This window comes from Chitinophaga sp. Ak27, from assembly GCF_012726295.1.
In the GTDB taxonomy this organism is placed as follows: domain Bacteria; phylum Bacteroidota; class Bacteroidia; order Chitinophagales; family Chitinophagaceae; genus Chitinophaga.
This window is the reverse complement of the sequence record NZ_JABAOB010000001.1, coordinates 230,686-288,356: the sequence shown is the minus strand read 5'-3', so window position 1 is coordinate 288,356 and position 57,671 is coordinate 230,686. Positions and strand designations below refer to the sequence as shown.

Annotated in this window: 40 protein-coding genes and 1 pseudogene (2 of these 41 only partly in view); 31 read left to right on the top strand and 10 right to left on the bottom strand. The window is 44.1% G+C overall.

Features of this window, described 5'->3' with window-relative positions:
* The 11 genes in view from HGH90_RS01125 to HGH90_RS01075 are tightly spaced (at most 29 nt apart) and all read left to right on the top strand, a layout consistent with a single transcriptional unit that may run on beyond the window.
* Positions 1-1,166 carry the 3' portion of an O-antigen ligase family protein gene (locus HGH90_RS01125; RefSeq protein ID WP_169190176.1) on the top strand. 100 nt of this gene lie to the left of the window's left edge, so only the last 1,166 of its 1,266 coding nucleotides appear in the window; its start codon lies beyond the left edge, outside the window; the stop codon is at positions 1,164-1,166.
* A 12-nt stretch (positions 1,167-1,178) separates the two neighbouring features.
* Positions 1,179-2,324 (top strand): glycosyltransferase, encoded by a 1,146-nt coding sequence (locus tag HGH90_RS01120; protein WP_169190175.1) that lies wholly within the window; start codon positions 1,179-1,181, stop codon positions 2,322-2,324.
* An 11-nt stretch (positions 2,325-2,335) separates the two neighbouring features.
* The gene (locus tag HGH90_RS01115; RefSeq protein ID WP_168765617.1) at positions 2,336-3,262 is read left to right on the top strand and encodes a polysaccharide pyruvyl transferase family protein; all 927 of its coding nucleotides are present in this window, start codon (positions 2,336-2,338) and stop codon (positions 3,260-3,262) included.
* Between the two features lie 2 nt (positions 3,263-3,264).
* Positions 3,265-4,623 carry a hypothetical protein gene (locus tag HGH90_RS01110; protein ID WP_168765616.1) on the top strand — a complete coding sequence of 453 codons (1,359 nt, stop codon included), beginning with the start codon at positions 3,265-3,267 and terminating at the stop codon, positions 4,621-4,623.
* Positions 4,620-5,696 (top strand): glycosyltransferase, encoded by a 1,077-nt coding sequence (locus HGH90_RS01105; protein WP_168765615.1) that lies wholly within the window; start codon positions 4,620-4,622, stop codon positions 5,694-5,696. The genes HGH90_RS01110 and HGH90_RS01105 overlap by 4 nt, the downstream gene beginning before the upstream one ends.
* Positions 5,697-5,707: 11 nt before the next feature.
* Positions 5,708-6,838, top strand: a complete 1,131-nt coding sequence (locus HGH90_RS01100) for an XrtY-associated glycosyltransferase XYAG1 (RefSeq protein WP_168765614.1) — start codon at positions 5,708-5,710, stop codon at positions 6,836-6,838.
* Complete coding sequence (locus HGH90_RS01095; protein ID WP_168765613.1) at positions 6,839-7,744, top strand: glycosyltransferase family 2 protein; 906 nt, start codon at positions 6,839-6,841, stop codon at positions 7,742-7,744. It begins immediately after the preceding gene.
* A gap of 6 nt (positions 7,745-7,750) precedes the next feature.
* Positions 7,751-8,332 carry a WcaF family extracellular polysaccharide biosynthesis acetyltransferase gene (locus tag HGH90_RS01090; protein ID WP_168765612.1) on the top strand — a complete coding sequence of 194 codons (582 nt, stop codon included), beginning with the start codon at positions 7,751-7,753 and terminating at the stop codon, positions 8,330-8,332.
* The gene (locus HGH90_RS01085; protein WP_168765611.1) at positions 8,329-9,762 is read left to right on the top strand and encodes a capsule assembly Wzi family protein; all 1,434 of its coding nucleotides are present in this window, start codon (positions 8,329-8,331) and stop codon (positions 9,760-9,762) included. The genes HGH90_RS01090 and HGH90_RS01085 overlap by 4 nt, the downstream gene beginning before the upstream one ends.
* Positions 9,763-9,781: 19 nt before the next feature.
* Positions 9,782-11,005: a WcaI family glycosyltransferase gene (locus HGH90_RS01080; RefSeq protein ID WP_168765610.1), complete on the top strand. Its 1,224-nt coding sequence runs from the start codon at positions 9,782-9,784 to the stop codon at positions 11,003-11,005.
* A 29-nt stretch (positions 11,006-11,034) separates the two neighbouring features.
* On the top strand, positions 11,035-12,420 hold the full coding sequence (locus HGH90_RS01075; RefSeq protein ID WP_169190174.1) for an undecaprenyl-phosphate glucose phosphotransferase: 1,386 nt from the start codon (positions 11,035-11,037) through the stop codon (positions 12,418-12,420).
* Between the two features lie 90 nt (positions 12,421-12,510).
* Here the strand turns inward: HGH90_RS01075 and HGH90_RS01070 are convergent, their stop codons facing one another.
* From HGH90_RS01070 to HGH90_RS01060, 3 genes are all read right to left on the bottom strand, one after another.
* Positions 12,511-12,984 carry an MEKHLA domain-containing protein gene (locus HGH90_RS01070; protein WP_169190173.1) on the bottom strand — a complete coding sequence of 158 codons (474 nt, stop codon included), beginning with the start codon at positions 12,982-12,984 and terminating at the stop codon, positions 12,511-12,513.
* A 10-nt stretch (positions 12,985-12,994) separates the two neighbouring features.
* On the bottom strand, positions 12,995-14,737 hold the full coding sequence (locus HGH90_RS01065) for a thiamine pyrophosphate-dependent enzyme (RefSeq protein ID WP_169190172.1): 1,743 nt from the start codon (positions 14,735-14,737) through the stop codon (positions 12,995-12,997).
* Between the two features lie 352 nt (positions 14,738-15,089).
* On the bottom strand, positions 15,090-15,905 hold the full coding sequence (locus HGH90_RS01060) for a universal stress protein (RefSeq protein WP_169190171.1): 816 nt from the start codon (positions 15,903-15,905) through the stop codon (positions 15,090-15,092).
* 309 nt (positions 15,906-16,214) lie between these two features.
* Between HGH90_RS01060 and HGH90_RS01055 the strand changes: the two genes are divergently transcribed.
* Positions 16,215-16,613, top strand: coding sequence for a winged helix-turn-helix transcriptional regulator (locus HGH90_RS01055; RefSeq protein ID WP_169190170.1), 399 nt, complete (start codon positions 16,215-16,217; stop codon positions 16,611-16,613).
* Here the strand turns inward: HGH90_RS01055 and HGH90_RS01050 are convergent.
* From HGH90_RS01050 to HGH90_RS01040, 3 genes are all read right to left on the bottom strand, one after another.
* Positions 16,610-16,978, bottom strand: a complete 369-nt coding sequence (locus HGH90_RS01050; protein ID WP_169190169.1) for a cupin domain-containing protein — start codon at positions 16,976-16,978, stop codon at positions 16,610-16,612. The genes HGH90_RS01055 and HGH90_RS01050 overlap by 4 nt on opposite strands.
* A gap of 793 nt (positions 16,979-17,771) precedes the next feature.
* Positions 17,772-17,942 (bottom strand): winged helix-turn-helix transcriptional regulator, encoded by a 171-nt coding sequence (locus HGH90_RS01045; protein WP_248276953.1) that lies wholly within the window; start codon positions 17,940-17,942, stop codon positions 17,772-17,774.
* Between the two features lie 102 nt (positions 17,943-18,044).
* Entirely contained in the window at positions 18,045-18,752 is a 708-nt protein-coding gene (locus HGH90_RS01040) for a FadR/GntR family transcriptional regulator (RefSeq protein ID WP_169190168.1), read from the bottom strand.
* Between the two features lie 364 nt (positions 18,753-19,116).
* Between HGH90_RS01040 and HGH90_RS01035 the strand changes: the two genes are divergently transcribed.
* From HGH90_RS01035 to HGH90_RS00970, 14 genes are all read left to right on the top strand, one after another.
* Positions 19,117-22,419: a SusC/RagA family TonB-linked outer membrane protein gene (locus HGH90_RS01035; RefSeq protein ID WP_248276952.1), complete on the top strand. Its 3,303-nt coding sequence runs from the start codon at positions 19,117-19,119 to the stop codon at positions 22,417-22,419.
* A 22-nt stretch (positions 22,420-22,441) separates the two neighbouring features.
* The gene (nanU, locus tag HGH90_RS01030) at positions 22,442-23,962 is read left to right on the top strand and encodes a SusD family outer membrane lipoprotein NanU (RefSeq protein WP_169190167.1); all 1,521 of its coding nucleotides are present in this window, start codon (positions 22,442-22,444) and stop codon (positions 23,960-23,962) included.
* 93 nt (positions 23,963-24,055) lie between these two features.
* The gene (locus tag HGH90_RS01025) at positions 24,056-24,976 is read left to right on the top strand and encodes a dihydrodipicolinate synthase family protein (RefSeq protein ID WP_169190166.1); all 921 of its coding nucleotides are present in this window, start codon (positions 24,056-24,058) and stop codon (positions 24,974-24,976) included.
* A gap of 48 nt (positions 24,977-25,024) precedes the next feature.
* Complete coding sequence (locus HGH90_RS01020; RefSeq protein ID WP_211172566.1) at positions 25,025-27,637, top strand: sodium:solute symporter family transporter; 2,613 nt, start codon at positions 25,025-25,027, stop codon at positions 27,635-27,637.
* An 8-nt stretch (positions 27,638-27,645) separates the two neighbouring features.
* On the top strand, positions 27,646-28,827 hold the full coding sequence (locus HGH90_RS01015; RefSeq protein ID WP_169190165.1) for an AGE family epimerase/isomerase: 1,182 nt from the start codon (positions 27,646-27,648) through the stop codon (positions 28,825-28,827).
* 10 nt (positions 28,828-28,837) lie between these two features.
* The gene (locus HGH90_RS01010; protein ID WP_169190164.1) at positions 28,838-30,001 is read left to right on the top strand and encodes a sialidase family protein; all 1,164 of its coding nucleotides are present in this window, start codon (positions 28,838-28,840) and stop codon (positions 29,999-30,001) included.
* 3 nt (positions 30,002-30,004) lie between these two features.
* Positions 30,005-30,463: a glycoside hydrolase family 20 zincin-like fold domain-containing protein gene (locus HGH90_RS01005; protein WP_169190163.1), complete on the top strand. Its 459-nt coding sequence runs from the start codon at positions 30,005-30,007 to the stop codon at positions 30,461-30,463.
* 122 nt (positions 30,464-30,585) lie between these two features.
* Positions 30,586-31,095 carry a hypothetical protein gene (locus tag HGH90_RS01000; protein ID WP_169190162.1) on the top strand — a complete coding sequence of 170 codons (510 nt, stop codon included), beginning with the start codon at positions 30,586-30,588 and terminating at the stop codon, positions 31,093-31,095.
* Positions 31,088-32,605 carry a sialate O-acetylesterase gene (locus HGH90_RS00995; protein ID WP_169190161.1) on the top strand — a complete coding sequence of 506 codons (1,518 nt, stop codon included), beginning with the start codon at positions 31,088-31,090 and terminating at the stop codon, positions 32,603-32,605. Before HGH90_RS01000 ends, HGH90_RS00995 begins: the two co-directional genes overlap by 8 nt.
* A gap of 393 nt (positions 32,606-32,998) precedes the next feature.
* Complete coding sequence (locus HGH90_RS00990; RefSeq protein WP_169190160.1) at positions 32,999-33,586, top strand: RNA polymerase sigma-70 factor; 588 nt, start codon at positions 32,999-33,001, stop codon at positions 33,584-33,586.
* Between the two features lie 72 nt (positions 33,587-33,658).
* Entirely contained in the window at positions 33,659-34,843 is a 1,185-nt protein-coding gene (locus HGH90_RS00985; protein WP_169190159.1) for a FecR family protein, read from the top strand.
* A 111-nt stretch (positions 34,844-34,954) separates the two neighbouring features.
* Positions 34,955-38,662 carry a SusC/RagA family TonB-linked outer membrane protein gene (locus tag HGH90_RS00980; protein ID WP_169190158.1) on the top strand — a complete coding sequence of 1,236 codons (3,708 nt, stop codon included), beginning with the start codon at positions 34,955-34,957 and terminating at the stop codon, positions 38,660-38,662.
* An 18-nt stretch (positions 38,663-38,680) separates the two neighbouring features.
* Positions 38,681-40,495 carry a SusD/RagB family nutrient-binding outer membrane lipoprotein gene (locus tag HGH90_RS00975; protein WP_169190157.1) on the top strand — a complete coding sequence of 605 codons (1,815 nt, stop codon included), beginning with the start codon at positions 38,681-38,683 and terminating at the stop codon, positions 40,493-40,495.
* Between the two features lie 557 nt (positions 40,496-41,052).
* Positions 41,053-42,090: a LacI family DNA-binding transcriptional regulator gene (locus HGH90_RS00970; RefSeq protein ID WP_169190156.1), complete on the top strand. Its 1,038-nt coding sequence runs from the start codon at positions 41,053-41,055 to the stop codon at positions 42,088-42,090.
* Positions 42,091-42,544: 454 nt separating this feature from the next.
* On the opposite strand, the gene HGH90_RS00965 is transcribed toward HGH90_RS00970, so the two are convergent.
* The 3 genes from HGH90_RS00965 to HGH90_RS00955 all read right to left on the bottom strand — a co-directional run bounded on the left by HGH90_RS00965 (position 42,545) and on the right by HGH90_RS00955 (position 49,147).
* Entirely contained in the window at positions 42,545-44,326 is a 1,782-nt protein-coding gene (locus tag HGH90_RS00965) for a RagB/SusD family nutrient uptake outer membrane protein (protein WP_169190155.1), read from the bottom strand.
* A 23-nt stretch (positions 44,327-44,349) separates the two neighbouring features.
* Positions 44,350-47,844, bottom strand: coding sequence for a TonB-dependent receptor (locus tag HGH90_RS00960; protein ID WP_169190154.1), 3,495 nt, complete (start codon positions 47,842-47,844; stop codon positions 44,350-44,352).
* A 175-nt stretch (positions 47,845-48,019) separates the two neighbouring features.
* Complete coding sequence (locus HGH90_RS00955; RefSeq protein WP_169190153.1) at positions 48,020-49,147, bottom strand: FecR family protein; 1,128 nt, start codon at positions 49,145-49,147, stop codon at positions 48,020-48,022.
* A gap of 84 nt (positions 49,148-49,231) precedes the next feature.
* Here HGH90_RS00955 and HGH90_RS00950 point away from each other — a divergent pair, with 84 nt between their 5' ends.
* Complete coding sequence (locus HGH90_RS00950) at positions 49,232-49,420, top strand: hypothetical protein (RefSeq protein ID WP_169190152.1); 189 nt, start codon at positions 49,232-49,234, stop codon at positions 49,418-49,420.
* Positions 49,421-49,578: 158 nt separating this feature from the next.
* Here HGH90_RS00950 and HGH90_RS00945 read toward each other — a convergent pair whose 3' ends face one another.
* Entirely contained in the window at positions 49,579-50,148 is a 570-nt protein-coding gene (locus HGH90_RS00945) for a sigma-70 family RNA polymerase sigma factor (protein ID WP_169190151.1), read from the bottom strand.
* 1,240 nt (positions 50,149-51,388) lie between these two features.
* On the opposite strand from HGH90_RS00945, the gene HGH90_RS00940 reads away from it, so the two are divergent.
* The 4 genes and pseudogenes from HGH90_RS00940 to HGH90_RS00930 form a co-directional block, all read left to right on the top strand.
* A complete protein-coding gene (locus tag HGH90_RS00940) occupies positions 51,389-52,849 on the top strand; it encodes an alpha-L-fucosidase (RefSeq protein ID WP_169190150.1) in 1,461 nt (486 codons plus the stop codon).
* A 92-nt stretch (positions 52,850-52,941) separates the two neighbouring features.
* Positions 52,942-55,035 carry an arylsulfatase gene (locus HGH90_RS00935; RefSeq protein ID WP_248276951.1) on the top strand — a complete coding sequence of 698 codons (2,094 nt, stop codon included), beginning with the start codon at positions 52,942-52,944 and terminating at the stop codon, positions 55,033-55,035.
* An 817-nt stretch (positions 55,036-55,852) separates the two neighbouring features.
* Complete coding sequence (locus HGH90_RS31930) at positions 55,853-55,984, top strand: hypothetical protein (protein WP_262888536.1); 132 nt, start codon at positions 55,853-55,855, stop codon at positions 55,982-55,984.
* A gap of 12 nt (positions 55,985-55,996) precedes the next feature.
* Positions 55,997-57,671 (top strand): annotated as a pseudogene (locus HGH90_RS00930) (SusC/RagA family TonB-linked outer membrane protein); its annotated part runs 1,544 nt beyond the window's last position; the annotation flags it as partial.

Genomic DNA, 57,671 nt, shown 5'->3' with positions numbered 1-57,671 from the left:
CTGCCCCGTTTGTATTTGATATACGTGATTTCAAGGCTTTCCCATTATTCAGGAAGATCATCACGGCGCTTACATTATTATTTATTTTCCAGGTAATCACGGATCTGTTTGTGGTGAAAAGTTCCTCTGAGAACTTTATGCGCGGGTGGGCGGCTATCATAATGTCTATCCTCTCTTTTATCTTTTTGTTTAAAACATTGAAGGATGATAAAGTTATTTTTTTCTTTCTCTGTATGACCCTCGTGAAAAATATTATCTGGACAGACGATAATGCAGACACAGATATGTCTTATTTCAAGTTCAAGATGGTACCTATTTTGTCGTACGGCGTTTACATCCTGTCGTTTTTATTATACCGAAATGGCCAGTGGAAGGCGGTACTGGCGTTGTTGCTGGCGTACAGCCTGTTGTGTTTTGCAAGGGATTCCCGTTCAACGGGGATGGTATTTTTCCTGGGCGCTATTATCATTTTCTGCTTCAACAGCGGGATGTATCTGACGCGCGACCGGCTCCTGGTGTTTGGCATGTCGGGGTTGCTATTATTCCAGTTTGCCTATGTATGTTATGTTAATGCCGTATTGAACCATGAAATAGGAGGTGAGCACGCTTCCGAACAGATAGATCGTCTGGATAATCCCTATAATCCGCTGGAATTGCTGATGACAGGCCGTGGAGAAACCTTCGCTGCACTTGCGGCAATCACCGATGCGCCATTGTTTGGCCATGGATCCTGGGCGAAAGATGATAACCTGAAGTATTACCGCATCCTTTTGTTGTACCAGAATGAGGAGATGAATGAACAGCTGGCTACTTCAACCGAGCACCTGATTCCCAGTCATTCTATTTTGTTGGGCGCCTGGGTAAACTGTGGCCTGGGAGGATTTATAGCAGTACTGTTGGTATTTATTTTATTGCTGAGAATGGGCTTTTACCTGGTGGGACATGCTGCAGATACGGCGCTGTACCCGGTATTGGTGTTGATGACAATTGGTGTGATCTGGACTTTTCTCTTTTCCCCTGTGCAACAGTTGCGATTTAATATCCCGGCAATTGGAGCCATTTTGTTGAGAGCATATTATGAGTGCATATCGGAAAACGGCGAAGCGCCAGCTGAAGTACAGGCGCAGGAAAAGACAGTTTTAATTTCTCCCGAAGGGAAAATATAAAAAGTAACAACTATGAAAATATGCTTCATTACGCTGGGCGATATTAAGTTTATCGCTACTATGAAACGAGCCATAGGTATGGCAGAACCGCTGTTGTTACTTGGCTGGGAGGTATCGATTATTGCGCAGGATACTGAAGAGAACAGGAAGCGCATTGCCATGGAATGCAGTGATGCCGTACGGGTATATTACTATCCCGAAGGGACTGCAGCGGAAGAGGTGCGTATTAAGACGGCGTTGGTAAATGAAATTGCGCCAGACTATATCTTGTTTTGTTCTTTTAGTTTCCGCAACCGCATCTTAAAAAATAAATTGAAGCTGGAATCCACGATACTTATCGAACACTCAGAATTGCCATCTGGTATTCCGGATAACAGGGGCCTGCGTAGATATGCTATGTTGGCCCTGGAATACTGGTCGGTGTTGTATGCCGACGGATTGCTATGTGCGAGTAAGTATCTCTGCAGGACGTATACAAAAAGGGCCGCGCAGTTGTTCCGGAAACAGTTACCGGTACATTATTCTCCATACGCATTTAACGATGAAGTGGTGGAATCGCCCCGGGTTCGTTATCATGAGTTAAAGGAAATGTATCAAGGCAAGACGCTGCTTATTTATATGGGCACGCTCACCCGTAACTATGGATTGTTTACCATGCTGGAGGCGATGGAAATAATTAGCAGGGAACGCTCGGATGTACACCTGCTGCTGTTGGGGCGGGGGCGTCACCAGGAAGAGGCGAAAGATTATGTAAAGGAGATGGGACTGTCGATGCAGGTACAGTTCCTGGGTTATACACCGGAAGAAGAGCTGAGCTCCTACTTTGCTGCAGCGGATGCCTTTATCTCTCCCCTGAATGATACGGTGCAGGATTGGGCGCGTTGTCCCAGTAAAATCTATATGTATATTCCTTTCAACAAGCCGGTGTTTACCGGTAAGATTGGTGAGCCGCTGGAGATATTTGGGAAGGAAGGATACTATTTTGATAATCATGCGCCGGCATCGCTGGCGGCGCTTATCAGTCAGCTGGCGTTGGGCGGGTTGAAACCGGTATCGGTAGATAAGGGAGCGCACAGTTGGGAGAAGCGTGCTGTTGATTTTACTGCGTGGATCAACAGTAACTATGCAGATAAGGTATTACATATTGCTAACCTGTAAATGTGTGCACTGTGAATTATGTTTATTATAGAGATCCCAAAGGCAATTTTGGCGACGACCTCAACGGATGGCTATGGCCGCAGTTGTTTGGTGAAGGAAAAGACGAAGATCAGGATGTATTCCTGGGCATAGGTTCTATCCTGTTTAATGGTTCACCATTATTCCGTGAGCTGACTGCCCAACGAAAGATTGTATTTGGCACGGGCGTACGGCCGGTATATAAGACATTTCATCTTGACAGCAGCTGGGATATTCGTTTCCTAAGAGGACCATTGTCGGCTTATGCTTTTAACAACCAGTTCCCCTATGTTGCGGATGCGGCTTATGCTATCCGCCAGCTGCCGGATTTTGAGCGGTTGCTGCATGTGCCGAAGAAATATAAGGTAAGCGTGATCCCTTATTTCAAATCCGTACCTTTTTTTAATTGGGAAAGTATCTGTTACCGGTTGGGTTTTAACTATATATCACCGCGCTCAGAGCAGGGAGTGGAGCATACTTTGAAGGAAATTGCTGCATCGGAGTATGTGATAGCAGAAGCAATGCATGGCGCTATCCTGGCAGATGCGTTGAGAGTTCCCTGGCACAGATTTGTGCTGTCTACCCCACATACCGAAGGCAGTGGTGTGTCGGAGTTTAAGTGGATGGACTGGCAGGCTGCCATTCAGCTTTATAATATCGATGCCACTCAGGTAAAGCTGTATCGCAAGTCATTTCTGCATCAGAAAATAAAATCGCTCTCCGGGAATCGTATCAGCGCTGAGTTCCTGGCGCCGGATATGGTAAAATCGGATTTGTTGAAAGCGCTGCAGGGGATAGCAGAATTTTATTTGTCGGCGGAAGAAGTGCTGCGGCGTATTGATTATAAGATTCACGACCAGGTAGCTTTGTTACAGAAAGAGCAGCGTATAGATACTTCCTCATTTATTACAACACATTAGTTATGCAGAAGGAATTTATTTTATCAGTAGGAGAGGGTGATTTCTTTTTTGGATTTCATGACCTGGTAGCATGGAATTTTGCGGGTGATAAGCTGCTGGCGTTACAGGCGCCGGATATTACGGTGCCGCCGGATCCGCGGGTAGCTTGCGGTGTCGGTTACTTCGATGCGGCGCAGCAGTTTCGCCGGCTGGGAAGTACATATGCATATAATTATCCGCAGGGCGCGCGCCAGCAATGGATTGGGACTACCGATACTTTTATTGTAAATGACCGCGTGGGCGAGAAATGGGGGGCCCGGATCTATGATGCAAATGCCGGTAAATGTGTATCCACGTTGCCGTTGCCTGCACATGTGATTACGGATGAAGGCATAGCATTCGGAATAGATTATGCGCGGCTATTCCGTGTAGGTGGATATGGTTATACCGGACTTCCTGATAAGCAGGCGCATATCCATGCGCCTGTGGATTCCGGCATTACAATACATAATGTATACACCGGTGAACAGTCGCTGCTGCTGTCTATTGCAGCAGTGGCTAATTACCGGATGAATCCCTCGCTGGGGCAGCATCACTACATCACTCACCTGCTACTGAATCCTTCCCGGAACAGGCTGGCATTTTTGCACCGGTATAAGTTGAAAGATGGCGGTGAAACAACACGTTTGATGACGGTTGGGACAGACGGCGGAGAGTTGAGATGCCTGGCCACGGGGTTTCTTAGTCACTTCGACTGGAAAGATGACGGGCATATCGCCATTTGGGGGAGGACTGGCAGCGGTATTGAAAAGCTACGTGGGTCGTTACTGTATAAGATGATGCCGGCAGGTTTGATAGCCAACGGGAAGAAAGTGTTGAAGAAGCTATTATATACCGGGGAGAAAGGAGCGAAAGCGGTAGCACCTTTTAACTGGTTGTTGCTGGAAGATACCGACAATGCTGTGCCGTCTATGCTGGCAAAAGATATCATAACGGAAGACGGACATCCTATGTTTTGTCCGGCTGACCGGGATTGGATGATTTGTGACACCTACCCCGATCAGCAGGGGGTCCGTACGCTGTTTCTTTTCCAGTACAGCACCCAGCAAAAGACAACATTAGGCACCTATCGTATGATTGATACCAAACCGGACCTGCGGCTGGCAGATCGTTTACTGGAGGGGGTAGATGAAGGGGTGTTAAAAGCCTTTTCGCTGGAGCAAATGGCTTTTACCCGGAGCGGCTTACACTGTGATCTGCATCCGCGCTGGAAGAGGGATGGCAGCCTGGTAGCCTTCGATTCTATACATGAAGGCAGCCGGCTGATCTATGGATATGATGTGAGCAGTATTATTCATGCAAATAAAAGCATATTGGTATGATAGCAATAGTGCAGCCACTGGTACCGCATTACAGGGAACATTTCTTTAACCGTTTGCGTGAGCAAGCGCCGTTTGACCTTTATTGCTATGATGGTGCAACAGCTTTACAAAAGCAAAATCTGGCTGCCGGCAACACATCGATAAAATCGCTGCCTGCCTGGATTCTGGGGCCATTTGTATTATATAATCCTGTGCGTTTTTTCAAATCAGACTACAAGATATTGGTGCTGATGCTCAACTTTGCCCATTTATCTACCTGGTTGATTCTGCTCCTGAAACCTTTCCTGAAGCAAAAAGTGATCCTTTGGGGACATGGTATTTCCGTGAAAAGATATGTACAGGAGGAACGGCGGCCCAGTCGTTTGTTGAAGTGGATGATGCAGCTGGCAGATGCTACCTGGTTTTATACTTCCCGCGAGCTGGAGCTATGGCAACAGGTAGTGCCCGGGATGAATGCCGTGGCACTGAATAATACTATTTCAGAAGTAGAGCGGATTATACAAGAGCCGGTCCCAGACAAGGCATTGCTCCGGGATAAATATGGCATCAACGCCAGGCGCGTGTTGATCTACTGTGCACGGTTTAACGAAGTTGGAAGGCGTATTGATCTCCTGTTAAAGCTCATTTCGGAAACTGATCCGGCACAATATAGCTTTATCATTATCGGCGCCGGAAAATACAAGCCCGACTTCAGTGCATATCCGCATGTACACGATTTTGGCGCCGTATATGATCCGGCGGTGAAGCAAGAGCTGTTTGGTATGGCAGACCTGTATTTTCAGCCCGGCTGGGTTGGGCTTTCTGCTGTGGAAGCAATGGCTTATGCCAAACCGGTATGTACTTTTAAACGCAGCGAGTCGGTGTTGCAGTGCGTGGAGTATAGTTATATCAGGAATGGTTACAATGGGCTAATCTTCGAAAGCATAGAGGAATGCCTGCACGTATTGGATAAACTGCCTGAAGATAAAATAGATATTATGGGACAACAGGCTCGGCGCTTTGTAAAAGAAAACCTGACAATGACGGCAATGGTCGATAATGCGTTACAGTCCCTGTATGCCGTGAATCAATAATACTCATTTTTATGAAGATACTTTTTATTGTTCCTTCTTATAAACCCGCTTATATATACGGGGGGCCCATTGTGGTGATTGCCAGGCTGGCAGAGCAACTGGTGCTGATGGGACATGCCGTGGAGGTGTATACTACTACCGCCAACGGACGAAAAGAGCTGGATATTGCAGCCAACAGTACAGTGATGATGGACGGCGTAAAGGTGACTTATTTTAAGCGGATTACAGGAGATCATACCCATGTATCGCCTGCGTTGTGGAGGGCGGTTTGGAAGAACGCCCGGCAGTTCGATAAAATACATATTCACTCCTGGTGGAATTTCCTGGTGATCGGCGCTTCTTTCATCTGTAAATGGAAAAAGCTGAAACCGTTGCTGTCGCCGCACGGCATGTTCTGTGATTATGTATTTACCGCCAAGAATAACCGCAGCAAACAATTACTGCATACCGTGGTGGGGAAACGATTGTTGCGCAGTACTTATCTGCATGTTTCATCGGAGTTGGAGTGGAAGGAGTGTAAACTGGTGAATAAGGAATGGGAGGGAGGAGCGGTGTTTAACCTGGTCGATTTGCCGGATGAACAATATGCCCGTATAGACAACAGCGTATTTACTATCAGTTTTTTATCGCGCGTGGATCCTAAGAAAGGGCTGGATCTATTGATCCGTGCACTTTCAACGGTGCCTTTCCCGTATCGGTTACAGATTGCCGGTACGGGCGACGAAAAGTATATGCTGGAACTGAAGGCGTTAATTACTTCGTTGGATATGGATAACAACGTCGAATGGGTAGGTTGGAAGGGCAGCGGGGATAAGTTTCAGTTCCTTGCTGCCACCGACCTGTTTGCCCTTACCTCCCGCAATGAAAATTTTGCGATCGTAGTGATTGAGGCGTTGTATGCTGGTACGCCGGTGTTGATCAGCGACCAGGTGGGACTGGCGGGATACGTCGGGGAGCATGACCTGGGTTGGGTTACGCCCATAGATAGTGTGGAGGCGATTACTGCCCAGCTAAATGAAGCCTACCGGGATAAGTTACGGCGGTTATATATTACCCGTCACGCACCCGGGCAGATCAGGGCTGATTTTAATGATGCCAGGCTGGCATCCTCTTATGTGCAACTATATGAAAAATGTATTTAGATGGAATTGGCTGTAGTGATACTCACCTATAATGAATCTTTGCACCTGGCCCGTTGTTTACAGAGCGTGGGGCAGGTGGCCACCGCCATTTATATAGTAGATGCTTTTTCTACCGATAATACAGTGGCTATAGCAGAAAGTTATGGGGCAACGGTTTTTCAGCGTAAATGGGTCAACTATGCGGATCAGTTCCAGTGGGCGCTGGAGCATGCTGGTATTACAGCGCCATGGGTGATGCGTATGGATGCGGATGAATACCTGGAGCCGGGGTTGCTGCAGGAAATAGGTAGGCGCATGGATACGATACCGGACCATATAACGGGGATCTATATCCGCAGGAAAGTGCTGTTTAAAGGAAAATGGATCCGTTATGGTGGATTTTATCCCCACACGCTGTTAAGGATTTGGCGGAATGGAGTGGGCAGCATAGAACAGCGTTGGATGGACGAACATATCGTATTGTCTGAGGGAACTACTATACGGTTTAACGAACATATTGTAGATGATAACCTGAACTCTATTCACTGGTGGGTAAACAAGCATAATAATTATGCGATCCGGGAAATGGTGGACCTGCTCAACATCCGTTATGGGTTTTGGCAAACAGACGACCGTTTGTTAAAAGCGGAGGGCTCGCAGGCTAAACGTAAGCGTTTCCTGAAGGAGAAGGTATATGCAGCGCTGTCGCCGGGCATGCGGGCGTCGATGTATTTTCTTTTCCGCTATGTACTGCGCTATGGCTTCCTGGATGGTTATAAAGGTTTTTTGTTCCATTTTATGCAGGGATACTGGTATCGTTTGCTCGTAGATGTTAATGTACAGGAGTTTGAACAGCAGCTCAAAGGCGGCGAAAGCAGGGAAGATATCATGGCATTGCTGAAGCAACATTATAACATTCATATCTGACATTATATGAAAACGAATCTCGCGGCATTTAATACGGGCACTTATTATGCCGGACCCAAATGGAAAGTGCTGGTCTGGTACTTTTGCAATTACTATGTGCTCAACAGCGCATTTCCATGGCCATATGCGCTGAAACGGGGACTGTTGAGGCTATTTGGCGCCAGTATTGGCAAAGGGCTGGTTATTAAAACCAAAGTACGGATCAAGTATCCATGGCGGTTAACCATCGGTGATCACTGTTGGTTGGGAGAAGGTGTATGGATAGATAACCTGGCAGATGTAACATTGGGCGATCATGTGTGTATTTCCCAGGGTGCCCTGTTGCTGACAGGTAACCACGATTATAAACTGACTGATTTTCCTTATCGCCTGGGAGAGATTCGCATTGAAGACGGCGTCTGGATTGGTGCTATGGCGGTAGTATGTCCGGGGGTTAGCTGTGGGTCGCATAGCGTGCTGACCGTGAATGCAGTAGCTGCCAGGAATCTGGAGCCCTGGCTGATCTATTCCGGCAATCCGGCAATGGCGGTGCGTAAACGGGATATGACAGCACATACGGTCACTTTTCTAAACGCAGCGCCTATATGAAGAGAAGTACAGCTTTCTTACTGCTTATGTGCATGAGTTTTTGTTTGCGGGCGCAGCAATGGCTGACAGATTCGCTGGAAGTGCATGCCGGGGCCATAGGGACGGTTGCCACAAAAGACTATCTCCCGTTATGGTTGCTATCTAACCATTTTGGCACTATCAGTGACCGTAAAGGAGATGTATCCGTACATGCCGGCTTTAGCAACCTGCATGTATGGCAGGAGCATTTTTATATAAGATATGGATTGGACGTGTATAATAATAACCAGTTGGGCAGCACATTTATAGAGCAGGGTTATGTGAAGGCGGGATATAAAAATTGGGAGATCAGGGGAGGGCGGTATGAGGAGATTATAGGAGAGGTAGATCCTATGCTGAGCAGCGGATCTATGGGTATCAGCGGCAATGCGTTGCCCATTCCAAAAATTGGGTTGGCAGTTACAAAATATACCAGTATCCCATTTACAAACGGATGGCTGCAGTTCAAGGGATTGTTGAGTCATGGCTGGATGGGGAAAGATCAGTTCATCAGGAATGCCTGGTTGCATGAAAAGAATTTCTATCTCCGCATAGGAAAAAGGAAACTTAAGTTATTTGGCGGCATACAGCATTATGCTGTATGGGGAGGCAGCCGTAAAGACTTGCCACCTATTACCAGCAGCTGGCAGGGATTTATGGATGTATTGCTGGTGAAAACAAAAGATGACGGTACCGTAGGTAATAACGATATACAACCTAACCGGCCCGGCGATCACCGGGGAATCATCGAAGGAGGGATTGACTGGGAAAATGAACAATTGGCATTGCACCTGTATCATCAAACACCCTTCGAGTCAGGGCAGGGCATAGATATCCGTAATATTGACCGGCTGCTTGGCATTACTTACACCAACAAAAAAACAGCTGGCTGGCTTAATAAAATAGCCGTGGAGTTTATTTATACCAAACAGTCGAACGACTTTTACCTGCAGCGGCTCAGGGAAAGTTACTATAATAACGGGGTGTACCTCACTGGCTGGGATTATCATGAGCGCATTATTGGTACGCCGCTGTTCATAGACCGTAACAGGGGGCAGCATTATTTCACCGGTATGAAGCCTATGAACTGGGATCAGCCAAAGGATTCGCTACGTGGGAAAGGTGGAAACATCATTAATAACCGCGTAGTGGGCGGACATATCGGGGTGCTTTATCATCTCTCCGAAAGAATAACGGGCAAAACCCTGATCACCTATACACAGAATTATGGCACTTATACCAACCCGGCGCTTTTTACCCCTATGAAGCGGCAATGGTATACGCTGGAAGAGCTGCATTACCTGCTGCCGGGAAAAGGGATGATGCTTACTGCGTCGCTGGCAATAGACCAGGGACAGCTGACGAATAATGCCGGCTTTATGCTGGGGATGCTATGGACATGGAAAAGATGAGATATAAAATATAACGTATATGGGTAAACGAGTATTACTGATAGGCGGCAATTTTTCACCGGAACCAACGGGGATTGGTAAATATAATGGTGAAATGATCACCTGGCTGGCGGATAACGGGTACGACTGTACGGTAATCACCACCTACCCATATTACCCCGAGTGGAAGGTACAAGCGCCTTACGACAAGGCAAGAAACTGGTTTAAGAAAGAAGTGGCCGGGAACATTACTATATACAGGTGTCCGCAATATGTGCCGGCTGTGCCTTCCGGTAAAAAAAGGATGTTGCAGGATGCTTCGTTTGCCGCATCGGCATTTATAAAGGTCATGCAGCTGGTATGGCGCCGGAAGTTTGATATGGTAATCACCGTAGCGCCGCCATTCCACCTTGGATTGCTGGCCGTACTTTACAAAAAAATGAGGGGCGCCACTTTTGTGTATCATGTACAGGACCTGCAGATAGAAGCTGCAAGAGATTTGAAGATGATCCGTTCCGGGCGTCTTATTAATATGATGCTGAAGCTGGAACAATTAATCCTGCGGAATGCCGATCATGTGAGCAGCATTGCTGATGGCATGATCCGGAAAATACGCGATAAAACCGGCAGACAAGTTTTCCTTTTCCCTAATTGGGTGGATGTTTCTCAATTTCACCCGATAACAGATAAAGCGGTATTGAAGGAAGCATTTGGTTTTTCGGCTACAGATAAGATTGTGTTGTATTCCGGGGCTATCGGTGAAAAGCAGGGACTGGAAGCCTTGTTGCACGCTGCCGCGGCCTGGCAGCATCAACCGGATATCCGTTTCCTGATCTGTGGTTCCGGACCTTATAAAGTAAGATTGGAACAAATGGCTGCGCAGCTGCAGCTGAAGAACACCACTTTTTTACCATTGCAACCTGTCGAACAGTTTAATCGTTTCCTGAATATGGCAGATGTACACCTGGTTATTCAAAAGTCACACGCCAGCGACCTGGTGATGCCCTCCAAGCTCACCACCATATTGGCAGTAGGTGGTATTGCACTCATTACGGCCAATAACGGTACGGGTTTACATGAACTGGTGAGCCGGCATAACATGGGTATATTGGTGGACGCTGAGAACCAGGAAGCATTGCAGACAGGTATCGGAAGGGCTGTATGGGATAATACAGCAGATATAGCGGAAAATGCGCGCGCTTATGCGGCCAGTTATCTTTCTATTTCAGGGGTGATGACGCATTTTGAAGAACAAATAGCGTAGCGCTTTTATTGATCAACCATCTCTTTTTTATGTTGAACCGGTATCTTAAAATTTGCAGTATCCAGCTAATAGCACTGGATTTTATTTGTTTGAATGTGCTTTTTTTCCTGAGCAGCTCCTGGTTACAGCGGTATGACCGCATGCAGGATATTAATGTAGACATTTTCCTCATGGTATCGAATCTTTCCTGGATGGCGGCGCTGTATACTACCGGTATTTATTTCCTCAGCCAGCAACTATCCTTTGAACGTATTGCACGAAAAACCGTGCAAAGTATCCTGTTGTATTTATTATTGTTGTTGCTATTCCTGTTTCTTTCCAAGCAGCTGTATTCCCGTTTGTTTATCCTTATTTACTGTACAGGGTTTATCCTGATGGTATTATTGGGGCGTTGGGCGTTTTATCGCGTTACCAGTCATATTCTTCACCGCAGCGGTGTGGAAAAAAAAGTGGTGATACTGGGTTATAATGAGCTGTCGAAGGAATTGGCGGGCAGATTACTGGAAGATAACAGCAACCTCAAATTTGAAGGGTATTTTGAGGAATACAGCAATGTACATGAGCTGTCGTATTACCCGGTAATTGGCAACCTGGAAGCCTGTGTGCCCTATGCACAGTCTAATAATATCCGCGAGATCTATTCTACTTTATCGCCGGAAAAGTTTCCTTACCTGTATACGTTGGCCAGGGAAGCTGAATTGAACCTGATTCATTTCCGGTTTGTACCAGACTTTAAATTGTTTGTCAACCGGCAGATATTTGTAGATTACTTCAATAATATCCCGATTATTTCACTGCGTGCGGAGCCATTGGATGATATTGCGAACCGGATAAGAAAGCGGGTATTCGATATTATATTCAGCAGTTTGGTCATCCTCTTTATTTTGACCTGGCTGATTCCCTTACTGGCGTTGCTAATCAAGCTGGAATCGGCTGGGCCGGTATTTTTTATTCAATATCGTACAGGCCGTAATAACCTGAATTTTCCCTGCCTGAAATTGCGGAGTATGTACGTAAACAAGGATGCCAATTCCAAACAGGCAACGCGCCACGACAGCCGCTTTACGCGGATAGGCCGGATACTGAGGAAAACCAACCTGGATGAAATGCCGCAGTTTTTAAATGTGTGGATGGGGCAGATGTCGATCGTAGGACCGCGCCCTCATATGCTGCGTCATACCGAAGAGTATTCGCGGGTGATACAACAATATATGATCCGCCATTTTTTGAAACCAGGTATTACCGGCTGGGCGCAGGTTAGCGGTTTACGCGGAGAAATTACCGATGAATCGCATCTGCGCAAAAGAATTGAGCATGACATTTGGTACATGGAAAACTGGTCGGTATACCTTGATCTGCGTATCATATTTTTAACGGTCCGGAATACGATCAAAGGAGAAGAAAATGCCTTTTGACGCGCTCGGCGAATACCTTTAAAATGGATGTAAGAAAAGGCCGGCCACTACGAGTGGCCCGGCCTTACGGACTGTCCTATTTTTATATTCCTATCTGATGCCTGTATACCATGCAGGTCTTTCCTTCTCCTGAAGCCAGAAAAGTGCAGCCTGACCTAGCGGAGATCCGTCGGGATGTGTTAATCGCCATACCACGCCATCATAAATCGTAAAAGTATTCCCGTATTTATCAACGCGTGGACCGGTGTAGTGATAAGCGATGCCATTGAGCGTGACATCGTGTAACAACCGCTCCCGTTCACTTCTATCCTGCGGTGCTGCGCTCAACCGGGAAGGAAGCTGCAGAAGCTCTGCTACGTCGTATTTAAAGCAGGACAGGGCAAATTGATTCGCATAAATGAAATGCGGGTCCGTGCTTGTTCCATGCGCAAGGATGCTGTAGGGTGCCTCTTCGTGCAGCCACTGCGCACGTGCCGTAATGCCAGCAGGCACGGGAAGTCCCTTGCCGTTCCTGTCGAGGAAATTCTGGTCTATTTGTGTAATTAAGGAAAGAACTGATGACATGAGTTTGTAATTATAAATTTTTAAGGCGAGGATTCTGGCCCAGCTCCTGCTGATGATCTACGGGTATTTCAATGAGAAGGGAACGTTGTCCGTCCATTTCAATACGATGCAGTAGTTCTCCCAGGTTGCTCATATCGGGCTGTAATTTTGCCGCCTCCCAGCCGCAGGCTCTCGCAACGGCGCAATAATCAATTGCTGTTATGTGGGCGTGATAATGGGGTGAGGCGATATCAGGCAGCACTTTTCCCAGTCCTTGTTCTACGATTGACAACGATTCATTGTTCAGCAGGAAAATGACGATGCCTAGCTGGCTCACTTCTCCCAAAGAGCCAGAGAACAGGCGAAAACATCCATCGCCGGTGAATAAAAAGACCGGGCGATCGGGGTCGGATAGTTTAGCGCCGACCGCTGCTCCAAAAGCCCCGCCCATAGCAGAGCCACGATAGAGGGAGTAAAAATCAATATTGTCATTTGGTCTTTGTGTTACATATTGCCGGTCTTTATAAGCCAGGCAAACATCGTCTATCCCCAGCGAATGTGCCGGCCACCATTTATTAAGGCGCTGATATAACGTAGCCATATTCACGTATCCTTCGCGCGATGTGGCAAATGGCCGGTCGTTCAGATCTGCCGGCGCCTTTACCATAGGTTTGTTGGTAAAAGGATAGCGGTGACCGGAGCTTATCAATGCGCTTAGTAAGACATCCAGCGGTCCGTACACATGGTCATACCCGCCTGTGGCTACGTGGCGCAGACTATTTTCTACCAGTCCGTAAGCCTCGAAAATATTCCCCAGAAAGAAAGTATGCGCGGCATTAAAACCGCTGAAATTAACAGTGTACTCATCGGGGCAGGCGCCCAGTACTACCAGTACGTCCTGCGTGCCAAGCGAATTAAATAACGACATGGCCTTGTCATTCCCTCCAAAGGAAATATAGCCGTAGCCGTAGGGGTTATGCTGGCTCATTGCGTTGGCGCCATTGATGCTCCAGACAGCGGCTGCCTGTAATTGTTCACATAGCTGCGTGGTGAGTTGTTTCGCATTTTGATAACGTGCCATTTCTTCTCCTACCAGCAGTACCACGCGTTTACCATCCACTGTTTTACGGAATGTAGACACGAATGTATCCAGGAAGTCATCTTCTACCGGTCTTTCTTCTTCGGGTAGGGGCATTGTGGTATATTCTATTAAAGTACTTCCCACAGCTTCGTTGTCTAATACCAATACCACTGGTTTGGATCGGTCCAGCATGGCTTTCGCCTGTCCTAGTTGAGCTGTTAGCGAAAACGGATCATTCAGTACAAAAACAGCTTCTCCCAGTTCCGCCTGTAGCTGCGCTACAGTATTGCTGCCATATATGGAAGTATCCTGCAAAGGAGAGAAGCCTTCGGTACTGCTACCAGAAACGGGCACAATAAAAACTGCGGGTATGTCGTGCAACTTGGCGTCACTGAGTCCGCAGGTGATTAGCCGGGTAGCGGCGCCGGTAGTAGCCACAGCGGCGGCAATTTTACCGCTTGCCAGGTAATAACCCAGTGGAACAAAGCCGGCGCTGTATTCACCCAGCGTTAGAAAGGCGGGATCAGCGGAGGGCAGGTCGTCAAAAGGTTTGAGGTGCTTTAACAGGTGAATCACCCCACCGCCGGTAACGCCGGTGTATAAAGTGATACCCCAATCGGTAAGGGTGTCTACAATGAGCTGATAACTATCAGCCACGCAGGGTGGGTTTCCATAAAGGTTACGGAGCGTCATAGAATAGTGATTAAATTGATAAATCGCGGTTTTCTGTATGGTTTATTATGAGAATGTAGTATGAGGGCTTTTAAGAAGGCTTGTTGATATGGGTTTTCGAAATGGGTTTACAGTGTGCTCTATAAATTCACTGATGATACAAGATAAGTAGTATTTCGCGAATAGCAAATTTTTTACAAGAAGATGCAGGATAAAAACGTGGATTTTTCTGATTTCCTGCGCTGGGGAAGCGAATTATTTTTTTGTTGCAGGCGGCTAAGTAAAAAATACCAATTGCACTTTGCCGGCGCTTTATAAAGCATGTAGTATAACTACTACAATATTGATGGGTAGGCTAAGATCTAATCCGGCATTATTGTAAAGCCATTAAAGGAATTTTAGCATGCATCGTTAATTGGCTGGTATGGCTTTTATGCGTCAGTACATGAAGCAAGTCATGATGCTTGGGTACCACGATTAACAGGTCGATTCCATTTGTTACGGCAGTATCTATTATGCTTTGGTCTGTATGCTGCTGTACTATATAGTGATAATGTGGATTGGCAGAAGCAAGCATTTGATGTAATGCTTCAGACTCGCCAGCTATTTCCGGTTTTTTATCCTGTTGTTTCGCTATATTCAGTATATGTAGTTCTGCATGTAAATCCTTTGTAAAAGCTTTGATCTTATTGGCGGGAACAGTTTCGGCCACATGACTAAAATCACAGGCCAGTCCGATTTTTTTAACACCTGAAAAATGGGCTCCGGGAGGAACTGCTATCAGTGGCCAGTTTAAATGCTTCATTGCATAAACCGTATGTCCGCCGAGAATCAGCCTTTCTGCTGCCGTAGAACCCTGACTGCCGAGAACGACCACGTAGGGTTTAACCTGGCCGCAAACAGTATCGAGTTCAATAAAAAACATGCCTATCCTTTCCAATGTTTTTATAGGTACTTTATTGTTTGTTCTTAGTAACAATTGTTCTTTGAGCTTTTTTAATTCATTTTCCATGTCCTGAACCAATTCCTCTTCATTGATCATCATTGGCACCTCGCCGTACGATACAGGTATAGTGTATATATTCAATAGCAGTACTTCTTTGTTCATTGCTAATGCCATATCAACAGCATAGCATGCCGCATTAAACGCAGCCCGGGAAAAATCCGTCCCGACAAGGATTGTTTCCATAAAATTATCATTTCATAGTTTAAAGTTAGTGCTAAACGGTGCCCCAAATACTGATGTTAATCATTCATCTGCTTGATTATCGTCATCACAATGGTCGGATAAAATCTTTCACAGCCTTTTTGGTGATCCCCGGAACAACATACATATATTTTTGATTTACAACATTGTAATGGCCGTTACCTGATTTTCGAATACTGTCAGACATGTTTAAACTCCGCGCAGTTTTAGCGCCTAATTTCCTAACTTTACACAAAGTCACTATCTATACTGTTTATTACTTGATTTATCAGTCTATAAACCGTCCGATAAATGGAATCACAATTATATAAAGGATGCCCGGTACAATTCACGTTGCAATTTCTTGCCGGAAAATGGCGTACTGGCATTCTCTGGAACCTGCGGGAAAAATCCATGCGATTCGGCGACCTGAAACGCACACTGCCAGGTGTTACGGATAAGGTTTTAATGAACGAATTGCAATTTCTTACCAGCAGAGGTATGATTGGGAAAGAGGAGTTTCGGGAATTTCCGCCAAGGACTGAATACAGTTTATCTCCTACAGGCAGTAGCCTTCTTCCAATTATCCGGCAAATAATCATTTGGGGATATGATCATTTACAAGATGAAAAAATAAATGAAAAGATGTTTATGACTCCCGCTGGAATTATTGAAGACGTGGCCTCTCTTGCCAATAAGCCTCAAGTTTAAGGTTGCCTGACTTGTTTATTTTCAGGGAATTTTACTCCGTACCTGGCGGCAGTAGCTACCAGGTGCGCTATATCAGGGGGCCCGGCAGGTAACGGGGCTTGTTTCATTTCCGGCGCGGGTTCGCTCATCTCAATAAAAAATTCCTCAAATCCTCCGGGCGTCAATAATATCAGCACTTCAGCTCGCGCTGTTAATACTTTAAAGGAATGTTCGATGTTACGTGGTAGAAACATCGTGTCGCCTGCAACTGCGTGATAGGTTTCATTTTTTACAGAAAACTCCATCTCGCCGTCCAGCAACAAAAATGTTTCATCTTCTCTCGTATGGATATGCGGTGGCGGTTCCAAATCTTTTATTTCGGTCATTTTTAACAGAGAGAAAAGTCCATTTGTTTCTGCTGACCTGAGCAAAACAGACAATAAATGCCCAATATACCAATAAGAATTTTTCAGAGAGGGCCTTGTTAACAATGGCTGTCCATTTGCGGCCGTCATATTAAATTCAGGAAATGGCAGCGCCGGTAGCAATAAGCTGCTAAAACTGCCTGTAAATGTTAGAAAAGACCTCCTGTTTAACATGGATACAATATTTTAAATGTTGTATACAAGTTACAGTTATACTTTTTAAGAACGCACATACTTACTTACAGGAAAGTGATGGGGAAATTAGATAAAACGTTCCTTTTTTACCATCTTTCGAAATCAGCAAGATCAGCTTCCAGGGCCCGACAGATTTAACTGCTTCCTACATAAAGTGTTATAATCCCTTTCCTGTTAGTTTTTTCAGGACGTTCATCGTCCTATATATTGTACTTTAAGCCTTGTACCGTAGCGTTTTTTTTTAAAACTGAAAGATCCGGGCCGATATTAGGAAGAAGAGAAGTCTGTCAATGTGCGACATGTTTTAAAGTCGTTATCTTCACAAACATATGCACCGTAACTACCGTGTATCTCCATTGGGCGATCGGGCGAAGTTTATACCGGTATCGCCGGCCGATTTCCGGGAGATGGCGGATACGATTTGATACTTTTAACAGCACAAAACATTGATGATTGACCTGGCAAAACATGAATGGCACAAAGGGTAGCTCAGCATTACTTTTGAGCTACCTTTTTTTATGCAGATGACCGGCAGGATAGAAGCCCTATTATTTCTAAACTACCCACCGATATCTTTTCCATAGTTTGCTCTTGCGCTTCTAAGTTCATTACTATGACGAGCAATCCAAAACCAAAGCGGAGTAACCTGAACCAATAGACCCCGACCCAAAGGCGTTAATTCATATTCTACCCTCGGCGGTACTTGAGGGTAAATACTTCTTGAAACCAATCCGTCTCGGAGCAGGTGATTAAGATGTCATCCATTCTACTGGCCTTTAAATCAGTTGAAATCCTCCTTAGACACCGAAACAACAATTTTTTCCAGCTGCGCCTAATCAAATAGTCGTGAAAAATGGTTTTCCAGGTGATTACGCATAGCATTACGTAACATTTCTGCAGACCCATTTTCAATGATTTCCACCAGACCTTTATGGGAAACGAACTTTTTTGATTTGGACTTTTTTTTCTGTAGCCCGCTACGATGGACATAGTCAAATACTGGCAGTAGCATCTGTTGAAAACGTTTCAGCAAATGATTGCCGCTAATCTCATATAGTTTACCATGGAATTTGATTTCCTGTTCTATTTGGAAAATGTGCTGATCGGCCATTTGGGGTTCATCAGCAACGATCGCTTTCAGCTCTTCGATATCTTTGGGCGTTACTCTTTCCATAATGAAATCGGCCATGCCTATCTCCAGCGCTAAGCGAAGTTCAAAGATCTCGCGCAGCGTGGTTTTGTCCATGATCTCAGGATATAAGCTTTTCTCCAGTAAGGACGTGAGGTTAGGGCTACTGAGCACGGCGCCCCTTTTCTTTTTGGTTTCTATGAGGCCAACCATTTTTAGCCGGGTAAGTGCTTCTCTCACAACGGTACGACTCACCCCCAGTGCGTCTGACAGTTCCATTTCTTTGGGGATCGAATCACCAGCCTTAAAGTCTTTGCTAATCAGCAGCTCTATCAGTTTCTGCTCAACTTTGTCCACCAACGAGCTGGTATCTATCGTCTGCAGGTTTTGTTTTATTTCCAGGGTGCTCATATTGTTATTATGTCGTACTTAATTTGTGGGTAATGACACAATGATGACATTGTCGGCGGCATTATCAGTTTATCCACAAGGATTATCTGGTTGCAATGGTGCTTTGTCAGTGATTTTCTTCATTGACGGCCGATAAACTTAAACCGATTCCTTTCTTTGACAAGCCCGCCTCCTTTTTTCTATAATAATCTTTTTCTCGCTTGCCGGGGGCGGTGAACAGCATTGTACTAACCTTATATGCCAAATGTAAAAGGTTTTTACAAAAAGAAAAAGAATAAAAATTCTTGCGGTTTTAATTTTCTTGCTTACATTTATATTGTATTATGTATGACATAATACAGGTTATCAAATATAAATGTCCGTTATGAAGCGATTATTTATCAACCACAAATTCGGGCTGCTGCTCGTTATAGGCCTATGCCACGCGGCCAGCATAATGGCCCAGACAAAAAAAATGACCGGACGCGTCATTTCTAGGGAGGATCAATCTCCAATGATCGGTGCCAGTATTAGCATTAAAGGTACCAGTAGAGGTACCCAGGTAAAACCGGACGGAACATGGTCTCTGGATGTTAATCTTGGCGAAATACTAATTATCCGCTATACGGGGTACCTGCCACAGGAGATACGGGTAACGGACAAAACTGACCTGACAATCAAGCTGGAAACAGATGTACAGAAAATGAATGAAGTTGTGGTGGTCGGGTATGGTACACAGTCGCGCGGTAACGTTACTAACGCCATTGCCAAGCTGGATAACACAGTATTGGCCAACGCTCCCCGAGCTAACATTGGCAGCGCTTTGCAAGGTTCTGTGTCTGGCCTGCAGGTGGTCAATTCTACCGGGCAGCCTGGCGCTACCCCGGTGATCATTCTGCGTGGCGGTGCTTCGATCAATAACCCGGGCGCTCCACTGGTGCTCGTAGATGGCGCAATAAGGCCATATAATGATGTGCCTTCAGAAGATATTGCGTCCGTTGAAGTGCTCAAAGATGCATCTGCAACCGCTATATATGGTGCCCGGGCCAATAACGGCGTGATCCTCATAACTACTAAACAAGGAAAGGCTGGCATAGCGCAAGTTAGCTATAAGTTCACAGGAGGCTACAACCAGCGCAGAGATGGTTATCACTACCTCGGAGCCAAAGACTACATCTATTATACGCGCCTGGGTTACTTCAATGCCGGCAGAACACTATCACAAGTGAACAGTTCCCGAGGCCTGGGGCTGTCCACCAATCCGGCAGACTTGGCATCCTTTGATATCCGACCATTCAACAACACAACAGCTACATTACTCGCCAATGGCTGGGATACGGTAGGAGATCCTTATGGGGGAACTATCATCTTCAAAGATCATGGCGGTGAAATTGAAAATATCCTGTTCCGTAATACTTACACGCAGGACCATTACGTGAACGTTACCGGTGGTCACGACAAAGGAAAGTATTTTGCTAGTTTCGATTATTACAAGGAAGATGGCGTGATCGTAGGTTCTGGCTATAAACGTTTCTCTGGTGATGTGAATGGTTCCTATAAAATAAAACCCAATCTGGAAGTAGGTACTGGCGTTACCATGTCAACTTCCTCTCAAATAGGCGCTATTGGCGGCGAAGTCAATTCACTCTATCGCAGTCTGGCTATATGGCCTACCTTCAACCCCTGGCTGGATTCAGCGAAAACACAGCCTAATCCCGGTAATGGTGCGTCGGATGGCAATCCACTGTATTGGCTCAATAAACTTCAACGTAATAATGAAGAAAATCGTGTCTCTGCCAATGCTTGGCTTAAATGGGACATATTACCCGGCTTATATTTCAGGGGAACCGCCAACGGCTACTACTATGAAAATATTAAGCAATCATTCCAGCAGGCTACACAAACCTATGCCAACATCTTTGCCAATCCACCTTCCTATAGCAGTACATCAAGGGATGCTATCGCATATTATGCCCGTGACTTCCAGCAGCAGTATAATGGTATCCTCAATTATACCAAAACAATCGGGGCTAAACATCATATCAATCTTATGGCTGGCGCGGAGTACTTCGGCGTGAAATCCCTGGCTATGCAGGTATATGGAAAAAATGCGCCCACCGATGGTATTCCTACTGCTAACGCCTCTACGGTATTTAATCCTGGTGATAACTACAGCACACGTACAGAATATCGGATTCTCTCTACCTTTAGCAGGCTTAACTATGACTATGACCAGCGTTACCTTCTGAGCATGACGTTCCGCCAAGATGCCGTGTCCAGTTTGTCCAGGGATCACCGTTCGGGACTTTTTCCCGGTGTATCGCTTGGCTGGAATATGCATCGTGAAGCATTCTATCATAAGCTGGGCATAGACGGTTGGGTTTCCACGTTAAAACCTCGCGTTAGCTATGGGGTAAATGGTAACGTAGCAGGATTAAGTCGGTATGAAGTGCAGGGGGTGTATGGTTTGCAGACAAACTATAACGGCAATGCTGGTTTCCTCAATACTGCTGTTACTAATCCTGAACTGCGCTGGGAGAAAAGTAAAACCACCGATATTGGCCTGGATCTGGGTTTCCTGGACAATCGTGTAACCGTACTGTTTGATTATTACAACCGTAAAACCAGCGACCTGATCACTAATCTTCAACTGCCAAGCTACATCGGTTTTGATCAGCTGAAAACCAACCTGGGTACCTACCAGAATAAAGGATATGAAATAGAAGTCAATGCCAATGTGCTGAGAAGATCCAATGGGGTGAACCTTACTCTTGGAGCTAATGCTTCTTTTGTAAAAAACAAAATCCTTCAACTGCCTTACAATGGCAACGAACATAATCGTCAGGGTGGTTTGCAGATCTATGACCCTGCCAGCGGAAAAGTGATATGGGTGGGTGGTTTACAGGAGGGGCAAGCCCTTGGAGATGTCTATGGCTACCAACAGGTATCCGTTTTTAAGGATGATAAAGAAGTGAACAACATTGCGGGCAACCGCTATGATGCAATAGCCAAAACATCCGGACCAAATCTCGCTGCTGGCGCCAACGGCAGTATCACGCCAGGGGATGTGAATTGGCTTGACAAAGACCGCAACGATACCATCGACTCCCGCGACCAGGTATACCTGGGTAATATTTTCCCGAAATGGACCGGCGGATTCTCTGCTAATCTGTCTTGGAAAGGTATCTCCCTATATTCTCGTTTTGACTTTGCTATTGGCCATACTATCTATAATGATCTACTGGCCAGAACCTTGGGCAACTACCAGGGTACCTTTAACTATACCGAACTGCAAAAACAAGCCTGGTCGCCTGCTAATATGGTCACGGATATACCAAAAGTATATTTCGCGGACCAGGTGGCCGGTTCCAAACAGAATTATACCCGCGCGAATAACGGTAATCCCGTATTAAATGGCAACAACTCCCGCTTTTATGAAAAGGGAAACTATCTTGCCTGCCGGGAAATTACATTGTCTTACGAGTTGCCAAAGAACTGGCTCAAAAGCAGCCGTGTATTGTCACAGGCACGGATATACGGCAGCGCCAACAACCTATTTTATATCACCCGCTTCAGCGGACCTACGCCGGAGCCACCGGTAGATGCAAATGGTCGCATCACAGGTATATATCAGGGTACTTATCCCACACCTAAAACATTTGTATTGGGTGCACAGGTTTCTTTCTAATTATATTTTAACAACGATCATCATGAATAAGAATATATGCAGGATACTGGGAGCAGTACTACTACTGAGTGCCTGTTCCAAAAAACTGGATCTTACACCGGTAAGTAATCTCAGTAATGACAGCTATTGGAAAACACCGGACCAGTTCGATGCGTTTGTCAGTGGCGTACATACAGCCTTCCGTAATGATGCTGGTAATTTACAAGCGCTCGGTGAGATGCGCTCAGATATCTTTGGTACCGAGACTGCGTTGGGACCTTCTTTTACGGGGGAGGCTTCACAGGGCACAGAGCGTATGTGGTTGCAAACACTAGATCAGGATGCGCCGGGCGTAGGCAATTTTGGAGGCTTTTATTTTAATATCAATCAACTGAATCTCCTAATCACTAATCTAAATAAAACCGGTCTGCTTTCCATCACTAACAGGAACTATTACCTTGGCGTAGCTTATGGCATGCGTGCTTTCTACTATTTCCAGCTGCTGCGTAGCTGGGGCGGCGTGATCATACAAACGGAACCGGCACTGAGCATTAACCCAACCGACCTGTCAAAATCCGCCACCAATACTAATGAGGTGATGAAGCTGATCAAATCGGATATTGATAACTCGGTCAACAGCTTTGGTACCGATTATTCTTTCCGCAACAGCAAAGGATTTTGGTCTAAAGCCGCTACGTTGATGCTGAAAGCGGAAGTTTACCTCTGGACGAGCTACCGCGGTGGCGGAACCGCTGACGCTACTATTGCTAAAGCCGCGCTGACAGATATTCAGACGAATGTTCCGGCGCTTGGGCTACTGCCCAATTTTGCGGACGTATTTGCCACCACGAACAAGGGCAACAAAGAAATCATTTTTGCTGTTCGGTATAAACTCAATGAAGCCAATATGGATTTTGTGAGACAGTTCATACCACAAAGCGGCCTGATCTCCAACTTCTACGATTCTGTTGGCAACCGGCAATTTGATGTTAACACCGACAACTGGGGGGGATTGTTGCGTGTACCGGTAAAGGTGGCCACCTTCCGCCAATTTACAGATACAGATACTCGAAAATGGGCAACTATACAACCAGCGTACACGAAGAATGGTAATGCCTATACCATTGCCGGCGCCTTTGTGAAAAAATACCAGGGAGAGCAAAATGCCGGCGCCAGGGCCATCACTAATGATTTTCCGGTATATCGTTTTGCCGATTTGCTATTACTGCTGGCAGAAGCAAAAGTAGCATTAGGAGAAGATCCTGCCACGGAAATCAATTTGGTTCGCGCGAGGGCTTATGGGCCGGCTTATATGAATGCATTGGCCTACCCTAATCAGACGATAGATACCGACCCGAAAGAAGCCTTGCTGAAAGAGCGCCTGCTCGAATTTGTATTTGAAGGCAAACGTTGGTACGATCTGCGCAGGATGGGAGATAATTACGTATACGAATATACGCTGGTAAAATCCAGTGAGGCATATAAGCTGTTATGGCCTATTGATCGTAATACCCTGACCAATAATCGGGCTTTAATACAGAACCCGGGTTATCCCCAGTTCTGACAGATTTGAGGAACAAGTACAGGCGCCCGATAGGCCTGTTCTTCTACAGTTATCGTGAATGGAGAATATCTTTTTGTTTTTTAAATCATATATATGACGATTCAGCATTTGAGCAAATTGATTGCTGCACCTTTTACACCCATGCATGAAGATGGAAGGTTGCACATGGAATTGATACCGGAATACTACCAGTTACTTAAGAAGAATGGTGTTGTGGGAGCATTTATCAATGGTTCTACCGGCGAGGGTGTTTCTCTGACAGCCAAGGAAAAAATGGTCGTTGTTAGTGCCTGGGCTGATGCCACGCGTGATGATCCGGATTTTAAAGTGATGACCCTATTGGGCGGTACCTCCCTGGAAGATTGTAAAGCGCAGGCGCGCCACGCCCGGGAAGAAGGATTGTTCGCGGTATCCCTCACGGCGCCATCTTATTTTAAACCTGTAACAGTTAATGCATTGGCAGAGTGCTGTATGGAGGTGGCGGCTGTAGTACCGGATATGCCATTTTATTATTATCATATTCCTGTGCTAACCGGAGTTGGCTTTGCTATGCTGGACCTGCTGAAAGCGCTTCACGGCAAAATGCCTAACCTGGCCGGTATCAAGTATACCCATGAGGATTTTATGGATTATCAGTCTTGCCTTAACTTTCAAAACGGCCGCTATGATATGCTATGGGGCAGGGATGAGAACCTGCTGGCAGCGCTGATGCTGGGCGCGAAGGGGACAGTTGGTAGTACCTACAACTATGCAGCTCCTTTGTACTATGGAATGATGGACGCTACTAATACTGGTGACCTGGAACAGGCACGCCGCCTGCAGCAGCAATCAATAGACATGATCCGGTTGTTAGGCAAATACGGCGGAATAGCAACGGGCAAAGCCTATATGAAAATGATCGGACTGGATTGTGGCGGTTTCCGTCTGCCGGTGAAAAATATGGATGCTGCACAGTTTGAGGCTTTTAGGAAGGAAGTCTTAGAAATGGGATTCCGGCAATTCTGCAACAAATAAAATACAGAAGTGAAAAAATTGATTGCTCCGGTTTTATTATTGCTTGTTATGTTTTCGATGCAATCGTCATGGGCGCAGCAACCGCGCGTTAATGATATTACCTGGTCCGTCGCAGCCGAGTTGCCCGCGGGTAAGACGCAAGCAGTGCAACCCGGTCTGGCCGGTGTGTTTGCCGGTACTCACCAGAATGTGCTGTTAATTGCAGGTGGGGCCAATTTTCCTGAGGGCATGCCCTGGCAGGGAGGAAACAAGAAATACCACACCGATGTTTTTGTGCTGTACCCGGCAGCTGATGGACGTTATGCATGGGGAGGCAACACGTTCTCACTTCCTTTGGCAGTGGCCTATGGAGCTAGTGTCAGTACCCCTGGTGGCGTGTTTTGCGCCGGTGGTGAAACAAAGAACGGATATACAGATAAGGTTTTCTTGATGAAGTGGAATCCTGTCAGTAAAGCTGCGGAAACATTTTCGCTGCCGTCTCTGCCGATCGCTACAGCTAATGCTGGCGCAAGCCTGATCAATACAACCGTATATGTTGCCGGCGGCGAAACCGTGCAGGGCGTCACCAGCTCTGTCTGGGCGCTAAACCTGGCTGCTGCAAGCCCGGTTTGGGAGGCAATGCCTCCCTTGCCAGCGCCTCGTTCACATGTACAGATGGTGGCACAATCCAATGGAGAGGAGTCCTGTTTGTATGTGATCGGCGGCAGGCGGGCAACAACTTCCGGTATTAGTGAAAGAAGCAGTGGTACCTGGTGCTTTATTCCCGGGCAAGGAAAATGGACGACTGGTAGCCCAATCAGTGATGGGCATCAGCAACTTTACTGGTCTGCAGGAACAGCCATTGCCTGCGGCGCAACCTATATCATCCTCGCTGGCGGAGATGATGGAAGGCTGTTTCGTAACATCGAAGCTTATAATGTCCGTCTGAAAGCAGCGGTTGGAGAATCTGAACGGCTGGCTATCCAACAGGAGAAACTCCAACTGCTGAACAACCATCCCGGCTTTAATAGAAGCGTACTACTGTATAATACTGCCACTGACACCTGGACAAAGCTCGGCGAAATGCCTTTCCCTGCCCAAGTGACCACGGTGGCAGTAAAATGGAACGGGGATATTTTTATCCCAAGCGGAGAAGTGAGACCAGGCGTACGCATCACACAGGTGATCAAAGGAGTTATTGACAAACCGGCTTTCTTTTCTAAATGGGATTATGCGCTGTTGATCGCCTATTTCCTGCTGATGTTGGGCATTGGAATCTGGACATCGATGAAACAGCACTCTACACTGGACTACTTCAAAGGTGGGCAGAAAATTCCGGGATGGGCCACGGGATTAAGCATCTTCGGTGCCAAACTCAGCGCCATCACTTTTATCGGTATCCCAGCCAAAACCTACGCTACTGACTGGACTTATTTCTTCCTGTTGATGACGATCATCATGGCGATGCCTTTTGTGATAAGGTACTTTATTCCGTTTTACCGCAAATTGTCAGTCACTTCTTCTTATGAATATCTGGAGAAACGCTTCAATTACGTTGTTCGTGGTATCTCCGGGTTCATGTACATCCTGCTGCAGTTGGGACGTATGGGGATTGTCATCCTGTTGCCCAGTATAGCCCTTTCCGTGGTAACGGGTATAGAAGTACGTACCAGTATTATTGTGATGGGGCTGGTCAGCTTGTTCTATACGGTACTGGGGGGGATTGAAGCTGTGATCTGGACGGAGGTGGTACAGGTGATCATCTTGCTTACAGGAGCGATACTGGCATTAATCCTGATACCTATGCATCTGATATCAGGACCAGTGGGGATGTCCCAGACACTGCAGCATTATAATAAGCTCAAATTATTTGATCTGCGTTTTGACTTTACTTCTTCCTCTTTCTGGGTGGTGCTAATTGGGGGCTTTTCGCTAAACCTCATACAATACGGGTGCGATCAGACGGTGGTGCAGCGTTATCTGACCACTACTGATGAGAAGACAGCGGTAAAAAGTCTGCGGCTGGGAGCATGGCTGACATTGCCTTCCACCATTATATTCTTTGCTATCGGAACACTGTTGTTTTTGTTTTACAGAGATCATCCTGCGGAGGTCAATATCGCTTTAAACAATCAGGATACAATTTTCCCATGGTACATTGTGACGCAGTTGCCCAAAGGGATTGCGGGACTGGTGATTACGGCCATCTTTGCAGCCGCCATGGGCAGTTTGAATGGCAGTGTCAACGGAGTAGCCACCGTCGTAGTGAATGATTTTTTTCGCCGGTTTATGCCACTTCGGCCAGATAAGTTTTATCTGCGTGCAGCCAGGGCAGTCACCCTGGCAGTAGGATTGTTTGGAACGCTGATAGCTTGGCTGATGGCATCTTGGGGGGCTACTTCTCTATGGGATGAGTTTAACCTGATATTAGGCCTGTTTACAGGTAGTGTAGGCGGGTTGTTTATCCTGGGCATCTTCACCCGCCGGGCTAACGGGCCAGGTGCGGTGATCGGGTTTGTTTGCAGTGCCCTGGTACAGTTTATTCTGATGCAATATACACATATGTATTTACTAATGTATGCTTTCACCGGGCTGGTGGCCTGTTTCGTTACGGGATACCTGGCCAGCCTCTTTTTTAGCCGCCCGTCATCACTGGAAGGGCTTACCATTTACAAAAAATGAATGAGAATATGACAACATATACCAAGGAGAAGAAAGCACAGCTGGCGGCATTTTATCAGTGCCAGCTGCTGCAGGATACAGTGCCATTTTGGTTTCCGAAGTCCATCGACAAGGAGTTTGGTGGCTACCTGTTAATGCGGGACCATGACGGGACTTTACTGGATGATGATAAGGCAGTATGGATTCAGGGAAGGGCCGCTTGGTTGTTGGCTACGCTGTACAATACAGTTGAGCCTCGGCAGGAGTGGCTCGAGGGTGCGAAGTCGGGCATCGATTTTCTATTACATCATTGTTTTGATACAGACGGCCGTATGTTTTTTCACGTACAGCGCGATGGAGCACCCATTCGCAAAAGAAGGTATTTTTTTTCGGAAACCTTTGCGGTTATAGCGCTTGCGGCTTATGCCAAAGCAAGTGGCAGCGAGGAGATGGCGACGAAAGCCAGGGAGCTGTTTGGCAAGTGCATTGAATATGCTACCATGCCCGGTATGCTCACGCCCAAATTTACAGAGGTGCGTCCTTCCAAAGGAATTGGTGTGCCGATGATTATGATCAATACAGCGCAACAGCTCCGTGAAACGATCGGCGACCCACGTTGCCATGAATGGATCAGCCATTGGATCAAAGAAATAGAAACTCATTTTGTGAAAGATGATATACGCTGCGTGATGGAACAGGTAGCGCCCGACGGTAGCATCCTGGATCACTTCGACGGTCGTACCCTGAATCCAGGTCATGCTATTGAAGGGGCCTGGTTTATCCTGCATGAGGCCAAACATCGAGGTAATGATCCTGCGTTGATCAACCTGGGGTGCCGCATGCTTGATTACATGTGGGAACGCGGATGGGACAAGGATTTTGGTGGTATTCTGTATTTTCGCGATGTATATGATAAGCCGGTGCAAGAATACTGGCAAGACATGAAGTTCTGGTGGCCGCATAATGAAACGATCATAGCTACGCTACTGGCATACCTGATGACCGGCGATGAAAAATATGCCAGATGGCATCAGCAGGTGCACGATTACGCCTATACACATTTTCATGATAAGAAGAAAGGAGAGTGGTTCGGTTATCTGCATCGTGATGGCCGCCGATCTGTATCACTCAAAGGAAATTTATATAAGGGGCCTTTCCATTTGCCAAGACAGGAGTGGTATTGTTGGCAACTATTACAAACATCCATGTAAAAAATGAACGATGAATAAAACAGTAAAACTAACTGCTGCATTGTTGCTCTGGGTAATCGCCCTGATGGCTCAGGTAAAGACAGTGTCCGTATTTACCAGCGATACAGAGGGATATAAAAATTTTCGTATACCCGCTATTATCCGGTTGCCAGATGGCCAGTTGCTCGCTTTCGCAGAAGGTCGCGTAAATAATAGTGGTGATTTCGGAGATATTAAGATTGTGATGAAACGTAGCCGTGATAACGGTACAAGCTGGTCTGCCCTGCAGGAAGTGGCGAACAACGATTCCCTGCAGGCAGGAAACCCCGCACCGGTAATTGATCTGACAGATCCTGCACATCCCAAAGGCAGGATATTCCTGTTTTACAATACTGGCAATAATCACGAAGGCGAAATCCGAAGGGGTAAAGGCCTTCGTGAGGTGTGGTACAAAACCTCTATTGACGGTGGCCTCACCTGGTCAGTTCCCGTGAACATTACCACGCAGGTACATCGCCCACAGCAGCCGCAAATGAATGCGGCTTATAACTTTCAGGAAGACTGGCGTAGTTACGCTAATACGCCTGGCCATGCTACGCAGTTCCGCGAAGGAAAATACCGTGGACGGATATACGTAGCTGCTAATCACTCTGAAGGTGCTCCTCGGCCTCATTTCAAAGACTATTTCGTTCATGGTTATTATACCGATGATCATGGTAAAACATTCCACTTATCGGCTACGTTGCCGGCGCCAGGAGGAAATGAGGCTACTGCCGCGGCGTTGTCCGGTGGGCGATTAATGATTAACGCCCGTAACCAGCAAGGGAATGAAAAGGCACGCATTGTGGCTACGAGTGCCAACGGTGGCGCTACCTGGCAACCATATTACTATGATCATCAGCTACCGGACCCGGTTTGCGAAGGTAGCCTGCTGGAGATAGGTCGCAGGAAAGGCAAGACCGTTCTGGTATTCTGTAATGCAGCGGACACAGTGCAACGTAATAACCTAACGCTCCGGGTGAGTGAAGATGAAGGTCATACCTGGCCCGGATCCTATGTGGTGGCCAGATCAGATAGTAATGAAAGGGACTATGCCGCATATTCCGACCTAGTGCAGGTTGATGCCCGGCATATTGGCGTGCTGTTTGAACGCAATGCCTACCATGAAATTGTATTTGCCATCATTAAATTATAAAACATGCGCTATTGGATGATAGCCCTGGTTGGATGCCTGTTTCAGCATCTTCAGGCACAGCAGCCAGCATTGATTCCTCAGCCGCTGCAATTACATTGGACCTCCAATAAACTGCCGTTATATAAGATAAAATATATATATCTAACCGATAGCAGCCTATTACCGATAGCCCGGATATTGCAACAGCAGTTATCCGAAAGGGAGGTATCTGTTGATATCTGTTGGAACAGACCTGCTGCTATTGAGCTGGAATTATCGCCGGTTAAAGTGCCGGAAAAGGAGGAAGGATACCGGCTTGCCGTAAATGCAGAACGCTGTACTGTTTCGGCAGGTACGGCACATGTTGCATATGAACCCCGTTTACCCAGCCATGGTTACCTTTGCGGAACGCATTTGGTGTGGTGGCAGCCAGACGGGTTGGACTGCTTCGCTGGTGCCTGGCATGACGGCGGATTTCGGTGAGTTCGAAAAGAGGCTGCTGCAACATCAACAACTATATTTTTCCAGGTTGCCATTTACTTACGTATGCCCGCCAACGTAATCTACACTGGCAACTTTATGGCCCTTTTCCTAATAAAGGAAATTTGCAAATAAACTTCTGGTTGCCGCAAAAGCCTGCACTAAGCGCGGTTGGTGGTACGCTGATTTTGCGGCATTTCTGGTATCCGCTAGTGAAAGGTATCCTGTCTTCGCCACAGGACAGCAGCACTTGGTACGCGGTGGTACAAATCCGTTCTGACCGGGATACGGTACTACCAGTATGGATAAACGGAGCTGACCTGTCACGTTCTTATGCATCGGGTACACCTCCTGTGGGCGCATGGGATGAAAGACACAGCGAAGTCCGGGTAAACGGCCAACTGATTGCCCCGCTTGTTTGGGTGCATGCTGGCGCCAAAGGTGATCTGGAAACGCCGCTGGCTGACGAAGGGTATGCCTATCGCCGACCAGTTCCCGTTGTTTTTCGCAAGGGCGTGAACCAGGTCATCATCCAGTTGCCGGTTGGTAGCTTCAAAGTGCGCGACGGGCAAAACCCGGTCAAGTGGATGTTTACTTTTATTCCTTTAACTATACAGGTTCTAACGTATGAATAAGTTTTTTATAACGATCGGTTTGCTGGCAGTATCATTGGGAGCCAGCGCCCAGTTACAGCTGGATAGATTTTTTGGTTCCGGCATGGTCTTACAGCGGGAGATGCCTATTCGTTTTTCCGGGACCGGCACGCCGGGGAGAGCAATCGTCTTGTATTTCGGCAGTAAGGAAGTCAGCACACAAGTGGATGCCAGAGGAAGATGGCAGGCATATTTGCCCCCGGCACCAGCAAATGCCGCCGGCCAACAATTGATTGTGAGAATGGATACCTGCCGGTTGGTGTTACATGACATACTAATAGGAGATATCTGGGTTTGCGCCGGACAGTCTAACATGGAATTTATGTTGAAGAGCGATCAAAATGCCGCGGAGGCCTTGCAACAAGCTGGTATACCTATGTTGCGGTTGCTCAATGAAGTGAAACAAACCTCGACCTATAATAGCTCCTATCAACTGAAGGATATAGCCGCATTGTATCCGGAGAATTATTACAATGGACAATGGAAGGTCAGTGACAAGGATGCTGCAATGGGTTTTTCCGCCGTGGCCTTTTATTTTGGGAAAGCCCTGGTGCAGCAACTGAAAGTGCCGGTCGGGTTGATACATGTAGCCGTCGGCGGTTCTCCCACTGAAGCCTGGGTGAGACCAGCATCCGTACAAGGCGATACGGCGTTGCAAAAAATATTTGACAGCGATTGGTGGAATAATCTTGTTTTAGAGCCCTGGTGTATTCAGCGTGGGCATGAAAACCTGGACAGCCTGTTAAAACAAGGAGTCGTATTGCCCAAAGACAGTTTGGGATATCAACATCCTTTTAAGCCGGGCTTTTTGTATCAGGCTGCGATAGCGCCACTAACTGATTTCGCGATAAAGGGCGTGATCTGGTATCAGGGGGAAAGTAATGCGCTTAGTGCTGACCGTGTGACTCAGCACGAGGCGCTATTCAAAGTGCTGGTGACTGATTGGCGGCGGCAATGGCATCAGCCAGCATTACCATTTTACTATTGCCAACTATCTTCCATCAGCACAGAGAGCGGATATCATTCAGAATACTGGCCTGTCTTCCGCGATAGCCAACGCCGTTTGACGGATAGTCTCCCGCATACAGGAATGGCCGTAACCAGCGATGTGGGAGACCGTACCAACGTGCATCCCCGGGATAAAAGAACGGTTGGGGAGCGGTTGGCATTGGTGGCGCTGAAAGATACCTATCATCAGCAGGTAGCGTCAACCGGTCCAAAACCGGTAAAAGCCGTGTTGCGGCGACAAAAGGTTGTGGTAACCTTCAGTGATGTGGAAGGAAAGCTCAAGACGGCAGACGGGAAGCCTTTGCGCGGTTTCTCGTTGGATAATGGCGGCCCTGTGCCGGCGATCATACGGGGGAACACCGTTGTGATAGGAGTTAATGGTAAGGTACAGATACTGCAATATGGCTGGTCGCCTTACACAGATGCTAACTTATGCAATGGCGTGGGGTTGCCGGCGTCTACGTTTGCCTTGCCAGTTCAGTAAGGCAAGTATTCATATACTCCTTGTTTGCTATACACCCAAAAACATTAAACCACTGGAATGCTTAATCCCTTTGGAGTTATTTTTGCTCTTTTAATTAACTATTATTTCTTCAATAAACGTATGGAGATATACCGGTATACAAATTCAGAAAAATTGTACACCTTCTGCTTGCCGTTTCTTCATTGCAAACGACTGCACTGCAAAGATTTGGTAAATCAGCTTTTTTATTTTACGTTTGGTTAACAGATAGAAATTGTCTCTGATCTATTGTTATTATATTACACTCAATCATTAATATTAGCGGTGAATATCAACCAATAATGTACATAATTAGCATTTTTATTACGTAATAGACAATGTTCACTTTTCGTCTTATCTAAATTTCCTTTTGAAGTGGAAGAAGCACATTATCAGCCGGTTGATCTGCAGGAAGTTGCTGCAGGTAATGAAAAAGCATTTAAAGATTTGTTTGATAAGTACCGGGGGCGGTTATTCCATTATATTTCCCGCTTTGTTAAATCGGACCAGGTCGCGGAGGAGCTGGTACTGGACGTATTTATGAAGATATGGACTGGTAGGGAGCTCATTGCACAGGTACAACATTTCGATGCATTTCTATTTCGTATTGCACATAATAAAAGTATCGACTTTCTCCGTTCTGCGGCCAGGGATCCTCGTTTACAAGAGTTGTTATGCGAAGCTATTGAGCTGGCGGGCGCCGACACGGCGGATGCGGCGCTGATTACCCACGAATATGAAGAAAAAGTACGTAAGGCTATCTCTCTTTTATCTCCTCAGTGTAAAAAAGTATATACCTTAAGCCGTGAGCAGGATTTATCTCATGACGAAATAGCCCGGCAGTTACAGATTTCCCCTGCTACCGTGAACAACCACATCGTATTGGCACAGCGTTTTATACGGAATTATCTGGTAAAGGAGATAGATCTGGCCATTGTTATCCTCTTAATTGGGAAATTTTAAAAAAAAATTATCCTCCACTAGTTATTGCTGTTTTTTTTCTCGTCTTACTTGCAGGAGGCAGCTTTTATTACTATGGACAAGCAGGATGCCACGTCATGGAAATACCTGATAACGCAGTATCTGGAGAATAAAATTTCGAAAGAAGAATTGCAGCTACTGTTACGAAAAGCAGGAGAGGAGGAAGATATGGAGATGCTCACCACTGTATTAAGAGAACAGTGGGAGAAGGCGACTCTTGCAGTTGACCCTGGTGATCAGGACTGGGACGACAGATTCCGGATTATAATGGAAGAGACGCCACGGATACAGCGGCAACATAATCGTCGCAGTGTATGGCGCTGGGCAGTGGCAGCTACTGTTGCGCTACTGCTGGGAATGGGTTGGTATTGGGTTGGTTTTAGAAAAACACCCGTGTCAACAGTCGCGTCTGTGAGCGCGCGAAAAGATATAGCACCTGGTACAACAGGCGGCATCCTGGTATTGGCAAACGGCCAACAAATTGCGCTGGATAGTGCCGGCAATGGCTTGCTGGCTATGCAGGGTAAAGCAAAAGTGATGAATCGCCAGGGAAGAATTACTTATAGCACCAACGGAAAGAATAGTGAACAACTCTTATACAATACGGTGATAACCCCAAAGAGCAAGCAGTTCCAGCTGTTACTGGCTGATGGAAGCAGTGTTTGGTTAAATGCTGCTTCGTCTGTTCGTTTCCCTGCAGCTTTTAACGATGAAGAAAGAAGGGTGGAAATTACTGGAGAGGCCTACTTTGAAGTAGCTCCTATGGTACGTAATGGAAAGAAAGTTCCTTTTGTTGTATCTGTACGTGGAATGGAAGTACAGGTACTTGGCACCCACTTTAATATAAACGCATATGTGGATGAAAGCACCATTAAGACTACATTGCTCGAAGGCAGTGTGATGGTGACCAAAGGCAATGCAAAACAGCTGCTGCAGCCAGGGCAGCAGGTTCAGCTGGATAAAGTCAACCAGTTTGTATTATTTAAAAACATAGACATCGACGGGGAAATAGCCTGGAAGAATGGTTATTTCTCCTTTAACCAGGCCGACCTGCCCAGCGTTATGCGGCAAATATCCCGTTGGTATGATGTAGATATTCTATACTCCGGTAAAATACCTGATCGCCGTTTTGGTGGTGAAATATCCCGTTATTCCAATGTATCGCAGGTATTGCGGATACTGGAAGAAAGCAAAGTACATTTTAAGATAGAGGAAAAAAGGATTATTGTATTACCATAATAAAAACCGCCCTGAGGTGAGAGTCAGGGCGGCGAATAGTTCTGGTATATCTAGTCATAACAATTTGTTGGAACGAATTGCCAATTGATCAACCAAAACCATCACTAAAGTATGAAAAAAAATCTATGTGCCGTCTGGTATTTTAGCCGTCGTGTACTTCCCAAAACATTCCTGGTTATGAAGTTAACTGCCATTTTGTTGATGGCCGCCTTTCTGCAGATCAGTGCAAAAAGCTACTCGCAGAGGGTGACACTCTTAGAAAAGAATGCACCGCTGGGAAAGGTGTTCCGTGCTATCAAGAAACAAACCGGTTACTCCTTTTTCTTTGATGAATCGTGGATTCTTCAGGCCGATGCTGTTACCATATCGGTAAAAGACGCATCGCTGGAAACAGCACTCAACATTTGTTTTAAAAACCAGCCGTTGACCTTTACTATTGTGGGCAGCACCGTGGTGGTAAAACAAAAAGAAGAAAATGCGTTTGCCTCGCAGAACGAAGCTCTGGCAGTAGTCGATATAAGCGGGGTAATTACCGATACAGACAAACGTCCGCTGGCAGGGGTATCTATTAAAATAAAAGGTACTAACAAGGGAACCGTTACCAATATAAATGGTGAATATACGCTGCATGCCAACCCCGGCGATGTATTGGAAATCACCTTTGTAGGTTTTCAGAAACAGGAAATAAAAGTAGGAGATAATACCCGGATCAATATTGTGCTGCAGGCTTCTACCAGTGGACTGGGAGAGGTGGTGGTTACCGCCCTGGGTATTGTTAAAAATGATAAGACGTTGGGGTATGCAATCACTACTGTAAAAGGTGAAGAACTTACCCGTACCAATACTGTTAACCCCATCACAGCTTTGCAAGGTAAGGTAGCCGGCGTAAATATCAATGTACAAACGGCTTCGGGCATACAAAGCTCCCCATTCATACAAATCCGGGGAGCTAAGGTTATAGGAGGTCCCGGAAATAATGCCAACCAGCCCATTTTTGTAGTTGATGGGATAGTTCTTACCAATAACCTGTCAGATGCCGATGGGGCGGATTTGGGCTCCCAGTTAAAAAATTTGAATCCAGATGACTACGAATCTATCACGGTGCTGAAAGGCGCTGCCGCGACCTCTATATATGGTTCAAGAGGTATTAATGGCGCTGTTGTAATTACAACCAAATCAGGTAAGGCCGGAAAAGGGTTGGGCGTCGAATTTAACAGTACTACCCAAATTGAATCCATTTATAAATCGCCGATTGCTTATCAAAATTCTTACGGACAGGGTAGCTGGGCTACCAGGGAAGGTGCTTTCGCCACTGATGGGACCCAGGCTAAGACAATGTTTAGTTTTGGCCCAGCTTATGACGGTTCTATGCACCCGGCAATTTATAAACCCGACTCGCTGGTACCTTATGTAGCTGTGCCTGATAACTGGAAGACCTTTTATCAGAATGGGGCATATGTCAATAATAATATTGCGCTAACAGGCGGAAGTGAAAAATTAAATTTCCGTTTTTCTTATTCCAATAATCAGTCTAAGGGACTTCTACCCAACAACAATCTTAAAAGAAATGCTTTTGATTTAAAAATTCGCGGACAGATAAACAAAGTTTTTTCAACCGATATAGGAATTTCTTATGCTCATACCTTTTTTGATAATTGGGTATCTCAGGGAAGATATTATTACGGAGGCGGGCAGAATCTTGCATTCAATACCTTTTATTTACCAAGGAACCTGGATGTTGCAGCATGGTACAAAACGTACAGGGCACCGGATAATACTGCCGATTATGTACATGCCTACAGTAATTTATCATCCGTCATAAATGCCTTTTCGAATTTTGACAAGAATGACGCTATGAGGCGGGAGAATTCACTTTTAAGTTATATGCAATTAAAAGCGCAGGTGACTTCCTGGTTGGATTTATCTGCCAGGGGTAATATTAGCCTTTATAAAATATCATCCGAAACCAGGAATAAAGGAAACGGCACAAACAATACCGGAGGGTATTATGCCGTTGACGGAAGTTACAGCTCTACTTATACATTACTTTTTAGCGCGCATGCTAATAAGAAAATTAATGATTTTGGAGTGGACTTCAGATTGCTGAACGAGATTTATGGTAATATGTGGGGAGAAAGTTGGAGCGCGAGCACTAACGGAGGGCTGAAAGTGCCTAACGTTTTCTTGTTAAGCAATAGTTTAAATCCTGCCCAGGCAGTTAACTATTCGGGAAGTGGCGTAAGCGGAGGCAACTCTTCTGTTGGTTTTAATAGACCTTCAACGCTTACTGCCGGTTTGGGCGGCATTTTAAATTTGTCGTATAAAGACATTATAAATTTAGAACTGACAGGAAGAAATGACTGGTTAAGTACGCTAACATATCCTGCCACTGTTCCGGGCAATAATAATTACAGTGTTTTCTATCCTTCAGCGAACGTATCATATAACATATATTCTCATTTGCAGAAAGAAATACCCGCATGGATTTCTTCTGCCAGATTAAGGGCCTCGTTGGCATACGTAGGTAATTCGGGAATAGCCGGCCCGTATCAAACGGGTATGGGATTTAATTCTGGCGCAGCCTACAATCAAAATGGTCAAATTGTCAGCACTGCGTACCAGGCTAATGCATCAACATTGCCCAATCTAAATTTAAAGCCACAGGTACAACGTTCATGGGAATTTGGTACTAATTTCGGCTTATTGAAAGAATTGATTAACGTTGATTTTGCATGGTACAAGACAAATACCATTGATCAGTTAGTTCGTTTAGGAGGCGTTCCGGAAACAGGCTATTCAACCTATTTTTTAAATGCCGGTAATATACAAAACAAGGGATGGGAAATATTAGTGACAGGTTCTCCCATTAGAAAAAAGGATTTGAGTTGGGATATTGCAATAAACATGGGGCATAATAAAAGTAAAATTGTAAAATTCGGCAACGGAATAACCCAATGGGAGCTGAGTGGAGGTTATGACGGCGCAAATGTTTTTGCTTATGAAGGAGGTGATTTTGGGGTGCTTACTTCCGATGTCGGATCTTCGACAAAAATCGATCCCAAAACTAATTTTCCAATTATTACGGTAGGTGATAGTTCCAACTCAGCAGGCAGTCAGCACCTCCTGTTTTATAATTATGCGTCTCCCGATGACAAGGTGAAAATAGGAAAGGTAGAGCCCACTTTAACAGGAGGGGTGAGTACCAACTTAAGGTATAAAAACTTTACATTATTTGCCCAGGTTGATGGCAGGTTTGGCGGATATGTTTATTCAGAAGCCTTAAACTATGCAATGGCTCAGGGCACACCAGCACAGAGTTTACAGTACCGCGACCAGGCACATGGCGGTGTTAAGCGTACAGATTCTTATACCGGAAAAGACCGGTATGACGGAGTCATTATAGATGGAGTTTTTGATCAAGGCCAAAAAAGCCCCAAAACGGGTGCAGATATAGGCGGAATGACTTTCAGAGAGGCCTATGAAAAGGGATTGGTTGACCCTGTAAAAGCTTCAGTATATTATGTGTCCAATTTTGGATGGGGTACTAACATTAATAGCAATGGTACTGCTTCACAACTTTCCTGGGTTATGCTTAGAGAAATTACGCTCGGATATAAGATTCCGACCAAATTGATAAACAATGTATTCAATGCAGCCAGCGTCAATTTTAGTGTAAGAAATATCGGGTATTTATACAATAGCCTAAGTGGAGGTCAGAACCCTGCTTCTTTGCAAGGCAATGATCCGTTCAGACCATATATTTCAGGGGGTGTTCCTTTCTCTCGTACTTATGCTATTGCCTTACACATTAATTTATAATTTCAATATTTTTTGAAAATGAAAAATATTAAAAAATACACGATTTTTTCCTTGCTGGTTTTAATGGGCTTAAGCCAGTCATGTAAGAAAAAAATGATTGAACTTAATACTGATCCCAATTTGATAGCTGATGTAGCTCCTGAATTCTGGTTTACCGGCGTTACAACAGATTTGAACTATGGATCGCGTGATCAGATATCCCAGAGGTACGGAACTACAATGAAATATATGCAGTACATCGTACCCGAAGGCGTTAGCGCAGACGGTCTGATTGGACAGTACTGGAAACCTTCCGCCGTCAAGGGACCTAATCCCGGACTTCCTTATTATGGGGAATATTACAATATAGGTCGTGATATGCATCGCATAATAAACAGGATAGATTTGTATGATGCAGCTACTAAAGCTAAATATTTGGGGCTAAGGGCTATCTGCCAGATCATGGATACTTATTATGCATGGAAGGTCGCTGATGTTTTTGGTGCTTTACCGTATTATCAGGCATTTAATATATCGAAATATCCTTTGCCGGCATATGATTATAACTGGACATTGTATAAAACCTTCGATTCAACGCTTAAAGCAGCAGCAACAGTGTTAAGAGATAATGCAACAAGTCAGATAGCTTTGGGAAACCAGGATTTGTTTTACGGAGGAGATTATACGAAGTGGTATGCACTGGCTAATACTTTGCGCATAAAGATTGCACAACGCTTTGAAAGAAGAGATGCTGCAAACTTTACGGCTGTAATAAATGATGTAAGCTCTGCTTTTGGAGGTAATATTATTTCATCCAATGCAGGTTCCTTTGTTATCAATTTTACAAGGGACTGGAGTAATAATGTAGACGATATTAATGTTATATTATTTAATTACAACGCATCTTTTCCCTTTGTTGAACACTTGAAAGCAACAAATGATCCGCGTATGGGGTTTATGGTTCGTCAAAACGATTTTGGAACGAATTGCACCCAATATGTAAAAGTTCAGAATGAAGGTAATGCAACCTCTCAGGCTGCTTTACAGCTGCCAGAAAACCAGGTCCGTTATTGGGGCAAACACCCTACGCCATTTTCAGCCCAGAATACAGCTTACGGATCTACTGGTGGCGATAGATATAAAACTTTTGCTTTACAAGGTACCGCTACGCAAAATTTAGGATTTTTATCAGCCATACAATCACGTTTATTTGTTAAAAACGGAGGATTTGGAGGGTTTAATAGTTTGTCTAGCACAAGTTTAATGCACACAGATGAAACTAGTGTAAGCGGTTCTACTATCAAAATGAAATACTTCGAAGTAAGTTATGCCGAAACCTGTTTTATGATGGCTGAAATTGCAGCAAAAGGAAGCAGCAGTGTTATGGGCAAAACTGCTGAGCAATGGTATCGTTTGGGCGTCCAGGCGTCATTTGACCAGTACAAGGAAATTGCTATAAATACTAATGTACCTAATGCTGCCAGTATCTCCGACGGAGGATTTGCATCATCAATTCCTTATTTAGGTTTACCAAGTATTTATACGCAAGCCTGGGTACATTTCTTAATGCAGCCTGAGGAGGCATGGGCAATGTGGAAACGTACGGGGTATCCGCAATTTACCGATGTTAGACCGGGTAACAATGGTTTGGTCGGTACCTCTTCTATTGCGTATCTGGAAAACCTTTGGGACGGAGGACAAAATCTTTTATTACCCAGAAGAAACTCATTTGACAGATCTTCTAATTTAAATGATCCAAATTATAATGCGGCAGTTAGTACTATGATTTCAAAAGACGCTGCGTATGGATCGACTTCAGTTGATACAAAAGGCCGTATTTGGTGGGATAATTGACACCTTCGAATAGACTGGCTAGAGAACAAGAAATCGGAGTTTTTGAGTGCTCCCAAAAGTTTAGACGCTTTGGGGAGCACTCAAAAACTCCGGTTTCTTATTTTTAAGGGAACTATAGTTTTACGAAATTAGAAGATTTACTATCAAATGATTTCCCGAAATAGATTAAACTGCAAAACAATTGAATAATTCCATTGTATAGAGGGGGATTGTAATAATTAGCCGATAGCATGGCTGTAATTTTCAGGTCGCGGATCATCGAAAAAGTAGATGGATTTGGCGTCATACTCGAGGGCGGCAGACTTATTGTTCCTGAGAAAATAAGAGGTCCCATTTATCGATCTTTCTATAAGTTCTGATACTAGCAGAAAATTGTATTCAGGTATATAAAACATAAGAGTTCAGATTGGGAAATATTAAATAGGGCATAATTCCCCCAAAATATTTTTCTAAAATCTAATCGAATTCAGTTATTAGAAGAAAAAAAAGAGGAGTTGAAACAAATTTATGTCTAATTTTAATAAATGATTCTTCACCTTTTGATATGAAGTAAAAATGTGAACAAGAAAATACCTACAATTAAGGAAATAGCAGCAAAGCTAAGGTTGTCCCCTTCGACAGTATCCAGGGCCTTGAGTAACAATCCACGTATTAGTAGCGTCACAAGGGAGAGAGTGCAGAGATTAGCGGCAGAAATTGGGTATGAACCTAATTCACTGGCAATTGGTTTCAGACAGAAGAGAACAAATGTAATAGGAGTCATTGTGCCACATATTAGAGAGGAGTTTTTCTCTGAAGCAATAAGTGGAATCGAGTCTGTTGCTTTGCAACATGATTATAGTATTCTATTGGGACAAAGCTACGATAATCTGATTCAGGAGACCAAAGTGGCTGGCACTATGAAAAAACAGCGGGTAGATGGGTTGATTATTTCCCTGGCAAAAGAAACAACATCCATCAAACATCTTGACCCACTTTCAAACTATGGCATTCCGATTGTTTATTTTGACCGTGTGCCGCATTCTGTTGATACCAATATGGTGTGTTGCGATCTATATAAAGGCACAGTTGAAATGGTCGACTGGTTTTTTGTTCACGGGTTTAGGAACATTGCTTTGATTAACGGTCCTTCTAAGCTGCAGGCTAGTAAAGAAAGATTTAAAGGATACGTTGACGGGATTTCGAAGCGAAAAATAAAGGTAAATATGCAGTTGGTAGAGAAAACGGACTTTTCAAAAGAAAGCACTTACGCAGCCATGCAGAAATTACTCACATTGAAGAAAACTCCTACTGCCATAATAACTTTTAATGAATATGTACACATGGATGCCGTGCAGTATGTTCGACAACATAATTTTTTAAGTAGCGATGAAATTGCATTCGGAAGTTACGCGAACCTGCCAATCACGAATCATATTGCTGATCCTCCTTTAGTATCCATCGAACAATACCCTTATAAACAGGGAGAAAAAGCAATGGAATTACTATTGGATATTTTAAAGAGTAAATTTTCTGATGCACCATCTGCAACTAGGCTATCTCAACTATGTACAATGCCCACTACGTTAATGGTGCATTGTGACAGTAAATTGTAATACTGATCTTCCCTATAAAATAATATTTACGTATTTTTTTGACTGTAATAGTCCTGATTTGATCTTACAGTCAGATTAATGCGGCTGGGCGATATATCGGGTCGGATAACGGTGGTATTCATGATATTTAATGACCGCTGTCTCCATTTCGGGTTCCATCCGATTCTTTAATATGGGCTTCTTTCTGCTGATTTTCTGAAAGGCGGCCTCTCCTCTTGCCTCAAATAGCTCCCAGTGTCTGTAAAAGCTATTGCGGTCTGTAGCCGAAGATCTTGCACGCCTGCGATATATTTTCCTAATTCTTCGGCCAATCTGAACAGGCCTACTTTGGGTTTTGATTTAATGATTTATAGGTTGAAAGAATATCTCAGCAACTGCTTTTTTAGTAGCAGTTGCTGAGGAGTAGAAATTTCTTTTAGAAAATAGATGTAATTTTTTTTGAACTGCCATTATTTTACCAACCAGGGTTTTGCGGATTTAAGTTAGGGTTTAGAATTAACTGGTCTGTTGGTATGGGCGAAAGGTAGTCCCTGTCTGTTTTGAAATCATATCCGGAGGTTCCAACCACATTATTTTTATAGGGGGTGATATAGTCATATTCGTCAACAGGATATAATGATGTTAAAGTAGCGTCAAAATTTCCTCCGCTGCCGTTGGGAATGCCCAAGAACTGGCTTCTTTTAGCGCCTTTTGGATTCCATCCTTTTATTAGCTTATCTGCAGCAGCCCAGCGCCAGATATCGTCATGGCGATATCCTTCCACAGCTAGTTCTACTCTTCTTTCCCTTCTGATTTCGTTAATTAACGGTGACAGGGACGGAAATAGCCAGTTTGGATCATTTGTAATATTTGCAATGATCAAATCAGGCATACCTACTCTTCTTCTCAATAAATTGACAGACATATCTACATCGGCTTGTGCGGCTTGTCCCAGTTCTGCTTTCGCCTCAATATAATTCAATAATGCTTCAGCATACCTGTAGTAAATAATTCCCTGGGTGCCGCTTCCTATGATATGTTGAGCGGACGAAGTGTTTAATCCTTTATAAATTTGGTACCCGGTATAATCTCTATCTTCGGCTGCGCCTCCCCATGCAGGATGCCAAAAACGGGATGTATCTGAGATATAATGCCAACCATCATTGATTTGTATAGTTTGAGCCAGTCTGGGATCTCTGTTGGCAGCTACGTTAATCAAATTCGCATCACCTTTATATAGGGGGCTTACACTAATGGGCTGACCGTCGGTGCATAGATAAGATTCCACCAGACTTTTACTGATACCGCGTCCTCCTCCTCCTGTCATATAAGTGGAAATATAGGTTACGTTTCCGTCCTGGGCATTATATTGTCGCCAAAGCATAATTTCCTTACTTCCCGCATAACTTAATTGATTGAATAGGTTCCAATATCCATTTGGTTGTCCTACATTATCCAAGCCTAATTTAGGATTGCTCATTACCAGTTGTGCCGCTGTTACGGCTTTTGCCAAATATTTGGAACCGTCTGCTCCCTTCACTCCAAATACATCGTTTGCATGGTATTTTTCCCAGGTACCCTCATATAAGGCGATACGGGATTGAAGCAGCGCCGCCAGTTCTTTATACACCCGGAGGTCTTCATAACCGTTGGCGGCGTCTCCTTTGGCGGGGAGTAAACTAATAGCATTATCTAAAAGGATTATAATACTGTCGGCGATAATGCTTCTTGAAACCCGGGGAGCATACAGTATGGTAGAATCATTAGTAGATAGTGCTTTAGGTAGCCACGGTAGGTCCCCGAATTTCCTTAATTTATCAAAGTAATAACTTGCCTTGAAGAATAAAGCCTCTCCTAGATATTTATTAATAGCCGTCTGATCGCCGGTCACAGATTCGTACTTACCTAAAAAATAATTTACGCTTCTGATGGCTGCCCAATCACCAGATGACCAGCCGGCGCCAGACGGTGGAAGCGTAAATTCCCCATTTAGGAATGTACTGTAGTTTCTATTGATCATATTATCAGAACCTTGTTCATCATCCATGCTGAAATTGGCCAAGGTAAAGAACTGCTTTATATAGCTTGGTAACTGGTTATAAAACCTGTTTGTATACAACCTTAGGTCATTCGTAGTCTTCCAGTAGTCTTCATCAGAAATTGATGTTTCAGGTGTTCTGTTCAAAAAATCTTTTTTGCAGGAAACGAAGGAAACAGTGACAATTGCAAGAGGTAGTATGAATTTATTTATAATCATCTGTACGGAATTTAAAATGATAATTAAAACGTTACATTAATGCCTCCTGAATAACCTCGTTGAAGCGGGTATATTTTACCATCGCTAAAGAAGATTTCGGGGTCCATTGTTGAATGTTTTTTAAGCGGTGTGATGGTGAACACGTTTTCTGCCATTACAAAAAACCGTACTCTTTGTACGCCGATCTTTCCAAGTAGATTTTGAGGAATGGTATATCCAATTTGAATATTCTTCAGTCTTAAATACCCGGCATTTTGTAAATATTTCGATTGAGTTTGTTCATTCTTACTCATTTCACCACTCATGTAATATTTGGGGAAATAGCCGTTAGGCGTAGTAGGGGTCCATCTGTCGTTATGTACTGTAAAAACGGAGCTTTGCCATTCGCTTCCTACGATGCCCCAAAAATAGTCGCCGCCGACAAATGCGTTTCTTTTGGCAACGCCCTGAATAAAGAAACCTACATCAAGGGTTTTCCAGTTCAGGTTGGCGAAGAAGCCGTATTGATACTGCGGAGTAGTGTTACCGATAACTTTTAAGTCACCGTGATCTGATAATGTATTTGAGCCTCTGTCTATTTTTCCGTCTCCGTTTAGGTCGGCATATTTAATATCTCCTGCTCCCCATTTAGTGTAAATGTAATTTTGTACAGGCGATTTTGCCACATCAGTATCATCTTTAAAATAGCCTACTGTCTGATAGCCCCAAATTTCGCCCATTTTCTCTCCTTCATACCAGTTACTTAACAATTTCTGGTCGTTGGGATAGCGGGTAACAATTCCCTTGTAATTACTTAAGGTGGCACGCAGATTATAATATAGCTCACCTACATGGTCTTTCCATCCCAAAGTAAGTTCAAAACCTTTTGTTTCAATAGCTGCCGCATTTTCTGAAGGAACTCCTGTTCCCAACACGGCGGGTAAATTACGGGCAGGCCCCAAATAGTCTTTGGCACTTCTTTTATACCAATCGAAAGCAACAGAAAGCCGGTCATTTAGCGCTGTTACATCAGCCCCTAAATTCAATGTGGTGGTAGTTACCCAGGTAACATTTGTATTCACCAGCCCCGGGGCATTTGTTGCCGCTTCTCTTCCATTGGCAAAATACCAATTAGTACTGGTCGTGGATGATGTTCCTAATCCGGGATAAAATGGATACCAATAAGCGGAATTGGTCGCATCTCCGAACGACTGATCGCCCAGACTGCCATAAGAACCTCTTATTTTTAATGAATTTATATAAGTTGATATCTCCCCTTTTTTCCAGAAGTCTTCGTTATGAATATTCCATCCGGCGGACATACCCGGATAGAATCCCCATCTGGAGGAATGCAAAAACCTTGAAGTTCCATCATACCTTCCCGTCAGTTCCAGCAAATATTTTCCGTTATAATCATAATTGAATCTGCCGAAAAATCCTTCTGAAGCTAATTGTGCCCTGTAATCACTTACAGATGGTGTTTTTCCATAAGCTGTTGACAAAGAAGGAATATTATCAGTATATAACTGACTATTGCCTGCATATAGGCTCATGTTATCCTGTAATTCGCTTACAAAACCAGCTAGTATCCGGAAATTATGCTGGCGGAAACTTGTCTCATAGCTTGAAAAGGCATTAAAAACGTGATGATAGCCGAAGGATATATTCCGTGAAAAACTGTTGGGGTAAGTATAAGCGATTGGAGCCGGTTTGCCGCTTGGCAGCGTTTGAAATACTGTTGCAACATGATCATTGATATTACTGATATTTGCTTCATAGGTATAATTGAATGTTGTTGACCATCCTTTAACAGGTGTAATCACAAGTTCGCCCGTGAGCAGTGGCTTGTCCCACGCTTCCAGATGACGGCCGGCCTTTTCCATTAACAGGACATCACTGGGCTCAGATAACTCACCGTTGGGATTATATAAAGGCAGGTTGGGATGCTTACGGGCAATCTGGTGCATCCAGTTGCCTCCGGTGCGTCCTCCTCCGGCCCATGGGGCATCGTATGTTTCTTTGGAATAGGTGGACCTTATATTAAATTCAAGCCAATCGCTAATTTTGTTGCTTAAATTGACTCTCAAATTATATCTCCGGTAAATATCCTTGCCATAACGATACATACCGGGTTTATCATTGTATCCTAAACCCACAAAGTATTTAGTCTTCTCACTGCCTCCTGATATGCTTAAATTGTGTTGCTGAATTACCTGCGAATTTTTATAATAAACTTTAAACCAATCATTATTGGAATTTGCTCCAAAATAGCCCAACCATGAATCGCTTCCTGGATTTGGATTGGCCATTGTCTCCGTTTTAAGTGTTCCAACCTGATAGTCTTTCATTCTTTGAATCAGATCGGCTGAAAAATAATTGGTAGGCCCGTAACCTGCATTACTGCCCGCTTCATTAAATAGTGCCGCAAAATCAAGTGAGTTGATCATTTTGGGTAGCCCTATGGGAACATTGGTCGTGATGGTATTGTTATAGGAAATGGTCGGCTTGCCCGTTTTACCTTTTTTGGTGGTGATCAGTATAACGCCATAAGGTGCGCTTGAGCCGTAGACGGCAGCAGCTGCAGCATCCTTTATGATGGAGATATTTTCTATGTCAGAAGGGTTTATCGCATTTATATCACCTGCCTGAACACCGTCAATGACAATTAACGGGCCTTGCGTAGTCCCCAGACCTGTATAGCCACGAATATTAAAGGATTGCGTTGCATTGGGAGCTCCTCCGCCGTACGTAGTTGTGATATTCAGGTTGGCGACTGCTCCCTGTAAAGCCTGGGATAGCCTTGTAACGGGCCTGTTTTCCAGAATTTTTGAATCGATAGTAGACACCGCACCGGTTAAATTACCTTTCTTTTGTGTACCGTAACCTACTACTATTACTTCACTCAGCGCACTTTCTGAAAGTTTTAGGCGGATATCCAGTGAGTGCTGTCCATTAAAGGATATTTCTTTTGTTTCATACCCCACATAACTTATCACTAAAATATCCCCTTTAGACACATCTAGTCTGAAATTGCCTTTTTCGTCGGTGTTGGCGCCGTTAGTAGTACCTTTGACATGCACGGTGACTCCCGGAAGTAATACGCCGTTTTCATCCCTTACCTGCCCGGAAACAGGTTGTTTTTGATACTCACGAGCAATCCCGTCTTTCCAGTTTTCTTTCCGCTGAAGGATGATCGCTTTTTCCTTGATTTCATAACTAACCGGTTGACCGTTAGTCAATATAGCCATAGCCTCCTGAATGTTGCCATTCACCAGGTCTATAGATACCGGATGTGCACCTTCCAGATGAGATTGCACCAATACTAGATCATAACCACTTTGTGACTTGATAGCTTCCAGTGCGTTTTTAAACGGACTATTTTTCAGGTGTAATGTTATATTTTGCCCCATCGCCCTCACGCTGAGTTGCAGCATAGGGAGTAGAAGAAGGCTGAGTAGGACTTTTTTTATGGACGTTCCGGGGCATAAAGGTTTTGTGGAACGAGTGGAGCGTTCCCTGTGTTGTTTGGGTAAAATCATACTTCGTTACGGTTAAATGATTCGCAATAAATTAATCAAAGATTTGCCGGCCAGAATACCCTGAAACATCCAGGAGTGGGCGTACAAATGCACTTTACGCCTGGCCTGAGGGTATTTCCGACGGTGATTCATTTTAGTTTGTAGTTGATTTCCTCATGTTAAATTTGATTGTTCACTATTGATATCGGCTCACAATTATACGATGTCCTTCTATTCTAAATTTCACCAGTTTAGTGCGCTGTAGGAAGTCCAAGACGTCTGTCATACTACGTGATCTAGATATGGATGCTTCAAACTTGTCTCCCGGAAGATTTTCATCGTACGACACCTCCATGTCATACCATCTGCCCAGTTTAGGCATAATGTCGTAAATACTTTCGCCATCAAATGAAAAGTAGCCATTCTTCCAGGCGACTACAGCAGCTGTATTCACGTGCTTTTTGTCTGTTTCACCAGAATGGCGCACTATGGCTTGTTCTCCGGGACTAAGTTCCAGCTGATGATTAATCCTCACAGTCCCTTCCAGTAACGTGGTTCTGGAATCCGAGTCTTCGGGATAACTTTCCACGTTAAAATTAGTACCCAATACTTCTATTTTTTGGCAGGCGGTTGCAACTACAAAGGGTTTGTTGGCGTAACTGGCCACTTCGAAATAAGCTTCTCCGCTTAAAATCACCTCTCTTTGTGGCTGCCGTTGGAAGTTGACAGGGAATTTAAGAGAGGAACCTGCATTGATCCATACTTTAGTGCCATCGGGCAATTGTAGCTGAAATTGCTGTCCTTTCCCGATAACAAGGCTGTTGTATTGAACTACCGCACTGTTGCCCGAAGTATTTTTCCCATTGAATACGTAGACAAGCGAACTGTCTGATTTTTTGGAAATATAGGTACCGGATTGCTGACCGATCTTACCTTTTTGTGTTGCGCCCAGTTCCACCTGTGTACCATCTGCCAGTATAAGTACTGTGCTATTGGGATTATGCTGGACCTGAGCCTGCCCTGACGACCAATTAGCACTTACTGTAGCCTGCTTATGGCGCCAGGTGAAGGCAGCAACCGTACATATCAATAAAATGGCTGCCGCAGCCGACCATTTCATATGGTTGATACGCCTTCCGGAACTTATACGCTCATTGAGCGCCGCCAATATCTTCATCTGTTTTTCTTCAAATGGGCGCTGCACGGGTACGTTCTCCGCCTGAAAGGAGTTGCACCACTCGTTATATACTTGAAGGTCATGATTGGAAGCAGTGCCATTGGCAATACGCTCAAATAGCTGCAACAATTCATTTTGGTTGATCATGATTCTTTGAGACAACTTTTTTCTCTGTTCAATACTATAGAGGGACATAAGTGTAGAGGATGTCCCAATCCGGGGAAAAAATTATTGAAGCTACTTCAATGGATGATTCCCGGCATTGGGCCGGTAAGTTGGTTACAGGCCCCCGTATCATTATGTAGTGTCAGGCAAGCGGGTGGTACCGGGATATTGTTAGGTGGCCGCATGAAGTACCATGCAGATAAATGGATCATGGATGCGCAAGAAAAAATAGCGATCGATTATGCATGGTTATAGGATAACAACGCTATCGCGGACCTGTTGCGGAAGAATTAAACGTTATTCCATACCATTTGATTTGCTTGTTCGCTGACGTCATTCGCCGAGCCAGTTCTTTTCGTGTTCACAGTTATAGAGGGACATAAGTAGCGGGGATGTCCCAATCTGGGGAATTTTTATAAGATAACAGACCAAAAGGACAATCTCCCTAAATAGGTTCTTAATTTTCTGAGGGTGATGGTCAATTGATTCCGGACGGTCTTTTCCGACAAGCCCAGTTCAATTCCTATTTCCCGGTTAGATAAATACAATTCCCGGCTCATTTGGAAAATCTTTTTCGCCTGGGGTGGGAGAGTGGCAACAAAATCCTGAATGGCTGCCTTCAGTTCTTTTAATTCCATATTCTCTTCCATTACCTGCTCCTCTGGTGCGTGTACTTTTTTAAGTATTTCGTTCCTCCGCTTACTGGAGATAATTAACCGCGTGAGCTTATATTTAACGGCAGCTAGTAGATAGCTCTTAAGGTGGGTGATATTCAATCGGCGCCGATTTTCCCATAGCCACACAAAGATATCCTGTACAGCGTCTGCACACTCATCTTCGTCCATCAGAATATGTAAGGAATAATCATATAGTGTTTCCGCATATCGGAGATAGATAGTGTTAAATGCGGCTATATCATTTTTCCTCAACTTTTCTACCAATGCTTTATCATCGTCATTGTCACAAAGAGGGCACGTAATCATTTTTCTGCATTAAGAGATATGTGTAAAGACATATTTTTTCATTGTCGTTTGCATGTTAGCTCATGCCGTCATCTAAATTAGTGAAAATATTATAGCTGCCTCACAATTTTAAAAATCTATCTCTTTTTTGAGCGAAATGCGCGTAATCGGTTATATCTACCCGGTCTCAAGGAATTTTTTTATTCAGTTGGTTGTACATGTCTCATGGATCTTTCGTACGATATTAAGAAATCCAGTTTAACAATCTGAAGATATATGCTACAAGTACAACCGGTTGCGCATATATTTTATTTTTTGCTGTCTTACCTTTAACCAGCCTTCAGTATATTACTCCTTTCCCTTAATATACTACCAGAGCTGTAGATAAGGAAATCCTTATACCAATGATGGGTTTTAATAATATCCGATCGCATCGAAAGTAGTGAAAGTAAGTTATTTGTTTCTATTCCGATGTCGGCTTTATAGAACAGCATCTTTTTCATTCCATTGTGATTGGCATGTGGTGATAGACATCCCGGAGTCTTGCATTACGCCATTTCCGGGATTATACGTGAATAAGGGAGGGGCTAATCATAGCACCTTCCCCTTTTTTGTTTTTCATAGTTTATTTTCCACAAACTGTAAGTGTTGCTGAATTGGAATGATAGTTATGAAAAAAAATGCAATAGTTGTTTTGCAAATAGATACAAGTTTTTGATGATTAGTATTAGAATTAATGAATCAATTTTATAATTCTAATGGTCGAACTGGAGTACTAAAGCATTAAGACAACCGGTTGCGCATAATAGTTGTTGTTTATTGCTTTACTTTTAAAAAGTTATTATTTACTATTTATAATAAGCTCCTAAAGTCATGGGATTAAAGGTGCTGATGGAAGTGAGGGTCTTACTTTACTTGGGGGTGAAGAAATATATTATAATGTTCGATTGTGTCAATACCTATGCAGGATTTAGGAGTGCAACTGTTTCACCAACGGCATGTGGTGATAGATGCATCTCGGAACTTTAGGTTACACTAAATTCCGGGATTTACAAGGGGAAGGAGTTGTTTATGGCTCCTTCCCTCTTTTTTATACTTCTATCAGAATCGAAGGAAATGTTGTCTTGAAAACAGGATTGGCCTATTTTTAATTTCTTATTACGGGGAACACATTCAATAATTACTTCCGTCATCGAATGTCTATTCTTTCATTTTTAATACTTGTATGACTTATAAACACTTTGTAGTAAATAAAGTAACTATGAATATCAGAATTTGTTTAACAACTATACTCTTTTTACCTCTTAGTTATACCTGCCTGGCACAAGACAATATTCCCGAGAAGGGAGATGGTTTTGGCGGCGCTTTTAAGGTAAGTAAAGACTGGGAGCCTCCTCGTGATCCTAAAGCAATTAGAAAATTGGAGGCATTTCAAGACCTGAAATTTGGCATAATGTACAATTGGGGTATCCAGACTCAGTTTGGTACTGTTGATCAGTCATGGAGCTTATGTCCTGAAAGATATGTCTGGAATAAAAGGCCTGCACCATATGAGAATGAAGACTGGGCATCCTATAAAAAAGTATATGAGCAGTTACAAAAAACCTTTAATCCCTTGTTATTTAATCCCGAAATAGACGCAAAAACTATTGTGGCTTCCGGAGCTAAATATATTTTGGTAGATGCTAAGCATCACGATGGTTTCTGCTTATTTGATACAAAAACTACCGATTATAGAATAACTTCAGATAACTGCCCGTTCTCCGGCAATAAAAATGCCAATGTTGTACGAGTGATGTTGGAAGCTGCCAGAAAGAATAACCTGTGGGCAGGCATATATTTTTCAAAAGTCGATTGGAACACACCCTATTACTGGGCACCGCAATTTGGCCCTGCAACTAGCAGAAGTGAAAACTATGATCGCCATAGACATCCAGAGTTATGGGACCAATTCAGAAAATTTACAGCAAGGCAGTTACAAGAACTTACCACTGATTATGGTGACATTGATATTCTCTGGCTGGATGGAGGACAGGTTAGTGGAAACAGCATTAACCTTGCAGATATTGCAAAATCAGCAAGAGAACGTCAGCCTGGATTATTAGTGGTAGACCGTTGTAACGGAGGTGGATATGAGGATTATCTTACACCTGAAGGGATCCACCAAATGCCCACTCATTACATTGCAGATGCCTGGGAAGCCTGTGTTTCCATGGGTGACCATGGATGGGCCTGGACAAAGATAAATAAATACCTAGATGCCGAATCAATTATTCAGCTGCTGGTCAAAGCCGTCGCCCGGAATGGTAATTTGGTTGTGGGGCTTGGCCCGGATGCGGAAGGTGTTTTGGCTCCGGAAGTCGTAAAGAGTTTAAACGAAATTGGCCAATGGTTAAAAACAAATGGAGAAGCTATTTATAATACCCGGCCAATAAAGCCTTATGAATCTGATAATGTGTTTTTTACCACCAAGCGAGACAGTACGATTTATGCTATTAGTATTCAAAACAAAACAGATTCACTTTCATCCAATACGATTAGTATTCCTTCCTCCCTGGTTGAAGGACGTAGCAATATCACTCTGTTAGGCTTTAAAGGTAAGAATCTTCATTATCTGCCGGCAGGCAATGATATGGTAAAAGTTGTACTTCCTTCCAGTATAAATTTAAAAGGGATAGCGGCGATAACATTAAAGATTTCTAAAAATCGTCCAAAGATGTAGAATCAAGACTATGCATATGGGGAGGACCTCATTGTTTCGAGAACGGGAGCCGCCTCTTCAAAAGTAACTTTAATAATTGCAACGTTTATAAAATGATTTTTAAATTAATGATCTATAAATCACTTTGCTGTATTTGTGTTTTGAACATACTCAGTTTTTCTGTATATGCGCAAAAGATACTGCCAGTACCTAATATAATTTTCGTTCTTACTGATGATTTGGGTTATGGCGACATTGGTGTTTTCTTTCAGAATAAAAGAAAATGTTCGGGTGATCCTTCAAATCCTTATGAAATAACGCCTCACATTGATCAATTGGCTAAGAGCGGTGCACAATTCACGCAGCAATATTGCAATGCGCCTGTGTGTGCTCCCTCAAGAGCCTCATTGTTAACAGGAGTGAATCAAGGAAATGCACATGTTCGTGATAATCAGTTTGATAAAGCCTTGGAAGATAATCACACAATTGGCACGTTATTAAAACAGGCCGGATATGCAACCGTTGCCATTGGTAAATGGGGATTGCAAGGAGAGGAGGACATGAGTCCCAACTGGCCAGCACATCCATTGAAACGTGGATTTGATCATTACTTCGGCTATATGCGTCACAGAGATGGACACGAACATTATCCGGTAGAAGGAGTATACAGAGGGCAGAAGGAGGTGTGGAATGATTATCGTAATATTGCTGCCGGGCTAGATAAATGTTATACAGTAGATTTGTGGACAGCGTATGCGAAGAAATGGATAGTTGATCATGTAAAGAGCAATGCTGCCGAACCGTTTTTTATGTACCTTGCTTATGATGCACCACATGCTGTTTTAGAGTTGCCAACGCAGGCATATCCGACCGGTGGTGGTTTGCATGGCGGGATTCAATGGTTGAATGAAGCGGGGCACATGATTAATACTGCATCAGGGACTGTTGACTCATTTGTTTATCCCGAGTATAGGAACGCTACATACGATGATGATCATAATCCACTGACGGCCGAGGTCCCATGGCCTGATACTTACAAGCGTTATGCAACGGTGACAAGGAGAATTGATGATGCTGTTGGAGATATTTTGCAATTGTTGAACGATTTAGATGTTGCTGATAATACGCTTGTTGTTTTTACTTCTGATAATGGGCCTTCAATTGAATCATATTTACCAGAATCTTTTACTCCTAACTATCCCACATTTTTTGTAAGCTATGGCCCCTTTGATGGAATTAAGAGAGATTGTTGGGAAGGTGGAGTGAGAGTTCCAACCATTGCAGCATGGCCTGGTCGTATTGCTTCCGAAACAGTAATTAATACGCCATCGATGTTATCTGATTGGTTTGCAACATTTGCTGATGTGGCAAATATTCCAGCGCCTGCACGAACCGATGGGGTTTCGTTACTTCCATCTTTAACTGGGAAAGGCAGGCAAGAGAATTCACTGGTGTATGTTGAATATTTTGAAGAAGGAATTACTCCAAAATTTGAACAGTTTGAGGTATCTCGAAGGGGGAGGCAAAGGAATCAGATGCAGATGATTCGCATCAACAATTGGGTGGGCGTTCGATATAATATTAAATCAGCCAATGATAATTTTGAGATTTACGACGCGGTTCAGGATCCTAAGCAAACAAAAGACTTGTCTTTATTGCGAAGATTTGATAAAATACAGTCGCAAATGAAGGATAAAGTTTTGCAGATAAGATCTGTGGATTCTGAGGCCAAACGCCCCTATGATAATGCACTCATTCCAGGTGCTGTTGTGAATAGGAAGTTAAATAAAGGATTGAATTGGAAATTTTTCGAGAAGGATTTGTCTTATGTCATTTCTGTAAGGGGAATGAGACCTCAACTTTCAGGTGTGACAGGTAGCATAAAAAGAACCATTGTAAGTGATAGAAAAGGAATGTTGTTATGTGAAGGATATATTAAAATTCCTGAAGATGGTAAGTACAATTTTTTATTTCAAACATCGGGTAAGGCATTTATTCGCTTACATGAGGCAAAACTGTTTGATGCCGACTTTGGGTATAGGTCCAATACACCACTTATTCAAAGTGTTTCCTTAAAGAAGGGATTTCATCCTCTAGCAATTTATTTATTGAGCGATCCAAGTATTGAGAATTGTGTTAAGATGCAATACATGCGGAATGGAGATTCAGAATGGAAAGATGTGAGTCAGAATGTTTTTTATCACTGATAGGAATTCGATATATTATAAAGAGAAGATCTCATTATTGTACGGTGTTCAGTTTGTTAGCCTGCTTACACCACCTATTACCGCGAGACTATTAGATAAAGGGTGTCAGTTTAAGGTTAAAGAACGTTAAACTGACAATATAGGAAAAAAAATTTTTGGTTTCGAAGCCTTCAAGAAGCAAGCGGCGTGCCGTTTGAAGAACGGAGATACGCATTTAGGTAAGGACAGGGTGATAATCCTGGTGCTAAGAGAGTTTCTGGAAGGTGCCCTGGATGGGGAATTGGGGCGCATATTGGAGATGAAGGGCATCCTTGCCGCAAGAAGGGTAAAGGGCGTAAACAACGATAAGCCGTGTTACAGATTAAATTCTGTCATTGATACCCTTTAGTAATCGATAACACTACACTTCATGATTTGTTTGGATTGAGTGTAGTTTAGGGTATGTTGCTTGCTATTTTTGGACACCAGATGGTTGAAGATGAAATGCAGGCTAGTAGTAAAATCACGCATCTTGACTTGGTGAATTTTCTTGAATACAGCTCGCGAGAAGAATTTAGGGAGGGGATGAGAAACATTTTGAGCATCATTTTAATAAGTTAAAGAAGCTAGCTTTTCATCTAGGGAATCTTTGTACAAACGGTTGCACTAGTATTTTGCTTGTTTAGCTGAATAAATGTTTTGATATTTATATGTAGTACATAACATCATGTATACATATTGACATTTGAGCTTTATGTGTTGAAAAAAGTGTTTATTGTTTGTATGTGATACATGATATGATGTTATATGTATAAGCGTTAAAATTAAATCAACACGTATGAAATCTGATTTATTAGGATGGTTGCTGATGCTACTGATTGCATCTGCCAGCTCTGTAGCAGTAGCTCAGGCTCAGATAAAAAAGGTTAGAGGTAAAGTTATTTCGGGTGAGGATGGCCAGGCTATGTAGGGTGCCACCGTCGGTATTCAGGGAAAAAACATCGGAACCCAGACCAATGCAAATGGCGAATTTTCTTTAGATGCTTTGGAGGAAGATATTTTAATTATTTCTTATACCGGTTTTTTGTCAAAGCAGGTTAGAGTAGGAACATCAACTTTTGTAAATATTTCCCTAAAGCCAGACGTAGCAAAGATGGAAGAAGTGGTCGTGGTAGGTTACGGTACGCAAAAGAAAAGTAGCTTAACAGCGTCTATTGCCAAAGTAGAAAGAAGGATACTTGAATCTGGGGTTCGTGCTAACCCTGCACAGGCATTGGCCGGGACTGTTCCTGGCGTAAGAGTCTCGACTACTTCTGGTAAACCTGGTTCTTTACCTGCCATAGTCTTACGGGGAGGGACCAATTTTGATGGATCAGGAAGCCCTCTCATTGTTGTAGATGGACAGTTCAGACCATCATTGAGTGATATTAATCCGGAGGAAATTGAGAGCATGGAAGTGTTAAAAGATGCTTCTGCCACTGCTATATATGGGGCAAGAGCCAGTAACGGAGTTGTTTTAATTACTACTAAAAGAGGTAAAGCAGGTTTTTCCTCCATTACTTTTAAGACTAGAACCGGTTATAATTATTTGAACAACCCATATAGATTACTTAATGCAGAAGAGTACTTGCAATGGGGAAGAAGGGCATTGGTTGAAACGTTTAAAGTAAATGGTAATCAAGCGCTGCTTACAGCAGCAGGTCCCAAGGGGACAGGTAATATATATAAAGATGCTAGCGGAAACATCGTCGATGGAAACTACGATCAGAACGCCTTGTTTAGTCCAATGTTTTTATCCGATGAGAACAAAGAACTTTTGAACTCAGGTCAGGGTTGGAAAGTAATGAAAGATGCTATTCCCACCAATGCGACTGGAGCCTATGATCCAAATGGTACATACAAAGACCTTATTTATAAGGAGTTCAGCTATGCTGGCAATGCTTTTCGAAGCAATGCATTATTACAGGACTATAATATTGGAATGTCAGGTGGTGCGGAGCGTGGGACGTATTATGCCAATTTAGGTTTTTATAATGAAGATGGAATAGCTAAGTCTGCTTTCTACCGGAGATTGAATTTTATTTTTAATGGCGATTATAAAATAAAGAAATGGCTGAAATCTGAGAGTAGCGTGGCTTTTGCAAAAGCCAACTGGAGAGATCAGGCACAAACTTCTGATGGTAGTTATTGGGGACGCATTTTAATGGCGGCTCCCACGATGCGAGGGGTGAATTATAAAGGTGATATTTTATTAGGTCGAAATGCAGGGGATGGGAATCCAACCCTGAACGAATCTAAGTTTATCCGGAGAAATCAATCAGATAAGTTTACGCTCTCTCAATCATTCAAAGCGGATTTATTTAAAGACCTCTATCTCAAGGCAGGAGGATACTTTATGTATGATGAAACTATGGCTGAAGGATTTAATAAAGACTATCGAACCGGCATTATGAGCCTCTCTAATCCCAATGCTGGCTGGAACAGGGACCGTTCAAGCTCTGCATCTTTCGATCGCATATTGCGCCAGACATTCAATATTATTTTAAATTATAATAAAACTATTTTTGAAAAAAGTACACTTGAGGGAATGCTTGGCGGAGAGTATTATAATGTTTATAATAATGGATTAGCAGCGAATGGAAAGTTGGCACCTACGG

What these genes read in the sequence shown, in the direction of transcription:
- HGH90_RS01090 (WP_168765612.1), top strand. Translation starts at nt 7,751, where the DNA reads ATGAAAACGAATCTCGCGGCATTTAATACGGGCACTTATTATGCCGGA.
- HGH90_RS01015 (WP_169190165.1), top strand. Translation starts at nt 27,646, where the DNA reads ATGACAACATATACCAAGGAGAAGAAAGCACAGCTGGCGGCATTTTAT.
- HGH90_RS01050 (WP_169190169.1), bottom strand. Translation starts at nt 16,978, where the DNA reads ATGACCGAAATAAAAGATTTGGAACCGCCACCGCATATCCATACGAGA.
- HGH90_RS00940 (WP_169190150.1), top strand. Translation starts at nt 51,389, where the DNA reads ATGAATATCAGAATTTGTTTAACAACTATACTCTTTTTACCTCTTAGT.
- HGH90_RS01080 (WP_168765610.1), top strand. Translation starts at nt 9,782, where the DNA reads ATGGGTAAACGAGTATTACTGATAGGCGGCAATTTTTCACCGGAACCA.
- HGH90_RS01085 (WP_168765611.1), top strand. Translation starts at nt 8,329, where the DNA reads ATGAAGAGAAGTACAGCTTTCTTACTGCTTATGTGCATGAGTTTTTGT.
- HGH90_RS00980 (WP_169190158.1), top strand. Translation starts at nt 34,955, where the DNA reads ATGAAAAAAAATCTATGTGCCGTCTGGTATTTTAGCCGTCGTGTACTT.
- HGH90_RS01110 (WP_168765616.1), top strand. Translation starts at nt 3,265, where the DNA reads ATGCAGAAGGAATTTATTTTATCAGTAGGAGAGGGTGATTTCTTTTTT.
- HGH90_RS00995 (WP_169190161.1), top strand. Translation starts at nt 31,088, where the DNA reads ATGAATAAGTTTTTTATAACGATCGGTTTGCTGGCAGTATCATTGGGA.
- HGH90_RS01020 (WP_211172566.1), top strand. Translation starts at nt 25,025, where the DNA reads ATGTTTTCGATGCAATCGTCATGGGCGCAGCAACCGCGCGTTAATGAT.
- HGH90_RS01040 (WP_169190168.1), bottom strand. Translation starts at nt 18,752, where the DNA reads ATGAGCACCCTGGAAATAAAACAAAACCTGCAGACGATAGATACCAGC.
- nanU (WP_169190167.1), top strand. Translation starts at nt 22,442, where the DNA reads ATGAATAAGAATATATGCAGGATACTGGGAGCAGTACTACTACTGAGT.
- HGH90_RS01105 (WP_168765615.1), top strand. Translation starts at nt 4,620, where the DNA reads ATGATAGCAATAGTGCAGCCACTGGTACCGCATTACAGGGAACATTTC.
- HGH90_RS00965 (WP_169190155.1), bottom strand. Translation starts at nt 44,326, where the DNA reads ATGATTATAAATAAATTCATACTACCTCTTGCAATTGTCACTGTTTCC.
- HGH90_RS00945 (WP_169190151.1), bottom strand. Translation starts at nt 50,148, where the DNA reads ATGATTACGTGCCCTCTTTGTGACAATGACGATGATAAAGCATTGGTA.
- HGH90_RS01055 (WP_169190170.1), top strand. Translation starts at nt 16,215, where the DNA reads ATGGAATCACAATTATATAAAGGATGCCCGGTACAATTCACGTTGCAA.
- HGH90_RS01060 (WP_169190171.1), bottom strand. Translation starts at nt 15,905, where the DNA reads ATGGAAACAATCCTTGTCGGGACGGATTTTTCCCGGGCTGCGTTTAAT.
- HGH90_RS01035 (WP_248276952.1), top strand. Translation starts at nt 19,117, where the DNA reads ATGAAGCGATTATTTATCAACCACAAATTCGGGCTGCTGCTCGTTATA.
- HGH90_RS01100 (WP_168765614.1), top strand. Translation starts at nt 5,708, where the DNA reads ATGAAGATACTTTTTATTGTTCCTTCTTATAAACCCGCTTATATATAC.
- HGH90_RS01005 (WP_169190163.1), top strand. Translation starts at nt 30,005, where the DNA reads ATGCGCTATTGGATGATAGCCCTGGTTGGATGCCTGTTTCAGCATCTT.
- HGH90_RS01010 (WP_169190164.1), top strand. Translation starts at nt 28,838, where the DNA reads ATGAATAAAACAGTAAAACTAACTGCTGCATTGTTGCTCTGGGTAATC.
- HGH90_RS00960 (WP_169190154.1), bottom strand. Translation starts at nt 47,844, where the DNA reads ATGATTTTACCCAAACAACACAGGGAACGCTCCACTCGTTCCACAAAA.
- HGH90_RS01065 (WP_169190172.1), bottom strand. Translation starts at nt 14,737, where the DNA reads ATGACGCTCCGTAACCTTTATGGAAACCCACCCTGCGTGGCTGATAGT.
- HGH90_RS00985 (WP_169190159.1), top strand. Translation starts at nt 33,659, where the DNA reads ATGGACAAGCAGGATGCCACGTCATGGAAATACCTGATAACGCAGTAT.
- HGH90_RS31930 (WP_262888536.1), top strand. Translation starts at nt 55,853, where the DNA reads ATGAAATCTGATTTATTAGGATGGTTGCTGATGCTACTGATTGCATCT.
- HGH90_RS00955 (WP_169190153.1), bottom strand. Translation starts at nt 49,147, where the DNA reads ATGATCAACCAAAATGAATTGTTGCAGCTATTTGAGCGTATTGCCAAT.
- HGH90_RS01025 (WP_169190166.1), top strand. Translation starts at nt 24,056, where the DNA reads ATGACGATTCAGCATTTGAGCAAATTGATTGCTGCACCTTTTACACCC.
- HGH90_RS01075 (WP_169190174.1), top strand. Translation starts at nt 11,035, where the DNA reads ATGTTGAACCGGTATCTTAAAATTTGCAGTATCCAGCTAATAGCACTG.
- HGH90_RS01095 (WP_168765613.1), top strand. Translation starts at nt 6,839, where the DNA reads ATGGAATTGGCTGTAGTGATACTCACCTATAATGAATCTTTGCACCTG.
- HGH90_RS00975 (WP_169190157.1), top strand. Translation starts at nt 38,681, where the DNA reads ATGAAAAATATTAAAAAATACACGATTTTTTCCTTGCTGGTTTTAATG.
- HGH90_RS00935 (WP_248276951.1), top strand. Translation starts at nt 52,942, where the DNA reads ATGATTTTTAAATTAATGATCTATAAATCACTTTGCTGTATTTGTGTT.
- HGH90_RS01070 (WP_169190173.1), bottom strand. Translation starts at nt 12,984, where the DNA reads ATGTCATCAGTTCTTTCCTTAATTACACAAATAGACCAGAATTTCCTC.
- HGH90_RS01120 (WP_169190175.1), top strand. Translation starts at nt 1,179, where the DNA reads ATGAAAATATGCTTCATTACGCTGGGCGATATTAAGTTTATCGCTACT.